Below are 54911 nucleotides of genomic sequence, written 5' to 3' on the forward strand. Positions count from 1 at the left end.
AAGAGCAGGTTGTTGATGTGTTTGTGTGATGGATTCTGCAAGTTTCAATTTATAAAGATTACATATCAACAAAATATCTAAAGATAGCTGTAATAAAGCTTCTATATGCTTAATTGATGTAAAAGCATTAATTAAATTAATACAATATAAAGTGAGCTGTTATGATATACCAATACATGGATTCTAAAGCACAAGAATATGCCGTATTTGATCCCACACGAGCGCGAAGACTTTTCTTATTATTGCAACCATATTTGTCTTTAAATAGTCGTAATATCCATATCATTGGCACAAATGGCAAGGGTAGTACAGGGAGATTTATTGCACAAAGTATTATAGAATCTGGACATAAAGTTTTGCATTTTACATCACCACATGTGTTTGATTTTAGAGAAAGATTCTACACAAATAGGGGTGTTGTAGATCTTGAAACATTGCTTGAGGCACATGATTTTTTACAGCAATTTTCTTTTATTCATGAGGCTAGCTATTTTGAATATGCTACATTTCTTGCACTTGTGTTGGGGAGAGATTGCGATTATCTTGTTATGGAGGCAGGTATTGGTGGTGAGTTTGACAGCACATCTATTTTACACTATGACATAACTATCTTTACTCGCATAGGACTTGATCACAAAGAAATGCTAGGGAGCACTTTAGAATCTATTGCATTAACAAAACTTCGTGCAGCACAGGGTGATATTTTTGTGCATTTCCAAGAGAAAGAGGTATTAAAATTACTAGAAAATATAAAAGATATTGGTATGCACACACAGGATTTGGGATTACAACATATTCCAGTTCAAGAGGTTACTTATTTATCTAAAAATGATCTATATACAGAAGAAATCAGGGCTTACAGCAGTACTCATCAGATTCCGCATTTTTTAGTAGAGAATCTAGGCCTTGCATCTCTTGTATTAAAAAAATTAGATATTCCTTTATTGAAAGGAAGGTTAGATCTTGCAGGTAGATTTCAAACTATATCACCAAATATCGTAGTTGATGTAGGACACAATATCATGGCTGCACAAGCTGCTATTTCTGCTGCAAAATTATATTTTAATAATGAGCCTTTTGTGCTTATCTATAATAGCTATAAAGACAAAGAAATTATAGATATTATAAGTATATTTAAGGATTGTATCTCTGAAATAATAATTTTTATGGTTGAAAATCCACGTATAATAAACCCAAATGAGATGGAAAATATTTTAGACACTTTGGGCTTTACACCAAAATATGCTTGTGATTTGAAATCTCAACTGAATGCAAATGTACAAAGTGTTTATAAACTAGAAAACAAGATAGTAGATCCTAATAGCAATGCAGATCAAGCCTTAATCTCTAGTGCATCAAAAGGAGGGAATGAAAACCTCGTTGATTATGAGTATAGCAACACCTCTCAACCTATCAGGCATAAAAATGATACTAGCACCCAAATATGTTATAGCTTTTTTTGTCCTTATGCTGTGGGGCTTGACTTATTGCCAAAAAAACTGATAGAATCAGGAAAAATTTTACAACAAGATAAAAAATATTTGGTTTTTGGAAGCTTTTCACTTGTGGAGCAGTTTTTGTTGTGGTTTGATAAAAATTGCAATGCACAATAATATGATGTTTGGCAGTAGTATAGATGGAAGATACAGGTAAGATTAAAAAAACTTTAACTATTACAATAGTTGATGAAAATGGCTCAAAACAATTTACAATGGCAAAGGTAATGCAAAAAATTGTGATGTATGGCAGTGTTATGCTGTGTATGGTGATTGCACTAGGTTATTTTGCCATGTCTTCTTTTATAGAACAACTCGATGAAATTAATACCGCAAAGCAAGAATCATATCAAGCATTTCAAGATATGTATCAACAAAACGCCTTTTTACAAGATGACATACAAAGCAAAACAGAAGAGCTTCAAGCTATGCGTGATCGAGTTGCAGATTTAGAAAAAATGGTAAATTTTAATTCCTTTCATAATGATAAAACTCAAATTAGTCATATAGATTTACAAGCACTTCCTGATACACAAAAAGCAACAATTTTGCAGATTATCCCCAATGGTAATCCACTTGCTATGTTTGAGATGAAGCAAAAAACGACAAGAAATGCAAGAGATCGTGGATTAATTGACATGCAGTATGCTGCAATACAAACTCATAGCACTAATACAGGATATGACTATTATACAAGTAAGAGTGAGCCAGTGTATGCGACCGCTGATGGTTTAGTGGAGTCAACTCGCGGTGGCAATCAGAAGTATGGGTATGGAAATATCGTGAGGCTGTCTCATGTGCTAGGTTTTAGCAGTGCGTATACAAACCTTGATAGGATTGCGGTAAAAGTTGGCGATTTTGTCAGTAGAGGTGATATTATAGGCTACACGACTTCAAGTCCAGGTAAAAATCATATAAGCCTCTATTATGAGGTGAGATTCTTAAGTCAAGGATTAGACACTTTGTCTTTTATTGACTGGGATACACAGAATTTCCAATCTATCTTCAATGTTGAAAGGAATGCTAACATAGATGTAAGTAGTCTCATGTGGGCATTAAATGATATTGCAAAACTGAATGACATGTCTTCTCATTTTGCCTTTGGTGACAAAGCAAATTTACAACAAGAAGAGATGGGTAATATAAAAGAAGCTTTGGATTCTAAAAAAACATATCGCTTTGATAATACGCAAGACTCTTTTACAACTCAAGGCTATGATGTGGTGTCGCGGAAATACGCCCAAGCTAAACAGGGTGATATGTGATGAACATGAATAAACGCCTTGTGATTATGATCACAGATTTAAATGGTTCAAAATTTATTAATGTCGATATGATATTTCGCCAAATTGGTGCTTATTTACTTGTTTTTCTACTCACTTTAGGTTTATTTGCTTACATTAGTATTGCTGTAATACGAAAAGAAATATATAACATGCAGCTGCGACATACACAGCTTATCAATGAGTTTGCGAGTATGCAGCAGCACAATGAAAGATTAAATGAGGCTATACAGGAAAAGGACGAGGAGATTGCTCTTGTTGGCAATAGATTTGAAGATATAGAAAATGTTGTTGGTGCAAATAAGAATCTATCAGATACAATTGTCTTGTTGGATAATGCTGATCTAAATTTGTTGGATAGAATGGATACAGCCTCGATTACTGCACTGCAAAAAACTTTTATTATGAAGTTTATTCCAAATGGGAGTCCTATTGATATTAACTATCGTTTGTCGGCTCCTTATGGAAGGCGTTTTCATCCCATTTTACACATTTATCATATACATACGGGTGCTGATATGGTGGCTCCTATGAATACACCTGTTTATGCGACTGCTGATGGGGTCGTAGATTGGGCTAGTAGTAGTGGAAATGGTGGTTATGGGAAGCTCGTGAAAATCTCTCACTCATTTGGGTTTAGAACATATTATGCGCACCTAAATGATATTAAGGTGCAGAGAGGGCAGTTTGTAAAAAAAGGGCAACTGGTGGCGCTTACTGGTTCTTCTGGAGCCAGTACGGGCCCCCATTTGCATTATGAAATACGATTTTTAGGACAACCTATCGATCCTATGAATTTTGTGCATTGGAATATGCAAAATTTTGACCTTATTTTTGAAAAAGAAAGGAGAATATCATGGCATTCTTTGCTTCAGATAATAAACAACCTAATGGGAAGGAAACAACAGGAGGAGCTGCAACAATAATCGCAGTCAACACAAAGTTTAAAGGCGAAATACACACAGATTGCCATTTTCATACGGATGGAGAGTTTGAGGGTGTTATTCATTCTAAAAATACTGTTATGGTTGGTAAAACTGGGATGATCACTGGTGATGTTTATGCACAAAAGGTTATTGTTAGTGGTAAGATTACAGGTAATGTTGAAGCAAAAGCAATTGAGATTCTGGCAAATGGTAGATTGGAAGGCACGATTACTTCAGATGAACTTGTGATCGAAAAGAAAGGTATGTTCCTTGGTCAATCTAAAAGTAATAGTAAAGAAGTAAAGCTATTAAGTGATTCACAAAAGCCACAATCTAGCATTGAGCTAAAGAAATAATGGTATATAACCTTTAATAAACCTTCAATAATAACATTACTTGGCCTAAGAATATTGATTTAATTTACAATAATATCTTCTTGGACTTATATGTTAGCAAAGTTGCTGATCTTAAAGCTTTTTTGTTTACATATACGTAAGCCTCACATTTGAGAAAAATATTTGATAGACACAATACAATTAAGAAAGTTTAATTTACATTGCTGCATGATAAGATAGAGCATGTGTGAAGTGTAATGTTGTATGTGTGAAAATCATTTCAACTAAACTTTGTAGAGATTCAACGCTGCATGTTGCAATGAGTATAATGCTCATCTTCTTCTATTGTGCTTTCTAGTTTTAAAGAGATTGTGCATTATTAATATAATTGATCAAAGAGTATTGTGGTTTAGAGGTTTCCAATAAAAAGGAGTGATAGAAACCTCCAAACCTAGATTGAGATATGAAGTAGCGTTACGTGATTTTACAAGGCAAAATCTTTTATTTTATCAAACTCTAGATATTTATATACATTGCTTGTATTGTTACCTAGTTTTTGTGGCACGATTTGAAGGTATTCTTCAAGTTTTGGTAGGCGTCCAAGCTTTGCACACACTGCTCCTAGCTCCGCACTTCCTAGATATACTTGCGCACCTTTACCCATGCGGTTATCAAAATTTCTTGTTGATGTAGAAAACACTACTGCATTATCTTTTACACGCGCCTGATTCCCCATACAAAGACTACAACCAGGCACTTCAATTCTAGCACCTGCTGCACCAAAGAGGGAGAAGTAACCTTCTTCGGTTAGCTGCTTAGAATCCATTTTGGTTGGTGGCACAAGCCAAGTTCTAGTGACGCTCTGCCCCTCATTCTTCATGATTTCACCAAATGCTCTAAAATGTCCAATATTTGTCATACAGCTACCAATGAAAACTTCATCGATATTTTTTGGACGCTTAGGATCTGCTAAAATCTCGCTTAAAGTAGCTACATCGTCTGGATCGTTTGGACATGCAAGAATAGGGTCTTTAATCTCACTTAAATCAATCTCAATGATCGCTGCATACTCAGCATCCTTATCAGCTTTTAATAAGACAGGATTATTAATCCATTCTCGCATTTTTTCTGCTCTTTTTCTTAAAGTTGTTGCATCTCCATAACCATCTTTTATCATAGCATTAATGAGTGCAATATTAGATTCTAAATACTCAATAATTGGTTCCTTATTAAGAGCAATAGTGCAAGCTGCCGCACTTCTTTCTGCACTTGCATCGCTTAACTCAAATGCTTGCTCTACTTTAATGTCTTCAAGTCCTTCGATTTCTAGAATCTTACCGCTAAAGATGTTCTTTTTATTTTGTTTTGGTACGGTTAAAAGTCCTTGTTTGATTGCATAATATGGGATAGCATTAACTAGGTCTCTTAGTGTAATACCTGGATTTAATTTACCTTTAAAACGCACTAGGACAGATTCTGGCATATTAAGTGGCATAGACCCTGTAACCGCGGCAAATGCGACAAGTCCGCTACCCGCAGGAAAACTTATACCAATAGGAAAACGTGTATGAGAATCTCCGCCTGTACCAACAGTGTCTGGCAAACAGAATCTATTTAACCAAGAGTGAATGACACCATCTTTTGGACGTAATGCAACGCCGCCACGACTTGTCATAAAATCTGGCAATGTAGCCTGTAAGCTCACATCGGCTGGTTTTGGATATGCTGCAGTGTGGCAAAAGCTTTGCATAACAAAATCTGCACTAAATTTAAGACTTGCTAGTTCTTTTACCTCATCGCGAGTCATCGCTCCTGTAGTATCTTGTGATCCAACTGTTGTTGCCTTTGGTTCACAATATTCACCCGGTCTCACTCCATTTTTACCACATGCGATACCTACCATTTTTTGTGCTAACGTGTAACCTTTTGTACTTGCTTGTGGCTTTTCTGCCTGTGCGAACACGCTAGATTCATCTAAACCTAAAAACTTCCTTGCTTTATTTGTCAAACCGCGCCCAATAATAAGAGGAATTCTCCCGCCTGCACGTATTTCATCAATGATAGTAGTAGGGCTTAAGCTAAAGGTGCTTACTACTTTAGAATCTTTCAAAATCTCGCCGCTATAAGGCTTTAGTGTAATCACATCACCTTCTTTCAAAGAATCTACATTAGCAATAATAGGCAAACAGCCGCTATCTTCACATGTAGCAAAGAAAATAGGAGCAATAATGCTACCAATAACAAAGCCACCACCTTTTTTGTTTGGCACATAAGGAATCTCATTACCAAAATGCCATACAATCGAGTTGCAAGCAGATTTACGGCTACTTCCTGTGCCTACTACATCACCCACATATACTACACTTGCATTATTGTCTCTTGCAATTTTTTTGATGTTTTCTATACGACTTTCATAATTTTCTACACGACTTTTCAACATTGCTTTAGCGTGCAGTGGAATATCACTGCGTGTAAAAGCATCACTTGCTGGGCTTAAGTCATCAGTATTTGTTTCGCCATCAATCTTGAGAACAACAAGCTTAATTTCTTCTTGCAATGTCGGCTTTGATAAAAACCATTCTGCATTTGCCCAAGATTCTATGATCTCTTTTGCAAGTGCATTTGATTTACTCATATTAGCAATAGTATCAAATGCATCGTATACTAAAAGTGTATTTTTGAGTGCATTTGCCGCCTCTTTTGCAACTGCATTATCATTAGATTCTACAAGTTTAACAAGATAGGGAACATTATAACCGCCAAGCATTGTGCCAAGTAGTTTTGCAGCCTCTATTTTGTCAATTACACTACACTTTTCTTCACCATTTGCAATCTTGCCTAAAAATTCTGCTTTAAGCTTTGCAGAATCATCAACACCTGGATTGATGCGATTGACAAGCAAATCTTTGCAAAATGTCTTATTGGTATCATTGCTGCCTTTTAGAATCTCAATTACCTGCTGTGTTTGTGTAACCGTTAGGGCTAGTGGTGGTATACCCTCCTTACTTCTATCTGCAACATTTTTTTCATATTCTTTCACAAAATTTTCCATACTCATTAATAGCCTCCTTAAATAAATCAACGCCTAACAACATTTGCATGAGCAACTATTATTAACTTTAAGTTGCTACAATATTAGCACATAACATTGGGAATTATGTGGTTATACAATCACTACAAGTGGAGTTTTTATCATGATAGCACAAAATGTAACAGAACTTATTGGCAAGACGCCAGTTATAAAGCTAAATAAGCTTTCTCAGAAGTTTGGGGCGAATATATTCGGTAAATGTGAATTTATGAATCCTAATAGTTCGATTAAAGACAGAGTTGCTGTGGCAATGATTTTTGACGGTATGAAGCAAGGTAGAATAACGCAAAATACTACTATCGTGGAAGCGACAAGTGGCAATACGGGTGTTGGTTTAGCAGGTGTGTGTGCGTCTCTTGGTTTGCGACTTATTATTGTTATGCCAAGTTCAATGAGCGTTGAGAGACGAAAGATTATGGCAGCACTTGGTGCAAAGATAGAGCTTACTGCACCAGAGAAGGGTATGAAAGGTGCACTAGAACGTGCAGAAGAACTGCGTAATACTTATAAAAATTCTTTAAGTCTTAGTCAATTTGATAATCAAGCAAACGTAATAATCCATAAAGAAACTACTGCACAAGAGATTTTAGAATCTTTTAAGGACACTCCTATTGATATATTTGTTGCTGGTGTTGGTACTGGTGGTAGCCTTACTGGTGTTGGTGGTGTCTTAAAAGAGAAATATAAAGATATACATATAGTGGCTGTGGAGCCTGCGAGTTCTCCTGTGCTAAGTGGCGGTGTCCCTGCACCACATAAGATTCAGGGTATCGGAGCAGGGTTTGTGCCATCAATCCTTAATACAAAAATTTTCAATGAAGTGCTGCAAGTGACTAATGAAGAGGCGTTTGGTATGGCACGTACAATTGCCTCAAAAGAAGGTTTGCTTGTTGGTATCTCAAGTGGGGCAAATGTGTATGCAGCAAAGATATTAGCAAAAAAATATCCAAATGCAAATATTCTTACTATGTTAAATGATACAGGTGAGCGTTATCTTTCAACAGAACTATTTGAGGGCACAGAGTGAGCGAGAAGCTTGAGTTGCAGCCGAGGTTTATAAAAGGACTTGAATAAAATCATAATTTAGTCTTTTGATATGCAGATATGAATATTATGTAAGTGTAGAGTAGGCATGCAAAATTTTGTTTGCTATGCAAAATTATAAAAGATGTGGCTTATTTTGCAGGGTTGATTTCATCTTTTGTCTTGCAAGAATCTAATAAATGGTATCCGTGTCTTCCATAGAGTCGATAGAAGTCCTCTTTTTTTGTAGAATTATGGATATAACCAAAGATTTGAGCTTGTTTAACATAATATGATATTTGTTGAGTTCTGATTACATTAAGCTTCTAGATTATTTAATAGTAGTATAGTAGTGTGATGCTACAACAACCGCAGTGATAATCAAATGTTTCTGAAATTGATATAATTTAATATATTCATTAGAATTTGAATAATAAAAAGCATATCGCATTTCCTACTACTAATTTTAGCAAAACTCAACCCTTGACTACCATTAATAAATTGCAATAATATCTGAATATGTTTTATTGTTATTGTAGAGATGTGAAATTGTACGGTGGAGTAAAATCTTAGAATCATTTTATACAAGCTTGATACTATATTAATAATATAAATACACAATATGGAAAGATATTATATTTATATACAGAGATATTCACTATCCAATACAATTTTTTGAAGATTAAACTTAATAAAAAATATGTGAATATTTCTATAAATATTTTATTATAAATTATATTAAAAACAGATTGTGAAAAAACTTCACATTTCTACATATATTAGTAATTCAAATACATTATTATTAATTTGTAAGTATTTTAATAACTTTATGTAATGGGTATTTCAATATTTTATATAATAAATTTTATATGAAAACTTTAATTTTAGTTTTTTTTAAGCTTTGGAATCCTATAATGAAAAAGCCTTAGGCATATTTTTACTAAATGAAGGAGATAACATGTCATACGCAAGTAATGTTCTTAGTAAATTAAAAGAACAGTATCCTTCACAGATACTTTTTCATCAAGCTGTGGAGGAAGTTTTTGAGTGCCTTGAACCAGCACTTCAAAAAGATAAAAGATATGAAAATTACTCTATACTCGAGCGTCTGATTATCCCTGATAGAGAAATTCACTTTCGTGTAAGTTGGGTGGATGATAATGGGAAAATTCAGACAAATCGCGGTTATCGCATTGAGTTTAACTCGGCTATTGGACCATATAAAGGTGGGTTAAGATTTCATCCAAGTGTAAATGAGGGTGTGATTAAATTCTTGGGATTTGAACAAATTTTTAAAAATTCTCTTACAACTCTTGCAATGGGTGGTGGTAAAGGCGGAAGCGACTTTGATCCAAAAGGTAAGAGTGATGGCGAAATTATGCGTTTTTGTCAAAGTTTTATGAATGAGTTATATCGCCATATTGGTGCCACAACTGACGTTCCTGCGGGAGATATTGGCGTTGGTGGAAGAGAGATAGGCTATCTTTTTGGACAATATAGAAAACTTACTAATCGTTTTGATGGGGTGCTTACAGGTAAGGCTATTGCATGGGGTGGAAGCCTTGTGAGGACAGAGGCAACTGGATATGGCTGTGTGTATTTTGCAGAAGAAATGTTAAAAGCACGTGGTGAGAGCTTGGAAGGTAAGATCTGTAGCGTATCTGGAGCTGGAAATGTGGCGATTTATACAATTGAAAAGCTTTACCAACTTGGGGCAAAACCTGTAACAGCGAGCGATTCTCAAGGTATGATTTATGATAAAGATGGTATTGATTTGGCTCTCTTGAAAGAACTCAAAGAGGTAAAACGCGTTTCTCTTGCTGAATATGCAAAAGAGAGAAAACAAGCAGTTTATACAAAAGTAAGTGATTATCCAAAAGGTAGCAATCCGATATGGGCAGTGCCTTGTTTTGCTGCATTCCCAAGTGCAACACAAAATGAGCTTAATGGTAACGATGCTAAAACGCTTCTTGCCAATGGTTGTAAATGTGTTAGTGAAGGTGCAAATATGCCTTCAGATCTTGATGCAGCACATCAATTTATTAATGCTAAGATTTGTTATGGACCAGGTAAAGCTGCAAATGCTGGTGGTGTGGCAGTTAGTGGGCTGGAAATGGCACAAAATGCAAGCATGAATCCATGGAGTTTTGAGGTTGTAGATAAGCGACTACATAACATTATGGAAAGTATTTTTGTGAATTCAAGTGAGACTGCAAAAGAGTTTGGCGATCCTACGAATCTTGTGCTTGGTGCAAACATTGCAGGATTTAGAAAAGTTGCTGGTGCCATGATTGATCAAGGTGTGATCTAGCTTTAATCTATAGATTTTCTTCAGATATCTAAGAGTCTCTTATTTTAAGAATCTGCAATATAGAATAATATGAAAATGCAGATTCTTATTCTTCTCTTTCGTTTTCCTTTCTATAAAGTCTAAAACTTTTTTGCAACTATAATAAGTTGCAAATCAATATATGTGAAGGAATGAGATGATGATTTACTATCAATAATTTAAGCCTTTTGCAATAGTTCTTAATATATCTCTCTATAATTTCTCCATAGGTTTTTTAAATATGGAATCTATTTGTTGCACTTATGCGATTGGGTAATAAGATATTGTTAAATTTTTAATGTAAATCATAAAGATAGTTTAAGATAGTATTTTTTGCAAGGCAGGCTGCAAAAAAGAACGCACATTCTTTTAACTTGATTTAAAAATAGAGGCTAAGATTTAGGAAGTATAGAAAGGACTTATAGCAACATAGCTTTAGTCTAATTAAACATAAGTTCTATATTCTAAATATCATGTTGTATTTCATAGAATCTCTTATGCTAGTTTAATTACGTTCTTTAAAATCTGTATAGCTAAATTGCTTCAATAGTCTAAATTTGGCATCCTCTAAGACACCAAGATTAGGCAACTCTACGCCATTAAATGTCGTATTTTTCACAATGGTATAATGTATCATATCAATAAATGCTATTTTATCACCAATTTTTAATGGAGTATTAAAACTATAATCACCGATTACATCGCCTGCAAGGCAAGTTGGTCCACCAAAACGATAGCAATATTTCCCTTCAGTTTCTCCCTTATCAATTTCGATTTCTGCATTTCCTTGAGAATCTTTTGTAATCTTATAGCACTCTGGACGATAGGGCATTTCAAGGCAATCTGGCATGTGACAACTTGCACTTATATCAAGTATGGCTACCATACCTTCATTTTCAATAATATCCACAACCTCGCCAATTAGATCTCCTGTTTGCCAACCTACTGCTTCTCCAGGCTCTAGCATAACTTGAATGTTGTTGTATCTTGCCTTGAAGTCCTCAATGAGATTTACAAGCAAAGCACAATCATAATCACTTCTTGTGATATGGTGACCACCACCAAAATTCACCCATTTGCAATGTGCAATATAATCTCCAAAATGTTGTATAACGTGCGGTAATGTCCGTTGCAATGCACTGGAATCTTGCTCACAATGTGTGTGAAAATGTAAACCACTAAAATGTGTTTTAAAAAATGAAAATGTGTCTGTGTAGCCATATTTTTCGGCAAGTCTTTCCAAATCTCTATGAAAAACATCAGGTATAATACCTAGTCGGCTCTTGGGGATACATGGATTATAAATAGGGGGGCTTACCTCACTATATAAAGGGTTAATGCGAAGTCCGACATGAATTTGTGGAATCTCATCTGGAATATCAAAGCACACAATCTTATTTCTTTTGCATGTCAGCAATATATCATATATTTTTTTAAGAGAATTATTTTGTGCGTCTATAAGAGGTTTGAATCGCTCCCATTGCCCTAAAGAATTAAATATAATATGTGTCGCGTAGGGCAGTATATTTTGCATTTGGTTTTCTTTGTAGGCTGGTGCAAATACACATATTTCTTTGCGTATAAACAGATTGAAAAAAGCATATGGAATGATCTTGCATAGCTCTTGCCAATTATTCTCTTCTTTTAAAATATTATCTAAATCATTTAAAATGGATTGGGATAATGCATTTGATTGTATATCATCTTGCTTTATAGAGGAGGTTTGTTTGATAGAGGTATAGAAAGCATTGCTGAGATCCTCTACATTGTATTGTGATGTCTGTATATCACCTATGTATGGTAATAGTATCTTAATTGCTTCCCTCGTATTTACATCTTGTTCCAACAAGGGTGTAGCAATGCTATCAAATGCCAAAAGTGTTTCATTAACGCCACTGCAAGTAGCCCCTTGCAGTTTTGTGCGAACTGCTTCAAACACTCTCCAAAAACTATAACCCTTTAATGCGACTAAGATATGTGCTCCAGACTTTTCTGCTATATTTTGCAATAAGGTAATATTTGCATTTAAAGAATCTTTACACAATACATAACTTGGTGTTGGAATATTAAACGCTAAATTTGTGCCTTTTAGATTCTGTTGCAACATAATCTTATTATCTAAAAAGTCTCTATGCCATGATGGTATAACGTTTTCTTGTTGTATTGCTTGTTCTTGTGTTTGCATTATTGATCCCCAAATATAAGAAAGCTTTTGTGTTGAAAAGCTGTGATTATTATTTATTGTTATGCGCCCAGTATCTTACAAAAAGAGGTGACAAGCATATCATAACTAGCACAACATCAACTCTCGCACCGCTTTTTCAATCTCGACAGGATTAGATTTTGATATGAATTCATCTGCATCAAGTGATAATGCCATCTCTTCGTTGCTCGTGCCGCTCATTGAAGAATTTACAACAATAGGTATATGTTTTGATACCGCATTCGATTTTACTTGTTTAATCACTTCAAAACCACTTGCTTCGGGCATTTCTAGATCGGTGATGATAAGCCCAATTTCTGAAATGTCAGTATCTGGGCTAAATAAATAATCAAGTAATTTTTGCCCATTAATAAAATCGATATGGACGACACCTAACCTATTGAGAATAGTTTGCATAGTTTTTAGCACACTTGGACTATCGTCTGCAAGTAATATCTTTTTTGTTGTAACAACTTGACTAATACTCTCCATTTCTTTGTTTTTTTCCTCTTCAATCCATGGGAATACGTCAAGAAGCATTTTTTCAATATCAACAACCTGCACTAACTTGCCATCATAATACCTTGTACGTGAGACAAGTTTGCCATTGCCCCCACTGCTACCCCCAACACCCGCACTTTGTTCTATTTCTGTCCATTTTTTATTTAAGATTCGATCCGCCTCATAGATACGTACCCCAATCGTCCATCTTGAGAACTCACATATCATCACGATGTCATCTTCACCTTTTTGTCTTGGTACGGCATAATTACGCAGATTCTTTGTAGGCATTGCAGGATCATAAAAAAACCATTTACGCATATCAATGAGCGGTATTGTGAGTTCACGTATTGTAATAAGTCCTTCTACAAGAGAATTTGGCTCATGACTTACAATAGTAATGGCTCCATTGTATTTCACGACTTCCCTTATCTTAAACACATTAACCGCATATAAATCTTTTCCTTTTTCCAAACGGAAGCAAAGTAGCTGTAATTCATTATTTTTATGCAAACTAGTTACTTGATCGATATTTGACATTGCCATATTTAAGCCTTTAATAGATAAAATTGCATAATCGTGTAAAATCATAGCATATTTATTCTAACCAATATATTGTTTTATTTATTGCATGTACTAAATTTGTAGTATAAAATACCGAGCAAGTATTGTTGTTTATGGAATCTCTATAGTACCTCTATTTCTCATTCAATGCGATTGTGTTTGGTGTTAATAAAGCCTTATTGAAGATTAGAGTTTCAAACCAGGAATAACCTTAAGACAAAGAGAAAGTATAAATATTAAGTATTTGATAGTAGAATTTCACTTTTGTTGTAATTCTCTAAAACTTTTCAAATTATTCAAGGGCGTATTATGAAGTTTTTAAAATTGATTGGTAATTTTGTGTCAAGTTGGACTGGGGCGATTGTCATTGTATTGTGTTTGGTATTTTTTGTGGCACAAGGTTTTATTATCCCTAGCCGTTCAATGGTTGGATCACTTCATGAAGGCGATATGATGTTTGTAAAAAAATATTCCTATGGAATCACAATACCAAAGATCCCATGGCTTGAAATCCCAATCTTACCAGATTTTCATGGCAATAGACATATAATCGAGGGGGATAGACCTAAAAGAGGTGATATAGTCGTATTTAATCCACCTGGAGATGACAAAACATATTATGTAAAAAGAAATTTTGCTGTAGGTGGAGATAAGGTTGTATTCGCAAAGGATGGTATGTATTTGCGACCATTTGAGGGTGATTCATATATTGATACGCATTTTAAAGACTATGAGACAAGAGAGTTCTTTAATGAAAGGTATGTAAAAGAGCCTTATGCGAAAGAATACATTGGGATTCATTATGGAGAAAAAGATTATAAAACAATACCTTTTCAGAGTTATGATTTGATGTATCATCGTGCACGCATAGGTGGGACAAATAATGCGTTACCAAATGGTAATGGTGTAGCCATGGAGCTTATATATGAAGGTGGCGAAGAGGTTTTTTATAAAGAAATTAATAGTGATTCTTTTTTTATGGTTGGGGATAATCGCGATAATAGCGAGGATTCTAGATTTTGGGGTGTGGTTGATTATAGTCGTATCGTAGGGCAGCCATGGTTTACTTATTTTAGCATTACTCTGACTGATAGCGTGGAATCAGAGGCAAGTGAACCCATCAATCGCTACAAAGTGCGTTGGCAGAGAATGTTTAAAGGTATAGAATCTTTGCAAAAAGAGGCACAGAAATTTGAGGGTGAAGTCAGACCTTACGATTTATAAATATGAATGTATATATTAGCTGTATCGTGATTGACAGGTTTAGAGTATTTCAAGGATTGAAAAATGGACGATTTAGACATCGCTGAAGTTGTAGTAACTATTAGTTGTTACATCGTTGCATTATTGTTTTCTGCTGTTGGCAGGGAGATTCTATCAGGTTTAATGGCGTTACGTTATGGCGATGAAACACCGCGAGAATCTAATCGAGTGACACTCAATCCTTTAAAACATGTTGATATACTTGGCACTTTTGTTATCCCACTTACACTAATTATTTTAGGAGCAAATTTTATATTTGGATATGCCAAACCTATGCCAATCAATTACGAGAATATTAGAGAAAGAACAGGTTATAAAGGTTGCCTTTATGTTGCATTATCTGGGACATTTTTTAATTTTCTTATTGCATTGTGTTGTGTGGTAATCTTGAGATTTGGTATAGAATTAAATCTTATGCAAAATGGTGATTTTACTGTGCAGTTCTTTTTTATCCTTTTGCAAGTCAATATTATGTTGGCTATCTTTAATTTGCTGCCTATTCCACCGCTAAATGGTGCTTTGATACTAGCATATATAGGACTTTATTTCCAAAACAGCTTCTTTGCGAGATTGTATAATAATGTTGAAAAATATGGTATGATTTTAATCATTATCATTTTATTGTTTCCACCAACAAATGAGGCAATATTATTGGTTATGAAAAATACACTCTTATTCTTTTTGAAACTTTAATAAAAGGAACATGATGATATTTATAGCAAGTGATCATGCAGGGTTAAATATAAAGCGAGTTGCAACAAAATATTGTAAAGAACATAATATTGAATTTAAAGATTTAGGTGTGCACGTTAGCGATAGTGTAGATTATCCGGATATGGCAGAAACTTTATGCCAAGAGATGCTAAAAGATATAGATAATAGCATTGGTATATTGATTTGTGGCAGTGGAATTGGAATGAGTATTGCTGCTAATAGACATCGTGCTATTCGTGCTGCCCTGTGCTTTGATCCTTATACGGCTGCGGTTGCAAGAAAGCACAACAATGCAAATGTTCTATGTTTAGGAGAGAGAGTTATAGGTGCTGGCGTTGCTGAAGCTGTCATAGAAGTGTTTCTAAATGAGGCGTTTGAAGGCGATAGGCACATAATAAGGGTTGAAAAACTCACAAACATAAAGGATTGAAAATGAGCGAAGTAGCTGCTTGGTTTGGATTAACTATCTTTATCCTCTTTGTTTTATTTATGGTGGTGGTGGCTTTTTACTACAAAAGTATAGCACAAAAAGAGCGAAAAGAATCTTCACATATGAAATACACTCTTGTGGAAACAGAAGTTTTAATACAAAAGCACCAACTCTCATTGCAAAGGGCGTTAGGTAATATTGATATATTAACAAAAGAACTTAATTCATTGAAAAGTGAAGTCAAGACACTAAAGCAAAGAAATTCGCAATATCGTATAGAAACAGATAATTATAAAAGCCGCATTAAGGATTTAGAACAAAAGATAGAAGCACTCTTGTAGTGTTCTGAAATCTTTTAGACTTTTTGAAGGATTTGTGTGATGTTTTTTAGATTAAATTTTACAAAGGGGGCGAGTATGGTGAGGAAGAAACCCAATGAGATTGAAAAACCTATCAATGCGTTTAGTGAAGAAGACTTGATATTGGAAGATTCTGCAAATCATACTGAAGTTAAAATGGCAAAACACAAACCGACATTGCGTGAAGAAATCGAGAAAGCAATCACTGATGTGCCAGATTTTCCAAAGAAAGGAATTTTATTTAAAGATATTACAACATTTTTACATAATGGAAAGCTTTTTCATGAGTATATACAAATGTTGGTACACAGATATCAAGCTTATAAGGTAGAATATGTAATTGGGATTGAGGCAAGAGGTTTTATGATTGCTTCTGCATTGGCATTTGCACTAAATGCAGGTTTTGTTCCAATTAGAAAAAAGGGAAAATTACCTGGCAATGTGCTTTCGCAAACTTACTCACTTGAGTATGGTAAAGATTCTGTGGAGATAAAAGAAAACGCATTTGCTGGATTAAAGGGAGTTAATGTTATTCTTATTGACGACTTGATAGCTACAGGTGGTACAGCCAATGCAGCTTTAAATCTTATCTCAAAGCTTGAGGCAAAATGTATTGAGTTGTGTTGTCTTGTTAATCTCCTTGAATTCGCAGAAAATAAAGAAAGAAAGGAAATAGAGTCTAAAACACATATTTTTTCACTTATTGATATTGAATAATAAGCATGTGATAGAATAGAGATTCTTGATAGTATTAGAATTCCATAAGACACAAGGTGTGAGTTTCTATAATTTTGCATTCATATACATGAGTTAGTCTTATGTGGGTTTTGCTAATGTAGACTTAGAAATATATAAAAGAGTGGGGGTTTCAAAAACATTGATTGTCGTGTTCGTTATGCATATGATTTAAAGAAAGGAATATTGATGAATAAGTTATTTGTTTGCAAAGTAAATTATACAAAACCTTTTAGTCAAGTTGAGCAATTTTTAGCAGAACATAGAGCATATCTCAAATTGGGTTATGATTCTAATGTGCTTCTAGCTTCAGGTCCTAGGAATCCAAAAGATGGTGGGCTTATTATAGGTCGATTTTGTGATAGGGATTCTGTGCTTGATTTTGCCAAAAAAGATCCATTCTGCATTAATAATGTTGCTGAATATGAGATTATTGAATTTGAAGCTGTGCTGTATTCTAAGGTCTTAGATGATTTTTTTAAAGCTTAGTTTTTATGGAATTTATACATTTTGTTTGCGGACAGTGAGACAGATTGAAGATATATTGCATGTATTATGAAGATAATGCAACAAAAGATTAAGTTTATACTTGGTTGCGTGTTGATAATGAAATAATAGATATTAGAATCTCGCGCATCAATATTTTATCTTAAAAAATTGTTTTACAAATTAAGATATGTATTGTATATATTGGTAGTATATAATTGAGCTGTGTTTGTATAGACTTAGATCTATAAATTTGCTTAAATTGCTTCAATGCTTCTTATAAAAGCTATACAAAACTGCTTAATACAATATATTCTAAAGGCTTTTGTTTGCAAATATTTGTTTAGATATCTCTTTATAGGGTTGTGCAGGGAGTTTTTACTATAATTTTTCATATTTTGTAATTACTTAAACCTAAAAGCTAGTGTGTGTTGCTTGTGCTTGTTTTATTATTTATATGCATACATATAAAGGTTTATAACTAAGACAAATTTTAGATATCATGCCCCCAATATAATAACTTGATTGATAGATTGCATATTCGACAATGTTAATGTATATTACATGATTTTTTATCCCCAAACTTACAGGCTTTATTGAAATATTCATCTGCTATCTGTTTGTCGCGACGCACACCTGTGCCATCATAATACATTGCACCGAGATTGTAACATGCGCTAGAATGTCCCATATTGCATGATTTTGTATAAAGCCCTAATGCTTTTGGATAATCAATACTTACGCCATCACCCTTATTATACATAATCCCCAAACTATAACAAGCCTTAATATGATGCATGTCACATGCTTTAGTGTATAATCTAATTGCTTCTGAATAACTTTGTTCTACCCCATAGCCATAGTCAAACAAGATTCCAAGATTATAGCATGCTCCAGCCCTATTGTCTGCACATACCTTTGTGAAAAAATCTCTGGCTTTATTGTAATCTTTTGCAATACCCTCACCCTTTGCATACATAACTCCGAGATTATCACAAGCATCATCATGCCCATATTCACATGCTTTTGCATACAGATCAGCTGCTTTCTCGTAGTTTCCATCTCCACCTTTACCATAAAAATAAAGATTTCCTAAGCTATAGCAGCCCTCTGCTTTTTTACCATCACATGACTTTATATATAAATCACGTGCCTTTTTTTCATTTTTTTCTACACCCAAACCACCCATATATAAAAAGCCAAGATTAAGGCATGCAGAAGCATGTTCAGCACTACAAGCTTGTGTATATAACTCAGAGGCTTGTTTGTAGTCTTGTGATACGCCTTGTCCTTCTTGGTATAGCACTCCCAGGTTATAGCAAGCATTCATCTCCTTGGCATTACACGCTTTACGCCAAAATTCCTGTGCTTTTGTGTAATCTTGCGCTACACCATCAGCCACATAATACATATCGCCAAGCATGGAGCAGGCTGTCATATTGCCTTTATTGCAATGCTTAGTAATATTAGAGATATCCGCAGCGAATACCACTTGACACAATAACAATAATATATTACTAGTTTTTTTCATATTATTCTCCAAGCGAATTCCGCTCAAATCAAACAGAAGATTCTGATAAACATATGATTCATAATATTTATATAGAAAAATTGCGATTACGCAAATAAAATATTATAATAGCATAAAATAAAGTGCATAGCTTAAAGATTTAAGATTGATTGTAAGGATTTTAATGGAGAAAGAAAACGCAAAAAATATACACAGGAGATTAAAAAAAATCTCAGGTCAATTAAATGCAATCGATAAAATGGTTGATGATGAGGTGGCGTGTGTGGATATTTTAATACAAATCAATGCTGCTAAAAGCGCATTACATAAAGTTGGGCAAATTGTATTAGAGGGGCATGTAACGCATTGTATGAAAGATGCTATAAAGCATGGAGATTCTGATAAAAGTCTTGATGAATTGGCAAAAGCCATAGAGCATTTCTCGCGTATGTCTTAGTAGTGCATGGTGGTAATTATGAGGTTAGAATCTTTTATCATCAACTTAGAGTGGAGATCTTCAAATTCAAGGTGGTATTTGAGTTGTGTTGCAAGTAATATCTTGTAAATATGAAATATAGTAATGTGAAGTTGAAATAAATATGATTTTATAGATTGTCTAGCAAATAAATTTTAAGGATTGTTACCATGAATATGGGATTTACACTTGAAGGTGAATTGCAAGGAAGAAAGCTTAGTCTTACGTGTACAGGTGTTATTAAAGATTATGAATCCTTCAAGGCGTTTAAAGCAGACTTATTTGACATTGTAGGTGTGAGTGAAATAGAGCATCTAAGGGAGAAGTCATTTGATGAATTGGAAGTGAAATTTGCAGATTCTCACCCATTGCCTGATTGTCTTGTAGGCTTCTTTTTAAAGCTATCAGAAAGGGATAAAATAGCAGTGAGCTTAATGACAAACGAAAATAAAATGTTAAGTTTTTTCATTTCGCTATTTCTAGATGATAAATTAAACGTGCGTTTATATTTGTAATTGAAAATATTTTGATACTATTCTGTATCTTTTAATATCAAGAAGGAGTTGTAATGCAACAATATTCTAAGAGGATCTTAAGCCTTAGCGAATCTGCGACAATTGCAGTAGCAAGTCTAGCAAGAAAGCTACAAGCAGAAGGTAAAGATGTGTTGAGTTTTAGTGCAGGGGAACCTGATTTTGATACACCTCAAGTGATCAAAGATGAAGCAATAAGGGCGCTAAATTGTGGTTTTACAAAATATACTGCTGTTGCAGGCATACCAGAGCTTTTAAAAGCAATTTCACAAAAGTTAAAAAGAGATAACAATTTAGATTATGATCCAAAAGAGATCATTGTAAGTAATGGTGCAAAGCAATCGCTGTTTAATGCATTTCAAGCTATTATTGATGATGGTGATGAGGTATTAATCCCAACTCCATATTGGGTAACTTACCCCGAGTTGGTTACATATAGCGGTGGAAAACCCGTATTCATTGAGACAAAAGAAGAATATGGTTTTAAAGCAAGGGGGATTGATTTTGAAAGAGCAATCACACCAAGAACTAAAGCCATAGTGCTTACAAGTCCGTCTAACCCAACAGGTATGATTTATACAAAAGAAGAGTTAGAGTCAGTGATTGAAGTGGCTTTGAAACATAATCTTTGGATTATCAGTGATGAAATGTATGAGAAGTTGGTGTATGATGGTGCTTTCACAAGCATTGCATCACTCAATGATTCTATTATGCAAAAAACAATTACTATTAACGGATTAAGCAAATCTGTAGCTATGACTGGCTGGCGTATGGGTTATGCAGCGTGTAAAGACCAAAAGCTAATTAAACTTATGGATAATTTACAAAGCCAATGCACTTCAAATATCAATTCTATTACGCAAAGGGCTTCAATTGTAGCTCTTAATGGTAGTGCAGATTCTGAGATTGAATCAATGCGAGAAGCATTTAAAGAGCGTAGAGATGTTGCATGTAAATTAATTGATGAAATACCAGGTATTAGCGTTGTAAAGCCCGATGGAGCATTTTATCTCTTCATAAATATAAACAATGTAAAAGGCTATAATGGTAATAGTATGGAGTTCTGCAAAGCTTTGCTTGAGAAAGTTGGCGTTGCATTAGTGCCAGGAAGTGCATTTGGTATGGATGGTTTTGTTCGTATGAGTTTTGCATGTGATTTGGCACAGATTAAAGAGGGCTTTGTGCGTATTAATAAATTTGTTCGAGGTGAGTGTTAGTTTAGAAGGTCTAGATTCTACCTAAATTGGGTCATCTTGTTGTGAGAAGTGCGATGAATGTAAATATGCTAGAATCTTGAATAGTTAGATTCTAGGTATTTTTGGTATTTGTGATATAGAGTATAATTTGAATAGTTTGGATTGCAATAAGACATAAAAATTAAAAGTAAATAGTCTTGTATAATTCAATCCCCAAAATTTATTTAATTTAGAATCTCAATTTTTAGGAGTAAGTTATGGCAATTAAAAAGGTAGTTTTGGCTTATAGTGGCGGGCTTGATACAAGTGTAATTTTAAAATGGCTCGGGGATACTTATAATTGTGAAGTGGTAACCTTTACAGCAGATATTGGGCAAGGTGAAGAAGTAGAACCCGCAAGAGCAAAAGCACAAAAATTAGGAATCAAAGCAGAAAATATTTTTATCGAGGATTTAAGAGAGGAATTTATTAGAGATTTTGTATTCCCTATGTTTAGAGCAAATACTATTTATGAGGGAGAATATTTGCTTGGCACAAGTATCGCGCGTCCTTTGATTGCAAAAAGATTGGTTGAGATTGCTAAAAAGGTGGGTGCTGATGCAATTTCTCACGGAGCTACAGGTAAGGGAAATGATCAGGTGAGATTTGAGATTGGGGCATATGCATTAAATCCGGATATTAAAGTTATTGCACCTTGGAGAGAGTGGGATTTAAATAGCCGTGAAAAACTTTTGGCTTATGCAGAATCTGCAGGTATTGAAATAGAAAAAAAGAAAAATAAATCTCCTTATTCTATGGATGCAAATTTATTGCATATTAGCTATGAAGGGCAGATTCTAGAAGATCCAAATGTTGCTCCTGAAGAAGATATGTGGAGATGGAGTGTGAGTCCAAAAAATGCACCAGATACTCCTACAATTATTACCATTGAATTTAAAAATGGTGATGGTGTAGCAATCAATGGAGAGAAGTTAAGCCCTGCGGATTTTTGGGCTAGACTTAATAAACTTGGTGGAGAAAATGGAATTGGGCGACTTGATTTGGTAGAGAATCGCTATGTGGGAATGAAGTCACGCGGATGCTATGAGACTCCAGGTGGAACGATCTATCTAAAAGCACATCGTGCAATAGAATCTCTATGCCTTGATAGAGAGGAAGCGCATTTAAAAGATTCTTTGATGCCAAAATATGCAGAGCTTATTTATAATGGTTATTGGTTTAGCCCTGAGCGTGAAGCTTTGCAAGCACTAATTGATAAGACTCAAGAAAAAGTTGAAGGTGTTGTGCGTTTGGAACTCTATAAGGGCAATGTAACTGTATTAGGCAGAGAATCTAAAAAATCACTCTTTAATGCAGCTTATAGCACTTTTGAAGAGGATTCTGTTTATAATCAAAAAGATGCTGCAGGATTTATCAAACTTAATGCTTTAAGATTCATCATTGCAGGGAAAGCGAAGTAGAAATCAAAATGCAAAAACATTTAAATAAAATTGACACAATAAATCTTGGTTCGTATTATACACCAAGGTTTATTGTTGAGATTGCATACCAAATGTGTGAGAGAAAAATTAAGAATCTAAGTGATTTTCTATTTTTTGATAGTTCTTGTGGCTATGGAGATTTTTTTATTAAAAATTATAAATATTTGGGGGCAGATATTGATAGTATTGCATTAAATAAAGTAGGTAAATCTATAAAAACTATTAATACAAACTCACTCCTAGATGTTTCTCGAGCAAAATTTAGTATTAATGAGAATGAAAATTTAATTATTATAGGGAATCCTCCCTATAATGACAAAACTTCAATAATTAATAATTCCATAAAAAAAGAAGTGTTTAAAATAGATTCTAAATTAATGCATAGAGATTTGGGAATCTCATTTTTGCGTTCATTCGTAGTTCTTAAACCACAATATATTTGTGTCTTGCACCCACTTTCTTATTTGATTAAGCAGACAAATTTTAATGCTTTATTTGATTTTAAAAATAATTATAAACTTGTTGATTGTTTGGTTGTTAGCTCTGAAGTTTTCACAAACTCAAAAACATTTTTTCCTATTGTTATTGCATTATATGAGAAAAATCCTAAGGGAATGGATTTTAATTTTGTTAAAAATTATGAATTTAAAACTTATGAAGGACAAACTTTTGCATTAAACAAGTTTGACTTTATAGGAAATTATATTACAAAATATCCAAACCCTAAAGATATAAGACAAGAGGTTGCATATTTTCATACAATGCGTGATATAAATGCACTCAAACGCAATGCCACATTTATGCAAAAATATAATTCAAACACTATTAGAGTATTTAATGAGAATTTAAAATACTACTATTATGTTCATCATTTTAAAAAATTTGCAAAAGATTTACCCTATTATTTTGGTAATTTAGATGTTTTTATCAATCATAAAGAATTTGTAAAAATTGAAAATGACTTTTTAAGTTTCGATGATAACCCTAGTATTAAAAATTATTTTGATAGATTATTTAAGGAGTATGTATGTGCCTAAGATATGAATTTCCACTAAGTAAAGCAACGGGTAAAATTCGCATTAAAGAGAGGTTTGCATTTAGCGATTATGGAACTCCAGTTGCTCCGACAAAAACCATTATTACACATAAGCATTACATAGAATGGCAAATAGGTTATGATAGAGTGGTAAATAAAGACGAGAATTACCATTTTATCGGTGCCAATAGTAAAAGAAAACAAATTTATGAATTAAGTGAATTTTTGGAATTTGGATTAAAAAATAATTTTATAACTTCAAAAGATTTAAAAAAATTAAAACAAGAAATTCAAAACAATAAGGATTTCATAGAAGATAGAGAAAAAATAATGCGAAGCAACTTCACAAAAGAAACAATAAATAATTTAAATTTTTTCAAATCAAATGTCAGTTATCCACTTTTAGTCCATCAGTTTTCAAGTAAAGATTTACTTTGTGAAATTATTATAAGAGAAAAGCAACGTGCAGTAGGAGTAATGCCAATGCTCTATTTCTGCGTAAGCTTAAGTAGTTTAAAAGATGCTGATAATCAAAGTTTTGTTGGCAGACAGATACAGAGCAAGGAAAATGGTTATTTGGAAATAAATCAACAAAATATAGGAGTGTTCCTTCGAATGTTTGAAATTTTTGGCATGTTGAGTAAAGTACATCAGTATGATTGTATGCAAATATTAAATTATTTAATAAAATAATACAATCAGGATCATATTTAGTATTTAAGATTTATCATTGCAGGGAAAGCTGGTAAATAAAACAAATACATACTTCCAAGGTATTTTATTACTTTGGAAGCATGTTTCATGAGAAACTATATATTATTATTGATTAGATTCATAACTATTTAATATCTTAATTGCTTCTTTATAATCTTCTTGATAGTTTAGATTTTTTGTTTCTATTTCATCTATTTCTATAAAATTTGCTTGTAGTCTATCTAGCAGATTCTGCATTCTATAATCTTCTTTTTTTATTTGTTCTTTTATTGTCATTAGAGAATTGGCTTTGTATATACCTATTAGTGGATGTATTTTATTTGATATATTTTTGGCAAATGTTGATTTATTTGATTTTGAATAAGAATCTATCAATTTATCAAAAGATGTAAAAAATGGGGTATCAATAGATATGACAAATATATCTCTATTTGTAAATTCTATCGCACTTGATATTCCAAAAATGGGAGCATATGTATGATTATTATCTCATATTGTATCTATGTTATAATCGTTTTGTACCACATATTTACTAGAAAAAAAACTTTATCAAATACATTTAACATTTTTTTTGCTTGATAGTTTGCCAAAGTAGAATCTCCAAATAATAAAACTTCTTTTTTGGTTCCCATTCTACTTCCTTTGCCGCCACACAATATTACACCAATCATACAATACCTTGTTTGTAAATGAGTTAATTATAGCTTTTTTTAAAATACTTATGTATAAGATTACACATTACTTTATATAGGAGAGCTATGTGTTAGTAGATGGTTTTGGACGTACAATTGATTACATAAGGATAAGTCTAACAGAAAGATGTAATTTTAGATGCATGTATTGTATGCCAAATACTCCTATGGATATAGGTAGTGAAAAAGATGATGTGCCACTTGATTCTGTATTAAATTTTGTAAAAATAGCCATAAAAGAAGGCGTAAAAAAGATAAGAATAACAGGTGGAGAACCATTACTTAGGAGTCAAATTGTAGATTTTATATTAAAAATATATGCACTAAATCCAGATATAGATATAGCCCTTACCACAAACGCTTTTTTATTAGCCCCATTAGCCAAGGATCTAAGAAAAGCTGGTTTGAAACGTATAGACACAATAATGAGAAGTTCATCTAATATAAAGTAGATAGGAGCTAAATCTGTCATTCATATTCTGTGTTATGTTATTTATTTATGCATATTTTTACCCTGAATTGCGTATGTACAATTTCATTTAGATTAAACTATAGTTTTCCCATCTCTTGTTTTGAAATATTTTAAATTTATGTTCCTATCTATATTTATTATAGGTGTTTATATATAGAATTAATGTTTTTGAGATCAGATAAGAGCCAATAGGCATAGTTTTAGAATATATTTTATATTGGTAGTTTTAGAAATATGTTTGTAAATATGTGTTAGTGCTTGTATTTCATATATTCTTTGCTGTATGACTTCTTCTAATTTAGTAGAGTTTTGAATTGCCTAAAGTATATTTCTTCCAATTTTTTTGGTGCGATATGACTATTTCAAGCATATTTTAGTCATTTAATGCTAGGTATAGTCTTCTTATTAAGGGTAATTGAGCTATTAATCTACCATGTGTATTTTGCACCGATAGTTAAAAGGTGAAGCTGTCCTAAACCATCTTTGCTTTGTATGAAACTTTTTCTATTATCTTTTAGTGCAAGAGAATAACCAAGTCCGACATTTAATTTATCTTCGATAAAGTTGCGCCTTAGCCCAAAGCTCATTATGTATGCATCTGCATCTGGTATGCCAAATTTTCCTTGTGGTGCTGGAGTCTCATCATAGGCGATACCACCCATAAATGTCCATTTATCACCAAAATATGTTACGCCAAGACGATAAGCCGAAGCATCTCTCCAGCCATTACCATATTTTACTGCATCATAATTTGCAGCATTTGCTGCTGCTTCTGCTGTATCTTTTAAATTCCCTTCAATATTGTAAAAATATTGGTTGGTGTAAGCAAACTCAAAGATTCTAGCACTACCATAAAATGTCCTTTCATAGACAAATTCTGCTCTTATTCTTCCATAATCTTGTGAAATTGCAATATTTAAGATATGTGGTAAATCAGCAAAAAGTGTTAAATCAGCATCCATACCGACAATCCCTTTCATTCCATAACTATCAATATAGGATTTTGAAGTTAAACTACCTTTCATATTAAATGCCACTTCGCTGCGATAAGTAACAGCAATCGTTGTGCTATTTAATATCTTATTATCAGCAAAAGCAAAAGGTTTCACAGACATTGCCGCATTGTAGCCAAAGCCCCAATCAGCAGCATTCGATTCTTGCTCTGTTTTTGTAACTCCATTAATTATGCCACCAAGACTATAAGGCACATATAAAGTATTGTTAAAACTACCACTTGTATAGATTGCCCTAAAACCTCCACCAAACGAAACGATATCCTTGTAAGATAGGCTTACAACTGGGTTTAACTCAAGCATAGCGATACCAACATCATCTAAGAATCCACCACCTGTACCATTCCAATCCATAGAAAGCCCAGATGGCGTTGTAAATGAGAATCCTAGACTTGTCTTCCAATTTTCTGATCCATATGCTCTTGTTTTAAAGAAGAGTTTTGGCACAGGTTGTAAAGTTGTTTTAGCACGCCCACTTACTTGTGTTGCACATTGATTGTTATTAGCACATTCATATACACTTCTATCGCCTGTAGTAAAACTAAATCCTGGGATAAAGATTAAACTCCCATCAAGCTCGACTGAATATACACTACTCTCTCTACCAAAGCTCATATTTGCAGGATTGTAATAACTTGCATCAGCACCATATGCTCCTGCAATATATGCGGAGTTTAGTGCCGTGCCATTTAAACTTTGCTCCGGCAATCTAAAACCAGAAGCATGCACTAATACACACGAAGCAGCCACTGCAGTTGCACCAGCAAAGAACTTTTTTCTGTTATTCTTTGCTGATACTATTTTTTCTATTGTTTTTGCTGTTGTTTGCATTATCCTTCCTTTAATGCTTGTTTTATATTAAGATTAATATGATACTACACAATTATGAGTGATTGTAACTAGATGTTTTATGTCTTACAAATCGCTACATAGCAAAGTATTATGTAGTGTTTGCAATCATATCGAAAAAGTATCGGATATAACAAAATTTTATACATATTTTATACATATTAAGAAATAGTTCTATTCTTCACTCATTTTTGCCTTATAAGATTCTATTTTTTATTTGTAAGCAATAAAATTACTTACATTTATTGATGAGATAATAAAGAGTCACATTTGATCGACACACACTCTTAATACAGCATGTATTGGTGATATATTGGTTAATATTCTTGTTTGTGATTGAGGAATATATTGCAATGGTATGAGAATGACAAAAATATTGCAATACACAATGATTTGTTTGCATGATAGTGGAAAATAAACAAGTGCAAGAAGATTGTGTATAACTTTTTTAATTAAGTTGTGCTAGATTTCCAAGGATATAAGAAATTGTATGATTACTAATGGGCTATATGGCTTGTGTGAAAGACATTCTTAGCACTCTAACTCGTAAATTTTATAAACATGGTGTTTTTCATCAAATAGATGTTGAGTATTTATCGTGAGTGCTCATAGCATTTAGATATGTAAAATGTATGCGGTATGTTTGCGATACAATGATGTATCCATAGATTTTAAGTGTGATGATGACAATTTGTAAAATTTGTAGTTAAGAGCTACTATTCCACCAAAGCAATCATTTGTGAAAAGTTCTTAGGGCAAAGGCTTGCTCCACCTATTAACACACCATCAGTAAGGGAGCAAATCTGTGCGATATTATCTTTATTTACACTTCCACCATATAATGCCTTTTTTACTCCTAAATCCTTTAATATTTGCATAATATTTGCGATGTCTTCAAAGCTTGGTGTTCTTCCACTTCCTATTGCCCAAATCGGTTCATATGCAATTGTGAGTAATGGATAGGAGAGATCAATATGTTGTAATTGAAGTTCTAAAAAATCTTTAACATAAGATACATTAGAATCTTCACCAATACAGAGCATAATACGCATATTTTCTTGCATAAAAAACTGGAATTTTTCTTTAATTACTGAATTGTTTTCGCCTAAAATCTGCCGTCGTTCGCTATGTCCCAACATAATATGTTTGATTTTTAGTGCATTAAGCACTTCTTGCCCTATTTCACCTGTAAATGCACCATTATGAATGGGATAGGCATTTTGTGCACCAATTTCAAAATGCCTATATGCATTATCGGTTAAACTTGTTTGATTTGGAAACACGATAATATCATGCTTTTTTACATTTTGCAGACAATCAAGTTCTGTCTGCAAAACAGATAGATATGAGAGTGTGCTTTGTGGGGTAAGGTTTGCCTTGAGGTTTGCCGCGATAGTTTTCATTATAATCCTTTTCTACAATTAATAAATCTATATACATTTTATAACAAATCTTATATATTTCAGTACCTACAGATACCAAAAGAAATACATTCTACTAGAAAATAGGGCTAAAATCAAGGTTGCTTTATCTTTATGTGTTAGGTATTATCGTTAATTATATTATTTTTTGCATATGTTTTAAAGAATCTTTGCTACACTCTTATATGAAAAAACCAAAAGATCATAAAGGGATAATATGCAAATCTATATAAGCGGGATACATACTGATGTTGGCAAAACACATGTGAGTGCAGCATTTTGTTCGAGCTTTAACTACGCGTATTTCAAACTCATACAAGCTGGTACACCAAAAGATTGTGATATCGTGCAAAGCTTTGATTCTAATATTGAGGTTTTGGGGGAGGGCATTTGTCTAAAAACACCTGCCTCGCCTCACATTGCTAAATTGCAAGAGAATCTACATTATAAAGGTTTGGATATTGTGTTACCGACACAAGATAATGTGGTGATTGAACTTGCTGGTGGTTTATTTTCACCGATTGATGAGTATGTTTGTATGTTGGATTATATGCAACACTACAAACGACCAACGATTTTAGTTGGCACATATTATCTTGGAGCAATTAATCATATTATCTTAAGTATCAAAGCATTAAAGCAATGTGATATAAAGATATTGTGTCTTGTTATGAATGGTGTCAGAGATTTATATATTGATAAGTTTATTTATGATTACACAGGTATAAATATCGTGCATTTGGATACATTTGATACCACAAATTTTACACAAAGTGTTTTAAACTTTAAATATGCCATGCAGCCTTATATGATATGATAGGGTGATGGATGGATTTATAATTGTTTTTATATTACCTCTTTGGTATTTTCAATTATATTATTACTTTTACTCTTTTTACAAACTTTTGTTTAATATACTCTTATTTAATTTTGTGTAAAAATCCCATAATTTAAAACATTACTTTATAATCACTTTTAGCTTCTCGCCTTTTTGCTGGTGTTATATATAGGCTACAGATGTTTAAATTGTGATATTTGATGCCAATATAAACAAACTTGCAAAAGTCTTAAAAAATAAAATATTTTTTTATATTTTTTACCCTTTATTACATAACTTTGGGTTACAATATGCCTTTATTGTTGTTTAAAAAGGAGAATATTATGCAATCTGCTAATAGTAAAGAGATAATTGAGGCAAGTTTATCGTTAGCAAAGACATTACAACGTGCAATTAATAGTGATTTGAGCTATAAAGAAAAGAAATTCCGTAAGAAAATGATGAAAATGCTTGAGAATCCAAGCAGTAAAGTTATGCTTATTGAATTGCTTGATAGAAGTTTTCGCTCAAAGAATAACGAAATGGCACATGAACTTATCTCACATACTTTACAGAAATATGGGATTGCTGATTTTTTTTCAACTTTTGAAAAGGTGTTGTTGCAGCTGTTTTTAGGTATTGGTAAAAGTGTGCCATGCGTGAGTGTCCCCTTTTTCATAAAGAATTTAAAAAAAGATACAAAGGCAATGGTATTAGATGAATCACCTATTGCCCTAAAAAAACATGCTGATAAGAGGCAAAGTGAAGGGATTGGCTTGAATGTGAATTTGATTGGTGAAGAGGTATTGGGGAATCTCGAATCAAATTATCGTTTGCAAAAGTATGAGGATGCTCTTAACTCAAACTACATTAATTATATCTCTATCAAAATTACAACTATTTTTTCTCAGATTAATATCCTTGACTTTGAATATTCAAAGCGTGAGATAGTAGCACGGCTTGATAAGCTGTATGGCATCGCAGAGGAGAAGCAAAAAGCAGGTATTTCAAAGTTTATTAATCTTGATATGGAGGAATTTAAAGATTTAGAGCTCACAGTGGCAGCTTTTATGGAATCTCTTGCAAAGTTTGATATTAAGGCAGGTATTGTATTACAAGCATACTTACCAGATTCTTATAATTACCTAAAAACATTGGTAGCATTTTCTAAAGAACGTGTGCAAGGAGGTAAGCCGCCAATTAAGATTCGCATCGTAAAAGGTGCAAACATGGAAGCTGAAGAAACTATTGCAAGTGTGAAAGGATGGGAGCTACCCACTTTTAGACGCAAAGTAGATACAGATTCTAATTACAATAAGATGCTTGATTATATATTACAAGATTCCAACTTTAAATACATTGATATAGGTATTGCATCGCACAATATTTTTCAAATTGCTTATGCTATGACAAAAATCAATATGGCAGGAGCACAAGATAGTTTTACATTTGAAATGCTTGAAGGTATGAATTTAAAAGCGAGTTTTGAGGTGGCATCACGCAATAAGCTTATTTTATATGCACCAGTGTGTAGTGATGCACATTTTAATAATGCTATTGCATATCTTGTAAGGCGACTTGATGAGAATACAGGGAAAGATAACTTTATGCGTTATGCTTTTGACTTAGAGATCGATTCTGCGGCATGGAAACAACAAGAGCAGATCTTTTTGCAATCTTTAGAGGGTATGCAAAGTGTGCAAGATACGAGCTATCGACAGCAAAACAGGCTACAAGCTCCATTTACGCAAAAAGCTGGGCTTGATACATTCTTTAATGAGCCTGATACTGATTTTATATTAAAGCCAAATAGAGAGTGGGCAGAAGCAATTAAAACAAAGTGGCTCAATGCAGAAACTTTTGAGGTCATGCCTATTATAGGTGAGCAAATGCCTAAAGAAAATAAGCGGGAGATTCAACAAAAAGGCGGAGATAAGGTTATTGCCAATGTATATCTTGCAAGTAGGGATAGTTTAAGATCTGCTTTGGATTATGTAAAGCACCCACAAAATACTTTAAGCTATGAGCAACTTGGTGAGATTTTACTAAAAACTGCAGAGCTTGTGGCAGAAAGACGTAATGATTTAATCGGTATTTCAGCATTGGAGGTAGGTAAGACATTTGCTGAAACTGATGCTGAGGTAAGTGAGGCGATTGACTTTCTTAGATTTTATCCACATAGTATGCGTAAGTTACTAGAAACGCATAAAGATTGCGTGTTAAAACCAAAGGGCATTGGTGTTGTGATTACGCCATGGAATTTTCCAGTTGCAATCTCTGTTGGTGGTATTGCAGCAAGTCTTGCTAGTGGAAATAGGGTGATTTATAAACCTTCTAATATATCTGCTGTTACAGGTAGTATGCTGACACAATGCTTTTATGATGCTGGATTGCCTAAAGACTATCTTGTATTTTTACCTGCAAGCGGTAAAGACATAAATGAGTTCCTATTAAAAGAAGCGGATTTTGCGATTTTAACAGGTGGCGAAGACACTGCCTATGAGATTCTCAAAGAAAATCCAACTCTCTTGTTGAGTGCTGAAACAGGTGGTAAAAATGCAACCATTGTAAGTAAGATGGCAGATAGAGATCAAGCGGTTAAAAATATTATCCATTCAGCTTTTTCTAATTCTGGACAAAAATGTAGTGCTACTTCACTGCTTATATTAGAAGAAGAAGTGTATAAGGACGAGCAGTTTAAACGCACATTAATTGATGCAGCACAAAGTTTGCATGTTGGAAATCCATTTGAATTCAAAAATAAATTAGGGTATCTAAGTAGCACAATTGATGAAAAGGTAAAGCAGGGCTTAGAACTAGAGGAAGGTGAGGAGTGGGTACTAGCTCCAAGTTTTGAAGACAATAATCCTTATGCCATGAGACCATGTATTAAATATGGTGTAAAAGAAGGGAGTTATTCACACAAAAATGAATTTTTTACGCCTATCTTATCAGTAATGTGTGCAAAAAATTTAGAACATGCTATTAATATTGCAAACTCCACGGGATATGGTTTAACAAGTGGTTTTGAATCTCTTGATGAAAGGGAATGGGATTATTATCTAAAACATATTGAAGCAGGAAATTTATATATCAATAAATCCACAACAGGAGCAATTGTCTTGCGTCAGCCTTTTGGTGGAATTAAAAAATCTGCGGTTGGATTTGGACGAAAAGCTGGAAGCTACAATTATGTGGCACAATTTTTAGATATTTGCCCTAGTGAAGCACATAAGGTAAGTGACTTGAATGTAGGACACACTTTTATTGATAGCATACAATATCTTATCAATACAACGCAAGATGAAGGTAGAAAAAATGAATTGAAGGAATTTCTACAAGCTGCAAAAAGTTATGCCTATTTTCATGAAAACGAGTTCTTACAAAAAAGAGATTTTGTGCATATAAGAGGCGAGGATAACCTCTTCTATTATATTCCGGTGAAATCTATCATTTATCGTGCTAGAAAAGAAGACTCTCTAAGTGATATTTTAAGCATTGTTGCTAGTGCACAGATGATTAATGCACAGCTTACTATTAGCCTTAAGGCTACAGAAGTAAGCGAGTCTTTAGGTTTTGTATTAGAGCAAATAAAGCCATTATGTCTAAAAAATATTACTATTGAATATCAGAGCTTAGAGCAATTTGTTGAGAGTGCAGGGCAGTATGAGTTAATCCGCTATCTTGCTGTGCCAGATAGCGAGAATCTTGTATATAAAGAGCTAATAGGGCAGGGCAGAGCGAAAGGAAAGCTAATAGCATATCACAAACCCTATATAAATGGATATTTTGAGCTCTTATTCTATCACACAGAGCGTGCCGCAAGTATTGCATTTCATAGGTATGGGAATCTTGGTAGACGGGCGTTAAGCAATATTAAGTAAAAGTGGATTTTTACAATATGAATGAGATTGAGTAAGGGAAGGAAATGGAAGACAAGAAGCGACTAAAAGCTGGAGATATCGCCCCATTATTTAGCCTACCAAATGAGGATAATGTGGTGATTGCTTTAGAGGATTTACTAGATTATACAGTTATTTTGTATTTTTATCCAAAAGATAATACAAGTGGTTGCACGACACAAGCACAGGAGTTTAGTGCTCTTAAAGAATTGTTTGAAGAACATAATGCTATTATAATAGGGGTTAGCCCAGATAAACCTTCAACACATAAAAAATTTATACAAAGCAAGGATTTAAATATTGTGCTTTTGAGTGATAGCGATAAAAGTGTAGCAACGAAATACCATGCTTATGGCAAAAAAATGATGTATGGCAAAGAGGTGCAAGGGATTTACCGCAGTACATTTATCATTAAGAAAGGTAAAATTGTAGAATCTTTTTATAATGTTAAAGCCAAGGGACATGCACAAATGGTTCTTACATACCTAGAGCAAAATCCATAGTTTTGTATTTTATTGGCATGGCATTAGTTGTATTCTTCTGTAATAGTTATTAACCAGTAGATGATGTAATCCTAGAAGACCATAAACTTGCAACTTTCTCTGTTATCCTAATATAATTTTGTAGCTTATATGTTGGCAATACTTTGTGTATCGTAAATATTTTTTAGCCATCATTCATTAAAAAAATAACACTTAAAAAGAGTAATGCTTTTATTTTTTGATTAATGTTTCAGCATTTCTAGTTTTACTCATCATGCAAACATGCTTTGAGCTTTTAATGTCTTAGACGTTTTGTCCTTTATTACTCTTTTAAACCCTAACAAATAAAAAATGCACAGATTCAAAGATAATTAAATCATTAAAATATCTCATATATCAAGCTCTTTGGTATGACATATACTTTATAGCATATAATTGTGCAGCTGCAGCAGTAAAAGCAAGTAAAGTCTAACTAAAATAATTAAAAAGCATCAAAAAATCTACAACATATCACGCTAAAAACCTTGCAAATATGGCTTAATTTGATTGGGATTGTGGAATGTAAACTTAAGGTTTTTAACTATCACTTAAGTTTTATTGTTTAGAAATAATTGTGTTATTATGGCGTATTATTCTTACAATGAATCATATGTAAAACAAGTAAAATTTAAAAATTAAAGGATGTGATATGAATTGGAGTGTTACAGCAAAAGAATTGAACAATTTTTGTAATATAAATCCTAGAAGAGCACAAGAATTATTACCAGAACTTACATATAAATTGATCAAAGCAAGTATTGAATTAAATAAATTACACATGCCTACAGGGAATAGTATTAGCAATCCTGGTTTTGATGGAATTATTGTAACTCAACAAGAACATGAAATCATTCCATACGGAAAATTTGTATGGGAATTTAGTGTAGATAAAAATATTAACTCAAAAGCAAAGAAGGATTATAGCAAACGATTAAAAGATTCTAATTCTGAAGTGACTTTTGTGTTTGGGACTTTTAGAGTATGGGCAAATAAAGAAAAATTTTGCGGAGAATGTAAAAATAAGGGTAAGTGGAAAGAGGTAAGAGCACTAAATTCTGTTGATTACGAAGCTTGGTTGAAAGATCATCTAGTCATTGCTTTATGGTTGGCAAGAGCAATCAGCAAGCTTCCACCACAAAATATTAAGCTTATTTCAGCGAGATTTGAGGATTGGAGAAAACAGACACAAATAGAAACAACTAGTGACTTGGTTTTGCTTAATAGAGATGTTGAGCAAAAAGTTTTTAAGGAAAAACTTAATAGCAAAAAAGGAGTAATAAATATTGTTGCTCCAACGCAATTGGAAGGATTGATTTTTGCCTTGAGTGTTATAGAGAAAGACTCTAGCTACATGGGTAGGTCTTTGATAATTCAATCACAGGATGTCTGGGATATGATTCTAGAAACTTATAGTGGATTGATTTTATTTTATGAAGGATTTAAACCAAATAATATTGGACACGCATCAAATAAACATCTTATAATTCGTATGTCAGACAATAGGCAAGAGGTGTTGCAAAGTGATAATATGATATATCTTGCTGAACAGGATAAAAGTTTGGCTTTGGAAAAAATGGGATTCTCTACACTTGAGGCAAATAAAATCTATAAAGATACTTATGGGTATTTAGATTTGATATCAGTACATCCAAAATTAAAACCAATTGATAACAATGTTTTGTATCAGCTGAAAGAAATATTAGATAAAGATAAAAGGATTTATTACTCTTTATTTCTTTCTGGTGCGTGGGATTCTGGATGTGATGGAGATAGAAAATTTTTAGAGGCACTTTCTAGAAAATCATATGCAGATTTGGGAGTTTATATCGACAATATAAGCAATATAAATTTTTTAGAAATGATCAATTCTTGCCATAAGATTCTTTTAAAAAAACCTGTAATAGATTGTTTTTTAGAAACTAGTTATATATCTAATGAAGATTTTTGGGAAAATGTAGAAAAAGTTTTTTCAGGAAATGATAAGACATCCAAAGAGGAGCAGTCAATTATTTCTAATTCATGTTTTTCGTATTCGAGTGTTTTGCGAAAGGAGTTGGCAGATACATTAATTATTCTAGCAATACAATCTTGGCAAAATAGGGTGGATGTGGTAGTAAGTAAAGCTATTGGCAAAGATAGTATTGTAGAGGATCTCTTTTCTCTAAGAGATGTTTTACATCTGTTTGCAGAGGCTAGCCCAGAGATAGTGATTAAACGCTTTAAACTCTTGCTTAGTAGCGATAGTGAGCGTAAGTTATTGGAGAGATTTTTTAAAAAAGATAAATACATGTTTGTGGATAACTCCCATGTTCTTTTTAATGCACTTAAAATTATTGCTTGGAATGAGTTATATTTTTCAGAAGTTGTGGAAATTCTTGTTGAAATGGCAAAAATTAAGTTTTGCACACAAGGATGTTTAGCAACCCTTCATCACTTGTTTATTGGATGGTTTAACAATACAAGCACACCGCATAATAAAAGAATTTGTGTGTTGGAGAAACTTTATCCAGATCATAGTGAGATCATATGGAATGTGCTTTGTCGTATTTTTCCATCAGGATTTGCGATAAGCTCTGGTCTTTTTATCCCTAAATACCGTGATTGGTGCAATCAAATTGATTTTAATTCTAGAGAGCTTCCAAAGGGTTATTTTGAGTATATAGAGAGGGCATCTAAACTTGTATTGCAGTATGCCGATAGCCTTGAAAAATGTATTGATTGTATATCTACTTTGTTCTTAGGAGTTGATAATAAATGCTATCTTGGTTTTATAGATAAACTAGAAGAGTTTTTATTAAATGCTACTAAACAAAAACGATTTGAGATAAAGCAAAAAATTGCCAAACAGATCGAGAATGCTAGAAAATTTGACTGGAAAATACCTGATGAATGTTTGCGTAAAATGCAAAAGCTTGTAGAAAATATTCATTTTAATAATCCAGTTTATGAAAAGTTAGATTTTTTTCGGGAATACTATTGGGATAAAAAAGAGGCAGAAGAGGCATATGCTATGCGTCTGCAAATAATTAGGGATATGTATCATGCAGAAAAAAATAGAGAAATTTTTATTTTAATTGGCAAGTCTAACTCTTTGGTGTGTTCAGAAATTGGGAAGATTTTATATGAAATTGATTGTTTGAAGTTTAAACCAATAATGCTTAAATGGCTTGTTTCTGATAAAGAAAATAAGAAAATATGTGCGAACAACTTCTTTTTACATAATATCGATAAATTCTTGCAAAACGAGAAAGAGCTAGAAGCATTAACAGCACAGCAGAGGGTAGAGTTGTTTAAGATTGGTGGCCTGAATGATGTAAAGCTAAGAATCTTGCAAGAACAAAAAATAGATGAGCAAAAACAATATTGGGAGCATTTTCATGTCAATAGTAGTTGTGATGTGGGAGTCTCTTTAGTTTTTGATGCTTTATTGTCTTTTGGTATGCCAGAAAAAGCTTTGGCTTTTTTGGCTGTGCGTTTAATTATGCCTTCGAGTAGTGAAATAAAAATTAATCCAGAAACTATAGCTTGGGCAATGTTGCAAGTTGATCTAAAAAAAGTCAATAATGAACAGCACATTCTTTATAGTTATGGGGAAATAATTAAAAAGTTGCAAGTTTTAGATATAGAACCTGCCATAATGTCTTCTATTGAATGGAAGTTTATGCAACTAGGAAATTTTTATTGTAAATCCCTTTTTAGATATATGCTTAAAAATCCAAGAGATTTTCTTAAGCTAATATTGCCTAATAATAGTGAAGTTCAAAAACTTAGTCAAGAAGATCAAATAACTTATGGATTAAACTTGCAGCAGTTTTTAGGAAATCTTTCATTCTTAGATCCAGAGAGTGGGCAATTAATTTTTAGTATAGAAGAATTGCAAGGGTGGATAGATGAGGTATTGGTTATTTTTGATACAGAAATTAAGAGTGGCAAAGAGGAATCTATATTTCCACAGATAACAATAGGTAGATTGCTTGAGCGGTTAATTGATGGTAGAGATGTTGCATTATTGCCAGAAGATATTTTAAAATTTATTGAAAATAATCTTAAAGATAATTGGATTAAGAAAGGTTTTATACAAGAATTGAAATATCCATGGTTACCGAGAGTAAAGACTAAAGAAGTAGATGAGGGGGGGGGGAATGAGCGAAGGGAGGCAGAAAAAAATGAGAATTATGCAAAATTGCTTAATGATAAATTGTATAACAATCTTTCTGAGTGTTTTTCTGTAAAATCTAGAAGTTGTAAAAAAGAGGCAGAGCTTGAAGACGCAAAGAAAAAAGGCAGAATACTACTATAAAAAGAGAAATTAGCAAACATTTTACATGCCTTTTTTGTTATTCTTGTCCAATAAGAGAGATTTTGTTGGTCTTAAAAATCGATATATTTTTTTTGTCTTTTTTGGGACATATTTTATAAAGCATAAAAGAAGCATACCTGTAGGTTGCACCGCCTATTATACAATACGGCAAACCTCAAAATTGAAATCTTAGATATTTGCGATCTTTATTGGATGTGGGCAAAAGCTAAAGGATTGATCACCTTAAAGCACAAGAAAGCAGTATAATCCTACATTATAAGCTTTCTTTTTAGGGACTCACTTTGCATTACTTGGATATTAAGCTTGTTGTTGTGTTTGTTGGTTTTGTTTTAACATCTTGATTTCATTGACTACATTCATAACAGCAATGAGTGCTAGATGATAGCTTAGTGGTCCAAAGCCTGATATAATCCCTACGCTTACCGCACCAGTAACACTCACTCGACGTTCAGGTTCTCGCGCATGGATATTGCTTAAATGTGCTTCAACCACGGGTACACCAGATGCCACGATTGCATCGGCTACACAAATAGAAGTGTGAGATAAGCCACCTGGATTCATAATCACGCCATCATATTCGCCACCAACACACTCTTGCAACTTATCAATAATCTCACCTTCAAAATTACTTTGAAAAAATTCAAGTTCCAAAGATTCACCATTTGCACCCTTTTGTGTCGCAGCAAACGCACTCATGTTGTTATGGATTTGCTCTAGTGTCATAGTCCCATACAACCTTGGATCTCTGTGTCCTAACATGTTTAGATTTGGTCCTTGAATGACTAATATTTTCATACATGCTCCTTGAATAAAGTCTAGACGCAGGATTCTATCTAAGTTTAAAGGGGCTTTATTAAACAAAAAAGAAGATTTATCAAAAATATAATTTTCAAGGTTATAATATTTTTGTTGCTTTATGAATTAATACTGAATTTAAGGATAATACAATGTCTGCAATAGAGCATTTTACACAAGCAATACTCAATATTTTTTATCATCTTACAACAATCCCACATGGTAGTCACAACACAGACGAAATGGCAGCATTTTTAGAATCTTTTGCCAAATCAAACAACTATGCAGTGAAAAAAGATTCTATTGGTAATATACTTGCATACAGGGAGGGTGTGCAATCTAAAGTATGTTTCCAATGCCATTATGATATGGTGTGTGTTGGTGTTGCAGCACAAAATCTAGCATTAAAGCTTTTGCAAACAAAGAAAAAGCGTAATAATATTAAACAAACTTGGCTGAAAGCCCAAGATTCTAGTCTTGGTGCTGACAATGGTATGGGTATGGCAATCATGATGTACTTTATGCAGCAGGGAGTATCTGCAGAATTTCTTTTTACAAATGATGAGGAAGTGGGCATGATTGGAGCAAAGGAGTTAGACATTCCCATTGCCTCTAAGATATTGCTCAATCTTGATTCTGAAGTGTTAGGGGAGATTACTATAAGTTGTGCTGGTGGTTTTGACTTAAACTATCAAAGTGAGTTTATCACAAAAGAAATACCTCTAAATTATCATTACTATGTATTGCATTCAAGAAATTTTGCTGGAGGGCATAGTGGATTAGATATTAATAACCCTTTGCCAAATTATCAAAATGCCATTCTTCAAAGTGCATATTTTTTAAATGAATCTTTAACAGAAAGCGAGAAAGATTCGCTATTTGTAATTAATTGGAAAGGTGGGGAAAAACGCAATTCAATTCCTATGCACTCAAAACTTATTATTGCAAGTAAGCAAAAATTACATATAGAATCAAATGAGTTCTTTGTGCTTGAGGAATTAAAGGAGCAGCATAATGAATTGCTTGATAAAACAAATGAGGTCTTTTTGCAGATTCCAAATGGCATAGAGTTTAACATTTTATATAATTTGCTTGTGAGCTTAAAAATAGGTGTGCTTGATAGTGTGAAAAAAGCTGTGCAAAATTCCCGTAGTCTTTCACATATTTCATTTGCGAATGGAAGCTTAACGCTTTCTTTCATGGGTCGTGCTAATACAAATGACTTATTGCAAGAAAATCTATCTACATTAAAAAGCATATTAAATAAAATCCAACCAAGTCAGAAACAAGAGAGTTTGCAAATTCAAACAAGTGATTATTATGCTCCATGGGAAAAGCAAGATAAAAGCATACAAGATGGCAGTATCGATGAATCTTTATGTAAAACAGAAGGGATAAAAGCACAAACACCATATACACTTAGAGAAATTTTAAATTCAATGTGTGCTAGTATGCAAAAATTTACACGACCTTTAAATATAAAGCCAAAAATAGTTGAGTTACATGCTGGGCTTGAATGCGGTGTTTTATTGCAAAGATTCCATAATATGGGGTTATCTGATATTATTGCGCTAAGTATTGGTCCATCAATTAATGCACCGCATTCCATTAATGAGGAAGTGTGGGTGGAAAGTGCTGGGGTTATGGTGGCGGTCTTGCAAGATTTTATGGAAACGTTGTAGTGGACAATGTAATATATGGGAAAAACAATGTCAGATTTTACCACAATACTAAGTGCAGGGTCATCACTGATTGCTGCACTTTTATTGTGTGTCTTGGTGTTACTTATTTTTAGTGCATGTTCACCATTAACTTCTATGAATCATAGTGTAAAGACCCATTATGTTCCACAATATAATACCTTTAAAAGCCCTATTGCAGAACCATATAAAGAAGAGTTAGAACAACAAAAAGATGGTGCATTAATTATTGCTGATGGTTCAAGTGCACTTTTACATAGGCTGGGCTTTGTGCAAATGGCTACAAAAACTATTGATATTCAAACATACATTTACAAAAACGAGCTAACCTCAAGACTCCTTGCAAGAGAGTTGTATGAAGCAGCAAATCGCGGTGTAAAAATTAGAATCTTAATTGATGACAATGGGATTTCATCTAATTTTTATGACCTAATGATGCTTGATAATCATGAAAATATTGAAGTGCGTATCTTCAATCCTTATTTCTTTCGCTTTGGTCCTATGCATGCGTTTGAGGCAATATTTAACTTCAGTCGTATCAATAAACGTATGCACAATAAGCTTTTCATCTTTGATGATACTGCATTGATTGCGGGAGGAAGAAATATAGCTGATGAGTATTTTGAAAATGCAAGTGTAAATTTTACTGACACAGATTTATTATTCATTGGCAATATTGCAAAAGATGCAAAGTTAAACTTTGAAGAGTTTTGGAACTATAAAAGAAGTATTCCAGTCAATCTTTTTCCTAGTAAAAGAAAAATGAAGCAATATCATAAAAAAGCAAAAAGTCCAGAGGAACAGGCAAAGCAATATAACGTAGGAAAAGCAGATTGGGAAGAATATTTAAGTGACATGGAGATCTTTAAAGCAAAATATAAAAACAAAGAGTTTAAGATGGCTTGGGGAGAGGGCGTATTTTTAGCTGATTCTCCAGACAAGGTTGATAGAGGAAATGAGCTGATTACAACACCCATCCTTGAAGCCTTATCTTATAATCTCAGCCAAGCAAAAAAATCCATTGTTATTTCTTCATCATACCTTGTCCCAGGAGTTGCTGCGATGGATGTATGGCGTGATTTTATACACAAAAGGGGGATTACCATTAAGATTCTTACAAATTCCCTTGCCTCTGTTGATGTTATCCCTGTGTATTCGCATTGGGAGAATTATCGTGACAAGCTTGCTTTAATGGGTGCACAGGTTTATGAGTATCCAAATTTGGAGTCTAAGAAAGCAAAATTAAAGGATAAGGCAAAATTTTATCATTCATCAAAAGGTAAAGTAAGTTTGCATTCAAAATATATGATTATAGATTCTCATACTATTGCTGTGGGTAGTTTTAATCTTGATTATCGTTCCGCAATGCTTAATACTGAAAGCATTGTGTTTTTTAAAAGCAAAGAGCTAGCAGAGCAGCTATATAAAATTACAGAATCTCAAATGCAAGATTCCTACAAAATTGTATGTGATGGAACGACACAAAAATGCCATTGGGAGTTAAAGGGTGAAGAGGGAATGCAGAAATTTTTTGTTCCACCTAATACGAGTATATGGCTTAGATTCTATAAAACATTGGCAAAAATTATGCCTGAAAAACTTTTGTAAATGTTATATATTGTAGGATTAGGACTTTATAAGGAGTTTGTCTTTTGGGTTTCATACAATTAGATTCTATAACAAAGATTTATGGCAAAGGCAAAAATACTTTTCAAGCTTTACATGGTGTCGATTTGGAGATTAAAAAAGGCGAATTTGTAGCACTTATGGGTCCTTCTGGATCAGGTAAATCAACAATGGCAAATATACTTGGCTGTCTTGATGTAGCAACAACTGGAAAGTATTATTTTAATGGTGTTGATGTATTTAAGCTGACGCGAACACAAAGAGCATTATTGCGACGGCATTATATGGGATTTATTTTTCAAGGATTTAATCTTTTGTCTAGGACTTCTGCACTTGAAAATGTGGAGCTACCGCTTATATATCGCGGTATGCATAAAAAAGAGAGACAAAAGATTGCGCTAGAAGCACTTGATATGGTAGGGCTTGCAGATTGGTCACACCATAGTAGTGGAGAACTTAGTGGTGGGCAATGTCAGCGTGTAGCAATCGCACGTGCAATTGTTATGAAACCTTTGTTTCTTCTTGCTGATGAGCCAACAGGAAATCTTGATACAAAAAGAAGCAAAGAAGTTATGGAGATTCTAACAAGACTTAATTATGATATGAATATTACAATACTTATGGTAACCCACGAGCCCGACATGGCACAATATGCACATAGAGCAATCCATTTTTTAGATGGAAATATTCATAGTGAAGAGGTTTTTAGATAGCCTCTTTAATAAGTATGCCTGATAGCTTTGAAATATCTACATTATATTTTTCTTGATATGATATTTTTATGTATTGATTCTGTGTGTGGTATTAAATATGTGATTGGATAGGGTAATATGTGCTGTTTGATTGCAACAAGGCAGGTATGCAGATACCTTCTTGTGTGGATTATTTGCTCACATGTGTTCAAGAAAAAACTCATGTAGGTATATACTTCTACACTATTGTTTTGCTTTTTTACACAATGTTTAATCTATTATATTGCAGAGTGCAACAAAGTAATATATTGGCACTCATGTATTATGATTAAGCCATTAAACTTAATATGTAGAAACTATGTTTCTTAATAGTAAGAATGAATATACATTAACTTAAAAATCCATGTTTATACTAAACCAATAGCGTCTGCCCTCAGCAATGTAGTTATATAGGTTTGCAATTTGAGGTGTGGTCATGTTAGTCTCCCAGCCATATTGTCTATATTCTGCAAAGTTTTTATCCAAAAGATTATAAACAGCAAAATTTAATTTGAAGTGTTCATTTATCCTATAAGTCGTTCCTAAATGTAATAACATAAAAGGTTTGTAATATTCGCCTAGTATTGCCTTTTCTTGTGCAGTCACTTCTCCTTTAAAGCGATTACCTTGCACTTCACTTCGTAAATAAATATGAAAATCTTCCCATGTATAGCCAAGCTTCGCGTTAAATCTATGATCTAGTGTATCTGTGAGTGGTGAACCTTTTAGATCTCCTGTGAGTTGTTCGCTATCAGTAAATGTGTAATTTACATCAAAACTTATCCCATAAATTGGCTTAATCCCAGCATAAACTTCTACGCCTTGTATATATGACTTATCCACGTTCATAGCACGACTACAACCTCGACTAAAATTTCCACCACATAGACTTGGATTAGGTGTTGTTGATACGGTTTCTAGGCTTATTTTATCCCAAAAGAGGCTATAAAAGTAGGTTACTCCAGATTCAAAATAGTCGTTATCAGTAAGAGCGGTTACCTCAACATTTAAGCTTGTTTCAGGTTTTAGGTTAGGGTTACCTAAAAATGCTAACCTTCCTTGTGATCCAAATCCATAATATCCATCAACGAGCTGATTAAGATAAGGTGCCTTGTAACCTGCACTTACACCACCTTTAAGTGTGAGCCAATCAGGAATTGCCTCATATACTATATAGGCTTTGGGGGAGGTGTTAAAGCCAAATTTTGAGTTCCAGTTTTCTCTCACACCTAGAGTCAAACGAAACCCCTCAAATGCTTCCCATTCATTTTCTGCAAAAAGTGCAAATGTGTGCTGTGAAAATTGACTTGGGTTTGCTACCATATCCTGCATCCACGAAAACCAATATTGACCACCAATACTCAAATAATTCTCATAAGGTAGATCAAGAAAGCTTTTTGTTTCTAATATAACATCTTTCCCAGCAATCTCTCGTGGATGGTTTGGGTTTGTATTTGTCATACGTCCATCATTCCAGCTTTGATTAAATTGTATTGAGTTGTCCATACTCCATGATCCATATGTGCCTTTGTGTGATAATAGAGTGTTGTTTCGCCTTACTATATACTCAGGTGCTGTGCTTGTGTGTTCTCCTAGCTGTTGTTTTCTGTTATCATACCATTGATTTGCATAGCTACTATCTAGATAGATATGATTATTATCATTGAGGTTATATAGGATTCTACCTCCAATATCATATATGTGTGCCATTGTTGGATTCCCAATGAAACCAGCACTATCAGTAACCACACTGCCAACACCAGGAGCACCATTCCCACCACCAGGTTGCGTAATGGTGTATTGATATTTGACATCAGATGGTTCTCTAAAGTAATAACGTGAGCGTAGTTGTATACCAAGTTTATCTTTAATAATTGGTGCAACACCAAAGAGATTTAACATGTAACCAGAGCCATATTGTCTATCTTCATTTTGTGTTGTTTCCAATCCTATGTTCACAGCATATTTATCAAAACTCTTTTTTGTAATAATATTAATTACACCTCCTATCGCATCACTTCCATATAGTGTGCTCATAGGACCACGAATGACTTCAATCCTTTCAATTGCACTTAAAGGTGGCATAAAACTTGTGTCTGCTTGAGCCCAACCATTGTTGTTTGTGTTGATATCTCCTGAGACATTTGTCCGTTTGCCATCGATGAGAATTAGCGTGTAGTTTGATGGCATTCCACGGATAGAAATCTTTAATCCGCCTGTTTTTCCAAGCTCTGTATTGACATCTACACCAGGAATACCTGCTAAAGCTTCTGCTAAATCCCTATGAGGTTTATTTTCTAACTCTTCTCGACTAATAACAGTAATAGAAGCAGGAGCATCTTTTAGCAGCTGTTCTGTACCTCTTGCAGTTGTTACGACTTGTTGTATTTTCTTTATTTGTGCGTTATTATCTGATTGACTATCTTCATTTTTCGCATCTGCAAACATAAAACTTGATAGTATTAAAGAGATCAAGGAAAAGCGTGAGACATGCTTTGAAGTGCGACAATTTGAGCTATATCCTAACATTTAATATCCTTTTATTTAAAATTTATTTAGAATATTATTGTAGCACAATAATATTAAAATTAATAATAAATCGTATTATTTAACTTAAAAATATACAATAACTATTATTAAAATATAATATAGTTATATAGCAGCTTGTCAATATTATTGATTTGAGATGTTTTGTTAGAAAAAATAAACATAGAATCTAAAGCAATATAAGGAAATATATCGCATTATATATACACTCTCATAGACATGCTATAATAAAAATAAAAATGGATTTTGTATGGTAACGCGTATTTTGATAGATAAATCACCTGCATTTTCACATATTGAGCTTGACTTATATAAAGGTTTTAATGTGATAAGTGGGATTAGTGGTAGTGGGAAGTCTGTATTCTTGCATGCAATGCTTAGTGCGTTTGGTCTAAAGGAATCTCATGCTGCATTGGTTGAGGTAAGTCTTACATTGCAATTAAAAGAACTTGGTATTTGTTTGGAAGATTTTGGGATAGCAGAGGAGTTTGACGATGAGATTATTATCTCTGTTCTAAAAAAACAGAATGCACGATATTTCATTAATAATCAAGCAATCTCAAAAAAGAAACTCAGCGAGATTGCAAATCATTTTATAAAATACATTAGTATTAAAGATGGCAATGAGTTGGAAAATGAATATATGATTCATATCTTAAACTCTCTTTTGATACAGCAAGATTCTAAATTTAGTGAGATTCTACAAGATTATAGTAAAACTTTTATTGAGCATAAACAATGTAAAATAAAACTGCAAGAAATAGAAGAGATGCAAAGAAATATAGAGAGTCTGAAAGATTTTGCACAATTTGAGATTGATAAAATTACAAAGGTGCAACCACAAGTTGGCGAATATGAAAGACTTATGCATGATAAAAAGCTGCTAAGTAAGAGAGAAAAAGTTATGGAAACTTGCGATAAGGCATTACAAGAGCTTGATAATTTAGATTCTGTGCATAAAGCTCTTGAGCTACTTGGTATTGATAATACGACTTTTCTCTCAAGTATAATGGAGGCAAGAGGACATATAGAAAATGGATTGCATGAATTTAATAGTCTTGACATGGATATAGAATCTCTGCTTGAACGTATTAGTATGTTGGCAGATATCATTCGAAAATATGGCAGCGAAGAAGAAGCATTAAAACATCTTGCTATGCAACAACAAAAGCTACAAGAATATGAAAGTGTTGAGTTTGACAAAACAAAACTTGAGGCACAATTTACACAACTTACACAAAGATTGGAATCTCTTGCAAATATATTGCATGAAAAACGAAAAGAATGTTTGCCAAAGTTTGTGGAAAAAATCAATTATTATGCAAAGGAATTAAAATTAGAATCTGTTGGAATAGATCAGATTCAAACAGAGTGTTATCAACATGGTATAGATACACTACAAATTCATCTTGCTTCAAAGCAAAAAAGCGTGTTGTCATCAGGAGAATATAATCGTATGCGACTTGCTATGCTCTGTGTAGCAGCAGATTGCAATACTTGCAATGGAGGGGTATTGATACTTGATGAGATTGATGCAAATTTAAGTGGTGAAGAAAGTGAAGGTGTCGCTAAACTTTTACAATTTTTATCAAAACATTATCAAGTGTTTGCTATTTCCCATCAGCCATTTATGCCTCTTTTATGTGATAAGCACTATCTTGTAAGTAAAGATTCTGAAAATACAAGCGTGATAAAACCTTTAAATAAAAAAGAGCGTATAAAAGAGGTAGCACGTATGATAAGTGGTTCAAAGCTAGATCAACATGCTCTAAGCTATGCAGAAAAACTTTTAAAGCAACAACAAGAGGGGTAGATGCTAAAATCTAATTTCTTCTTAAATTCCAATTCATTTGATGAAAATGTAATTATTATTTGAAATTATTATATATTATAATAGCAGCTTTATAATAAGGAAGAATTTATGAATACAAATAATACACAACATAATGTAATTGATTCAAGTAATAATATTATACATAAAGAATTTCCATCACTCTGGGAACAGATTAAAGAAGATTTCACTACACCTCAATTAAAAGATCCAGCTTTTAATCATTTCTTAGAACTTTTTTTAAACTATCCTGGGTTAATTGCGATCGTGCATTATAGAATCGCACATAGATTTTATAGAAAGGGCTTTAAGCTTTTGGCACGTTTGATTATGGGGTGGACACAATTTATCACAAACATTGATATTCATCCAGCAGCCTATATTGGCAGAAGAGTATTTATTGATCATGGTATTGGCGTAGTGATTGGAGAAACTACACAAATTGGCAATGATGTGACAATTTATCAAGGGGTGAGTTTGGGCGGGGTGAGTTTGGAACGCACAAAAAGACACCCCACAATCTTACATAATGCAATTATTGGTGCTGGAGCAAAAGTGCTTGGTGATATTGTGATTGGCGAACATGCAAAGATTGGATCAAACTCTGTTGTCATCAAAGATGTGCCAGATCAAAGTACTGCAGTTGGTATCCCTGCTAGAGTTATAAATAAGGAAGATAAACAAGAAAAGAATGAAAAGCCAACAAGGACAAAGCTACCAGATGTTGATCAAAGTATGTTTGAGTATATGTTGTGCAGAATTAAGATTTTAGAAGATATTTTAACAAATATGCCAGATGATAATACAAAATGCAAAGACTTTTTACGTAAAAGAAGTGATGAATTAAGCACCAAGGAAAAAGAACTTGGAAAAGCATATGAAGAATTTTTGCAAGCATTACATAAGAGAGATAAAACAAATTCTTAGTTCAGGGATTACTAATAGCTTTTATTTAGATGTATTTACCAAAGCAATACAAGTAGCATTTAAGTCTAAGTGAGGCAATATAAATAACAGGGTGAGAAGCTCTTGTGCATTTTGTATCAAAACATATAAAATATTTTACAAGAGTAGAAGCTCCTAATACGTCTTTGAATAAACTTTTATGCAAGGTTTATTAGAAGTATTAAACATATTGAAAGCAGCTTATGATCTAAACCTCTGTAAGTGTAGCTTTGTAAAGTGCATAAGACATGACGATTAATTCAGTCTTACTCATTTTGTAGCAAGTATGAATATATAATCTTTTCTCTCATAATGGTGTGTGATAGTTAGATTTTCCATGCTCATTAATTTTTATTTCTCTCCTATTTTGAATGCTATATATCATTTTCCATACATCTTTTTATAAATCATGAATTCGTGAGATATAAATAGGAATGAAAATTGCTAACACTTTGCGTATTTAAGGATATTGCACAACAAAGGATAGAAGATGGCAATCGATTTAGGTGAAGTAACAGGCTTAACAGCCGCAAGAGAGAAGAAAAAAGAAAGCACACAGATTGCAAATGGATTAGATAAAGATGCTTTTATGAAACTCTTTTTGGAGCAATTAAAAAATCAAGATCCAACCTCTCCAATGGAAACTGATAAAATTATCACGCAAACAGCACAGCTTACACAAGTGGAAATGCAAGAAGAAAACAAAAAGACTATGAAAGAAGTTGCTCAAGCTATGAAAGCTTCACAGGAGACAAACAAAGCTTTGCAAGACTTCCAAAAAGACATGAAGAAATCACTTGAAATGCTTAATATGGGTATGGAAGAAAATACTCATGCTACAACACAAGGAGCAAAAGCAAATACACTTAATGCAGTTTCTATGATAGGAAAAATTGCAGAGACAGATATTATGGGTTTAAATGTTTCAGGAAGCGGTGAGAATCATTTTAGCTTATATTTTGATAATAAAATTGATGCTGCTCAAGGTAGCCCAGTGATTGAAATCTTGAGTCCAAATAATGAGATTGTCCGCACCATATCTTTAGTGAATAAAAATGGGCAACAAGGTTATATTGACTTTAGTTGGGATGGCAAAGATTCTAAAGGCAATATTGTAGAGCCTGGAAGCTATCAGGTAAAAGCACACTATAATCTAAATCCAGAGACAAAACAATACGATGAAACTCGTATAGGAAGGGGTGAGGTGCAAAGTATTATTTATGATAAGGGCACTCCTCTCATGCGATTGGGTGATAATATTGTGCCTGTACAAAATGCTTTGGAGTTTTATCCAAAAGGTGATAGTGCAACGCACAAAACAATTGAATCTATAAAGGCAGATGCAAGTAAAGCAAGAAAAGCGTATGAAGATGATTTAAGCACGGAATCTTTAAGTCAAAAATACGAAAAGATTATCAATGATAGAGAAGCTAAACTTGCTGCTGAAGCGGAGGCAAACAAAGATGAAGAGACTTTGCAAGCTGAGGCAGAGGAAGCTAAGAGAATTGCAAAAGCAAAAGAGATGAAGAAGTATGAAAAAATGCTTGATGCGGCAGATAAAGGCAGACAGCTAGACAAAGAAGAATTGGATAAACTTTCTATCAAACCAGAATCTAAGACAACAGAATCTATGCCAAAGATTAATAAGGAATCAACACAACAAATTGCACAAAAAGCGGGTGGTACGCATAGCATAAGTAATGCAAACCCAACGCATGATAATAATCCACTAGCCTCTATGCTGCAACAGACAGCACAAAACAATCAGATGCAAAATACACCCAAAAACAACCAATCGCATATGACAAGTGAGAGGCAAATAGAAACAATGAATAATCCGTTTGCCAATATGTCACAACAACACGGCGGTATGCAAAATGATGGTTTGGTGGGAAATAACGCCATGGGTAATAATATGGGCAATACATCTATACCACAATATGCTAATCCGCTTGACACTCAAATTAAAGAACCAAGCTTTGTAACACAAGGATAACATGTATTGAAGATAATATGCAACACCTCCTCTCTCTTAAAAACCAGTATAAGCGATAGGGTTTCATATAGTAAATATTTAAACCCTTACTATTTATAAAATTTTATGTAATAATAAACTCAATACTTGCAATACCATATCGCATCAAGCAAGAGATATTTTGTATGAATTATCACTCTTTGGCTCTAATGAATCTACTTATGATAATCTAAGCGTTGATGAGTATAAAAAGCTTTGATAAATGCTGTTATAATAATACCGATAGTAAAAGTACTTAGGCTAAAGAGATAGTAGAAAAATAGGCAATCTTATTAGCAAAGATAGAGGCAAAAAGATGTAAGGATAGCAACACCTACATCAAAGTCTTTGGGTAGAGAGGAGATTTTTGAGATAATGGATGGGTTGCTGACTGCTAAAGAGTTGGGATATGGAAGAAGTAGTAAAACCCGATTTGTTGAATCCGAAAAAGAATTAGACGAATTATGGGCAAGATTACCCAAGAATGCCACAAAAATAGAGGAAAGAGCGATTCCTATAACCAAGAAAAAGATAGGACAAACCACGCAAGAGACGCTAATAAGGCATCAACTAGACGATAAAACACAAATCGTATATAGGGCAGGCTCTAAGAGTGGTGGTAAGGCTATTGATATACATATACCCTCACAGAAAAATATGTATAGAATCCATATTAAAGGAGGATTGCAGTGAGAAGTAAATTTGTAACTTACAATAAAGAAAAGAATTGGTTGCGTTTTTTTTATAACAATGATGAATGGTTTAAAAAATTTGCTATAAATTTGGGATATGATAAATATGATTATGACCAAATCGATTTGCTTGTGTTTTTGCAGATTCCAACTACCACAAAGGTAGATATTTTAGAATTATTTGAATTTTTGGCATTATCTATGTTTTGGGCTTCAAGGATTGAGGGCGATGAGATAGTGATATGGACACATTTAAAACTTGATAATCTTAATAAAAATGCTTCCCCAAACACCCCAAATCCTACTTATATCAGCGAATACATTAATGTTATAGGACAATTATTCTTAGCAGGTTATATCGACTTTGGCTCATATTGTGATAATGATGACTACGATAAAATAGACTATCCCACTAATTTATCTTATTATAAAGAGGATAAGTATCAAGCTTGGGTACATTTTAGGGATAATTTCTTTTATACAGGTGCATATAATAAAGGGGGCGAAGACGATATTTTAATCTATAATGGCAAAGAGTATAGCGAACAAGATTGTCCTACTTATTTTAACACAGAAACAAATAATAGGACATATTGCGGTTACAGCACAATGTATAGTGATACCTCTTGGGACACTCCAAAATATTGGAGTCAATATAATATTTGGGTAGCAAGAACCCCTAAAGGAGATGAATACTTTGAAAAAGTCTTAGCCCCAAGATTCTACGAAAAATACAAAGATTTAGAAGTAGAGATAGATGATAATGGAAATATTATAAGATGGATTGGGAAGATAAATAGATGAGTGGTAATTCTCTAAAAATAAAAAAGTATTTATGACTAAAGACAACAAGCAAATAAGAGAAATTTGGGACGATATTACAGAGGGAGCGGAGATATTAGAAGAAAAACTTGATAAAAAAGGAGGAACTATGATAAAAAGACGAAGACTTAGTGATGGCACAATAATTCAGTTCAGGAAGAAGTCTAATTCTGGTGGTTCCACCATAGAAATAGATAGTAAAATAAAAATCCACAGCATAAAGGACAAAAAATGAGATATAAAATACTCACACATACACAAAGTTATCTATTTTTGGAACTCCCTGACGAAATTTGTAAGCTAATGAAAAATCATCAAAAAACACCCTATGATTTAGAGTTTGAATTATTTTTGCAGATTCCAAACCTGACTAAAGTAGATATTTTGGAGTATTTTGAAGAGAGTATTTTGGATTTAGCAACAGGATACTCTGGTAATGGTATAGAACTAGATTCTTTGTTTTTGTAGAAATCCCAATTATGAAGTAGGTATCACACTCTATATTTATTCTCCAATGCAATACAAAGAAGAAGGGCTTATTGATGTGAATGGAGAAATAATTGCTCTTATAATGGGAACAAAAGTAAAAGCTGCATATTAATTTGCTTACGATAGTATTAATAGCATTGTAAAGTTAGGAAGAGATAATACAAAAAATAGATGCATACCCATTACAGACACTCTCTAATCAAGCTGCAAGAAGGTGGTATAATGATAAATTAAAGACAATAGAAAACCCATTTCGTAACATACAAGATTTAAGACAACAAGCAGAGAAATTGTATGCATTGAGAAATACTATTAAACAACAAGCGAGGGAACTTATGCAGGATAGGATTATGGCTTGCATACTACACATTAACCCATACGCTAAGAATAAAGCCTTTTGAATTTTATATTAAAAATATCCCAAAGAAAGTGAGGATCTTGATGAAGTATATAGAAAAATTATTGATAGCTCTAAAAGGACTAATGAAGTGGTTAATAGAAAATATATCAAATGAGATAGAAAATGCCTTAAATGAAGATAATATGGGACAAAACAAACAAAAGCAAGAAAATTACAAGAATAGTGAAAGCTTGCACCCTAACGATTTAGTAACGGAGAAAAAACAACGAAATCAGATAATCCTATATGGTATGACAAAGAATATAACGAAGACGAAAAAGGGAATATGCGTTGGGAGTTTGAAATATGGAATTTTGGTTATTCAGATGCTTTTGATTACTGCAAGGATATATGGTTGGCTTTTGGGTATAATATCGTCCTATTGGAATATAAAGATATGATAGAAACAATGGCTTGGGTGTTCAGTATCAATGACTTAACATGCATATGGTATTATAATGATTATCCCCCATATCATTACATCTTGCCTTGTAAAGAGACAGAAGAGAATCTTAATAAACTTGAGAACTATATCAAAGTCATTGTTAATGAGCTAAACAAATGTGTGAAAAATAATGAGATTAAACCATTAATGTAATACACAGGTTGAGGAATAAAACCAAAATGATACGACAAATAGTGCAATATATTATCAAACCATTCAAACCTAAAAAAGGAGAATTAATACAGACAGAAAAAAGAAAGGTTACTTATTGGGGCGGTTATTGGGATTCAGAAAAGCGTTTCGAATTTCGTTTAGAGAATTTTTCTTGTAAAGAAGAAGTTTGTCCTTTTTATATAAAAGCACTAGCACAATACAAGCAATACAATGTAGTATTAAATGAAAATTATCTTTTTGGTCCTGATGTGAGCATTTGGGATTTTACTATCAATGATTTATCTTGTTTTTGGATATGGGAAACTGATGCTTGGAGAAGCAGGATAAAAGTTAATGGTAATCCAAGCAGTCTTAAAAGAGAAACCCTAGAAAAAATTATGCAAGACTTATGCGATATTCTTAATGCCTTAATAGAAAATGAGGAACTAATACCTGATACTACCCGTTAACAAATATGATCTAAATAAAACAAAACTACAAAAAAGATATACACTATTATGAACTCCCAAGTAACACTTGCAAGGGAGGTATAATGGAATTTAATATGAAAGAATATTTACAACAAGCTCCAAGCCCAAAAGAATGCATAAGTAATTCAATCAACAACCACGTAAATAAGCCAAACAAACATTTCACAAGAGAGAGTGTCGCTAAGCCAAATTTTCAAACTCAAACCTCATAATACATAACAATATAAGCAATAATACGCAAACAATTCAACCAAACTTTCAAGATAATCCTCCCAGCTATTCCCAAACAACTCTAATACCCTACACAATGAGATTATACTTTAATTATCTTTGCGCATTAATAAGTATCAGCCTATAGCACTCTTACGACATTACAGATTCTATAATCAATAGGTGTATCACTAATAGTAATTAAAAGTATGGCTAACCAAACCAATCATTCTCACCAAGCCAGATTGCAAACCCTCTTTATCCCTTAGATTCAATGGTAAAGAATTACAGATAGTAGAATGGGGAGAAGTGAAAAGAGAGAAAAGCTT

The 54911-nt window shown here is 33.3% G+C and carries 47 protein-coding genes (1 of these 47 only partly in view); 37 read left to right on the plus strand and 10 right to left on the minus strand.

The genetic code is table 11. The features are described from left to right. The 5 genes from LS81_RS04390 to LS81_RS04410 form a co-directional block, all read left to right on the plus strand. On the plus strand, positions 1-29 hold the 3' end of the coding sequence (locus tag LS81_RS04390; protein ID WP_034344869.1) for a hypothetical protein. It extends 1312 nt beyond the left edge of the window; the window shows 29 of its 1341 coding nt (coding positions 1313-1341); the start codon falls outside the window, past its left edge; its stop codon occupies positions 27-29. A 132-nt stretch (positions 30-161) separates the two neighbouring features. Next, complete coding sequence (locus tag LS81_RS04395) at positions 162-1613, plus strand: Mur ligase family protein (protein ID WP_052096463.1); 1452 nt, start codon at positions 162-164, stop codon at positions 1611-1613. A gap of 23 nt (positions 1614-1636) precedes the next feature. After that, complete coding sequence (locus tag LS81_RS04400) at positions 1637-2761, plus strand: M23 family metallopeptidase (protein ID WP_034344867.1); 1125 nt, start codon at positions 1637-1639, stop codon at positions 2759-2761. Continuing rightward, complete coding sequence (locus LS81_RS04405; protein WP_034344864.1) at positions 2761-3705, plus strand: M23 family metallopeptidase; 945 nt, start codon at positions 2761-2763, stop codon at positions 3703-3705. The genes LS81_RS04400 and LS81_RS04405 overlap by 1 nt, the downstream gene beginning before the upstream one ends. Beyond that, positions 3636-4061, plus strand: a complete 426-nt coding sequence (locus tag LS81_RS04410; protein ID WP_034318693.1) for a bactofilin family protein — start codon at positions 3636-3638, stop codon at positions 4059-4061. Before LS81_RS04405 ends, LS81_RS04410 begins: the two co-directional genes overlap by 70 nt. Positions 4062-4524: 463 nt before the next feature. On the opposite strand, the gene acnB is transcribed toward LS81_RS04410, so the two are convergent. After that, a complete protein-coding gene (gene acnB / locus LS81_RS04415; RefSeq protein WP_034346984.1) occupies positions 4525-7092 on the minus strand; it encodes a bifunctional aconitate hydratase 2/2-methylisocitrate dehydratase in 2568 nt (855 codons plus the stop codon). A 142-nt stretch (positions 7093-7234) separates the two neighbouring features. On the opposite strand from acnB, the gene cysK reads away from it, so the two are divergent. Continuing rightward, the gene (gene cysK, locus LS81_RS04420) at positions 7235-8158 is read left to right on the plus strand and encodes a cysteine synthase A (RefSeq protein WP_034344860.1); all 924 of its coding nucleotides are present in this window, start codon (positions 7235-7237) and stop codon (positions 8156-8158) included. Positions 8159-9112: 954 nt separating this feature from the next. Then, on the plus strand, positions 9113-10465 hold the full coding sequence (gene gdhA, locus LS81_RS04425) for an NADP-specific glutamate dehydrogenase (RefSeq protein WP_034344857.1): 1353 nt from the start codon (positions 9113-9115) through the stop codon (positions 10463-10465). 523 nt (positions 10466-10988) lie between these two features. Here the strand turns inward: gdhA and LS81_RS04430 are convergent. Continuing rightward, complete coding sequence (locus tag LS81_RS04430; RefSeq protein WP_233715888.1) at positions 10989-12668, minus strand: carboxynorspermidine decarboxylase; 1680 nt, start codon at positions 12666-12668, stop codon at positions 10989-10991. Between the two features lie 105 nt (positions 12669-12773). Beyond that, on the minus strand, positions 12774-13733 hold the full coding sequence (locus tag LS81_RS04435) for a chemotaxis protein (RefSeq protein ID WP_034344853.1): 960 nt from the start codon (positions 13731-13733) through the stop codon (positions 12774-12776). Between the two features lie 327 nt (positions 13734-14060). Between LS81_RS04435 and lepB the strand changes: the two genes are divergently transcribed. The 6 genes from lepB (at position 14061) to LS81_RS04465 (ending at position 17741) form a co-directional block, all read left to right on the plus strand. Then, positions 14061-14975: a signal peptidase I gene (gene lepB, locus LS81_RS04440; protein ID WP_034344849.1), complete on the plus strand. Its 915-nt coding sequence runs from the start codon at positions 14061-14063 to the stop codon at positions 14973-14975. A gap of 63 nt (positions 14976-15038) precedes the next feature. After that, the gene (locus LS81_RS04445; RefSeq protein WP_034320168.1) at positions 15039-15707 is read left to right on the plus strand and encodes a site-2 protease family protein; all 669 of its coding nucleotides are present in this window, start codon (positions 15039-15041) and stop codon (positions 15705-15707) included. A gap of 13 nt (positions 15708-15720) precedes the next feature. Next, on the plus strand, positions 15721-16158 hold the full coding sequence (rpiB, locus tag LS81_RS04450) for a ribose 5-phosphate isomerase B (protein WP_081955882.1): 438 nt from the start codon (positions 15721-15723) through the stop codon (positions 16156-16158). A 2-nt stretch (positions 16159-16160) separates the two neighbouring features. Further along, the gene (locus tag LS81_RS04455; RefSeq protein WP_034344843.1) at positions 16161-16499 is read left to right on the plus strand and encodes a hypothetical protein; all 339 of its coding nucleotides are present in this window, start codon (positions 16161-16163) and stop codon (positions 16497-16499) included. 174 nt (positions 16500-16673) lie between these two features. Next, a complete protein-coding gene (gene apt / locus LS81_RS04460; protein ID WP_034346981.1) occupies positions 16674-17234 on the plus strand; it encodes an adenine phosphoribosyltransferase in 561 nt (186 codons plus the stop codon). Positions 17235-17441: 207 nt separating this feature from the next. After that, a complete protein-coding gene (locus LS81_RS04465; protein ID WP_034344841.1) occupies positions 17442-17741 on the plus strand; it encodes a YciI family protein in 300 nt (99 codons plus the stop codon). A gap of 547 nt (positions 17742-18288) precedes the next feature. Here the strand turns inward: LS81_RS04465 and LS81_RS04470 are convergent. Continuing rightward, a complete protein-coding gene (locus LS81_RS04470; protein WP_034320156.1) occupies positions 18289-19269 on the minus strand; it encodes an SEL1-like repeat protein in 981 nt (326 codons plus the stop codon). A 163-nt stretch (positions 19270-19432) separates the two neighbouring features. Here LS81_RS04470 and LS81_RS04475 point away from each other — a divergent pair, with 163 nt between their 5' ends. From LS81_RS04475 to LS81_RS04500, 6 genes are all read left to right on the plus strand, one after another. Continuing rightward, a complete protein-coding gene (locus LS81_RS04475) occupies positions 19433-19705 on the plus strand; it encodes a metal-sensing transcriptional repressor (protein WP_034344838.1) in 273 nt (90 codons plus the stop codon). A 188-nt stretch (positions 19706-19893) separates the two neighbouring features. Next, positions 19894-20238, plus strand: coding sequence for a hypothetical protein (locus tag LS81_RS04480; RefSeq protein WP_034344835.1), 345 nt, complete (start codon positions 19894-19896; stop codon positions 20236-20238). Between the two features lie 53 nt (positions 20239-20291). Next, on the plus strand, positions 20292-21473 hold the full coding sequence (locus tag LS81_RS04485; protein ID WP_034344832.1) for a pyridoxal phosphate-dependent aminotransferase: 1182 nt from the start codon (positions 20292-20294) through the stop codon (positions 21471-21473). A 236-nt stretch (positions 21474-21709) separates the two neighbouring features. Continuing rightward, on the plus strand, positions 21710-22912 hold the full coding sequence (locus tag LS81_RS04490; protein WP_034344830.1) for an argininosuccinate synthase: 1203 nt from the start codon (positions 21710-21712) through the stop codon (positions 22910-22912). An 8-nt stretch (positions 22913-22920) separates the two neighbouring features. Further along, entirely contained in the window at positions 22921-23970 is a 1050-nt protein-coding gene (locus LS81_RS04495) for an N-6 DNA methylase family protein (protein WP_052096462.1), read from the plus strand. Next, positions 23961-24662 carry a R.Pab1 family restriction endonuclease gene (locus tag LS81_RS04500; protein ID WP_034344827.1) on the plus strand — a complete coding sequence of 234 codons (702 nt, stop codon included), beginning with the start codon at positions 23961-23963 and terminating at the stop codon, positions 24660-24662. The genes LS81_RS04495 and LS81_RS04500 overlap by 10 nt, the downstream gene beginning before the upstream one ends. Before the next feature lie 126 nt (positions 24663-24788). On the opposite strand, the gene LS81_RS11875 is transcribed toward LS81_RS04500, so the two are convergent. Both LS81_RS11875 and LS81_RS11880 read right to left on the minus strand, forming a co-directional pair. Beyond that, positions 24789-24959, minus strand: a complete 171-nt coding sequence (locus tag LS81_RS11875) for a glycosyltransferase family protein (protein WP_233715887.1) — start codon at positions 24957-24959, stop codon at positions 24789-24791. Between the two features lie 224 nt (positions 24960-25183). Further along, positions 25184-25354 (minus strand): NTP transferase domain-containing protein, encoded by a 171-nt coding sequence (locus LS81_RS11880; RefSeq protein WP_233715886.1) that lies wholly within the window; start codon positions 25352-25354, stop codon positions 25184-25186. Positions 25355-25443: 89 nt separating this feature from the next. On the opposite strand from LS81_RS11880, the gene LS81_RS04510 reads away from it, so the two are divergent. Beyond that, positions 25444-25827: a radical SAM protein gene (locus tag LS81_RS04510; RefSeq protein ID WP_034346978.1), complete on the plus strand. Its 384-nt coding sequence runs from the start codon at positions 25444-25446 to the stop codon at positions 25825-25827. A 448-nt stretch (positions 25828-26275) separates the two neighbouring features. Here LS81_RS04510 and LS81_RS04515 read toward each other — a convergent pair whose 3' ends face one another. Next, complete coding sequence (locus LS81_RS04515; RefSeq protein WP_034344824.1) at positions 26276-27691, minus strand: OmpP1/FadL family transporter; 1416 nt, start codon at positions 27689-27691, stop codon at positions 26276-26278. Positions 27692-28425: 734 nt separating this feature from the next. Continuing rightward, positions 28426-29112 (minus strand): triose-phosphate isomerase, encoded by a 687-nt coding sequence (locus LS81_RS04520; RefSeq protein ID WP_034344821.1) that lies wholly within the window; start codon positions 29110-29112, stop codon positions 28426-28428. Positions 29113-29347: 235 nt separating this feature from the next. Between LS81_RS04520 and bioD the strand changes: the two genes are divergently transcribed. From bioD to LS81_RS04540, 4 genes are all read left to right on the plus strand, one after another. Beyond that, entirely contained in the window at positions 29348-29947 is a 600-nt protein-coding gene (gene bioD, locus LS81_RS04525) for a dethiobiotin synthase (RefSeq protein WP_034344818.1), read from the plus strand. A gap of 368 nt (positions 29948-30315) precedes the next feature. Continuing rightward, the gene (locus LS81_RS04530) at positions 30316-33831 is read left to right on the plus strand and encodes a bifunctional proline dehydrogenase/L-glutamate gamma-semialdehyde dehydrogenase (protein WP_233715889.1); all 3516 of its coding nucleotides are present in this window, start codon (positions 30316-30318) and stop codon (positions 33829-33831) included. A 44-nt stretch (positions 33832-33875) separates the two neighbouring features. Next, positions 33876-34352: a thioredoxin-dependent thiol peroxidase gene (bcp, locus tag LS81_RS04535; protein ID WP_034344816.1), complete on the plus strand. Its 477-nt coding sequence runs from the start codon at positions 33876-33878 to the stop codon at positions 34350-34352. Between the two features lie 667 nt (positions 34353-35019). Next, a complete protein-coding gene (locus LS81_RS04540; protein ID WP_034344813.1) occupies positions 35020-38670 on the plus strand; it encodes a hypothetical protein in 3651 nt (1216 codons plus the stop codon). 318 nt (positions 38671-38988) lie between these two features. Here LS81_RS04540 and aroQ read toward each other — a convergent pair whose 3' ends face one another. After that, complete coding sequence (gene aroQ, locus LS81_RS04545) at positions 38989-39486, minus strand: type II 3-dehydroquinate dehydratase (RefSeq protein ID WP_034344810.1); 498 nt, start codon at positions 39484-39486, stop codon at positions 38989-38991. A gap of 152 nt (positions 39487-39638) precedes the next feature. On the opposite strand from aroQ, the gene LS81_RS04550 reads away from it, so the two are divergent. Genes LS81_RS04550 through LS81_RS04560 form a run of 3 tightly spaced genes read left to right on the plus strand, consistent with a single transcriptional unit; the run spans position 39639 to position 43525 of the window. After that, the gene (locus tag LS81_RS04550) at positions 39639-41168 is read left to right on the plus strand and encodes a zinc-binding metallopeptidase family protein (protein WP_034344807.1); all 1530 of its coding nucleotides are present in this window, start codon (positions 39639-39641) and stop codon (positions 41166-41168) included. A gap of 27 nt (positions 41169-41195) precedes the next feature. Further along, positions 41196-42794 carry a phospholipase D family protein gene (locus LS81_RS04555; RefSeq protein ID WP_034344804.1) on the plus strand — a complete coding sequence of 533 codons (1599 nt, stop codon included), beginning with the start codon at positions 41196-41198 and terminating at the stop codon, positions 42792-42794. Positions 42795-42838: 44 nt separating this feature from the next. Continuing rightward, a complete protein-coding gene (locus LS81_RS04560) occupies positions 42839-43525 on the plus strand; it encodes an ABC transporter ATP-binding protein (RefSeq protein WP_034344801.1) in 687 nt (228 codons plus the stop codon). A gap of 372 nt (positions 43526-43897) precedes the next feature. Here the strand turns inward: LS81_RS04560 and LS81_RS04565 are convergent, their stop codons facing one another. Continuing rightward, on the minus strand, positions 43898-46072 hold the full coding sequence (locus LS81_RS04565; RefSeq protein ID WP_034344795.1) for a TonB-dependent receptor domain-containing protein: 2175 nt from the start codon (positions 46070-46072) through the stop codon (positions 43898-43900). A gap of 268 nt (positions 46073-46340) precedes the next feature. Between LS81_RS04565 and LS81_RS04570 the strand changes: the two genes are divergently transcribed. The 10 genes from LS81_RS04570 to LS81_RS11240 all read left to right on the plus strand — a co-directional run bounded on the left by LS81_RS04570 (position 46341) and on the right by LS81_RS11240 (position 54584). After that, a complete protein-coding gene (locus tag LS81_RS04570) occupies positions 46341-47903 on the plus strand; it encodes a DNA repair protein RecN (protein WP_034344793.1) in 1563 nt (520 codons plus the stop codon). Between the two features lie 108 nt (positions 47904-48011). Further along, entirely contained in the window at positions 48012-48848 is an 837-nt protein-coding gene (cysE, locus tag LS81_RS04575) for a serine O-acetyltransferase (protein WP_052096460.1), read from the plus strand. Positions 48849-49356: 508 nt separating this feature from the next. After that, positions 49357-50862, plus strand: a complete 1506-nt coding sequence (gene flgD, locus LS81_RS12405) for a flagellar hook assembly protein FlgD (RefSeq protein ID WP_034344791.1) — start codon at positions 49357-49359, stop codon at positions 50860-50862. 393 nt (positions 50863-51255) lie between these two features. Next, positions 51256-51573: a hypothetical protein gene (locus LS81_RS04585; RefSeq protein WP_138069873.1), complete on the plus strand. Its 318-nt coding sequence runs from the start codon at positions 51256-51258 to the stop codon at positions 51571-51573. Further along, on the plus strand, positions 51570-52376 hold the full coding sequence (locus LS81_RS04590) for a hypothetical protein (protein WP_104696471.1): 807 nt from the start codon (positions 51570-51572) through the stop codon (positions 52374-52376). The genes LS81_RS04585 and LS81_RS04590 overlap by 4 nt, the downstream gene beginning before the upstream one ends. A 31-nt stretch (positions 52377-52407) precedes the next feature. Continuing rightward, a complete protein-coding gene (locus LS81_RS04595) occupies positions 52408-52629 on the plus strand; it encodes a hypothetical protein (RefSeq protein WP_104696470.1) in 222 nt (73 codons plus the stop codon). Continuing rightward, on the plus strand, positions 52626-52862 hold the full coding sequence (locus LS81_RS04600; RefSeq protein WP_034345212.1) for a hypothetical protein: 237 nt from the start codon (positions 52626-52628) through the stop codon (positions 52860-52862). Before LS81_RS04595 ends, LS81_RS04600 begins: the two co-directional genes overlap by 4 nt. A gap of 707 nt (positions 52863-53569) precedes the next feature. After that, entirely contained in the window at positions 53570-53881 is a 312-nt protein-coding gene (locus tag LS81_RS04610; RefSeq protein ID WP_233715885.1) for a hypothetical protein, read from the plus strand. A gap of 26 nt (positions 53882-53907) precedes the next feature. After that, positions 53908-54351, plus strand: coding sequence for a hypothetical protein (locus LS81_RS04615; protein ID WP_233715884.1), 444 nt, complete (start codon positions 53908-53910; stop codon positions 54349-54351). An 83-nt stretch (positions 54352-54434) separates the two neighbouring features. Further along, positions 54435-54584, plus strand: a complete 150-nt coding sequence (locus tag LS81_RS11240) for a hypothetical protein (RefSeq protein ID WP_158659402.1) — start codon at positions 54435-54437, stop codon at positions 54582-54584. Positions 54585-54911 lie beyond the last annotated feature (327 nt).

It is taken from the genome of Helicobacter trogontum (assembly GCF_000765905.2).
Lineage (GTDB): Bacteria > Campylobacterota > Campylobacteria > Campylobacterales > Helicobacteraceae > Helicobacter_A > Helicobacter_A trogontum.

Excerpts from the sequence above, each read along its gene's own strand:
- LS81_RS04480 (WP_034344835.1), top strand. The coding sequence starts at position 19,894 with ATGAATATGGGATTTACACTTGAAGGTGAATTGCAAGGAAGAAAGCTT.
- LS81_RS04475 (WP_034344838.1), top strand. The coding sequence starts at position 19,433 with ATGGAGAAAGAAAACGCAAAAAATATACACAGGAGATTAAAAAAAATC.
- LS81_RS04570 (WP_034344793.1), top strand. The coding sequence starts at position 46,341 with ATGGTAACGCGTATTTTGATAGATAAATCACCTGCATTTTCACATATT.
- flgD (WP_034344791.1), top strand. The coding sequence starts at position 49,357 with ATGGCAATCGATTTAGGTGAAGTAACAGGCTTAACAGCCGCAAGAGAG.
- LS81_RS04495 (WP_052096462.1), top strand. The coding sequence starts at position 22,921 with ATGCAAAAACATTTAAATAAAATTGACACAATAAATCTTGGTTCGTAT.
- LS81_RS04400 (WP_034344867.1), top strand. The coding sequence starts at position 1,637 with ATGGAAGATACAGGTAAGATTAAAAAAACTTTAACTATTACAATAGTT.
- LS81_RS04515 (WP_034344824.1), bottom strand. The coding sequence starts at position 27,691 with ATGCAAACAACAGCAAAAACAATAGAAAAAATAGTATCAGCAAAGAAT.
- LS81_RS04555 (WP_034344804.1), top strand. The coding sequence starts at position 41,196 with ATGTCAGATTTTACCACAATACTAAGTGCAGGGTCATCACTGATTGCT.
- LS81_RS11240 (WP_158659402.1), top strand. The coding sequence starts at position 54,435 with ATGGAATTTAATATGAAAGAATATTTACAACAAGCTCCAAGCCCAAAA.
- LS81_RS04445 (WP_034320168.1), top strand. The coding sequence starts at position 15,039 with ATGGACGATTTAGACATCGCTGAAGTTGTAGTAACTATTAGTTGTTAC.
- LS81_RS04465 (WP_034344841.1), top strand. The coding sequence starts at position 17,442 with ATGAATAAGTTATTTGTTTGCAAAGTAAATTATACAAAACCTTTTAGT.
- rpiB (WP_081955882.1), top strand. The coding sequence starts at position 15,721 with ATGATATTTATAGCAAGTGATCATGCAGGGTTAAATATAAAGCGAGTT.
- cysK (WP_034344860.1), top strand. The coding sequence starts at position 7,235 with ATGATAGCACAAAATGTAACAGAACTTATTGGCAAGACGCCAGTTATA.
- lepB (WP_034344849.1), top strand. The coding sequence starts at position 14,061 with ATGAAGTTTTTAAAATTGATTGGTAATTTTGTGTCAAGTTGGACTGGG.
- LS81_RS04435 (WP_034344853.1), bottom strand. The coding sequence starts at position 13,733 with ATGGCAATGTCAAATATCGATCAAGTAACTAGTTTGCATAAAAATAAT.
- aroQ (WP_034344810.1), bottom strand. The coding sequence starts at position 39,486 with ATGAAAATATTAGTCATTCAAGGACCAAATCTAAACATGTTAGGACAC.
- LS81_RS04430 (WP_233715888.1), bottom strand. The coding sequence starts at position 12,668 with ATGCAAACACAAGAACAAGCAATACAACAAGAAAACGTTATACCATCA.
- LS81_RS11875 (WP_233715887.1), bottom strand. The coding sequence starts at position 24,959 with ATGACAATAAAAGAACAAATAAAAAAAGAAGATTATAGAATGCAGAAT.
- LS81_RS04600 (WP_034345212.1), top strand. The coding sequence starts at position 52,626 with ATGAGATATAAAATACTCACACATACACAAAGTTATCTATTTTTGGAA.
- LS81_RS04610 (WP_233715885.1), top strand. The coding sequence starts at position 53,570 with ATGCGTTGGGAGTTTGAAATATGGAATTTTGGTTATTCAGATGCTTTT.
- LS81_RS04410 (WP_034318693.1), top strand. The coding sequence starts at position 3,636 with ATGGCATTCTTTGCTTCAGATAATAAACAACCTAATGGGAAGGAAACA.
- bioD (WP_034344818.1), top strand. The coding sequence starts at position 29,348 with ATGCAAATCTATATAAGCGGGATACATACTGATGTTGGCAAAACACAT.
- LS81_RS11880 (WP_233715886.1), bottom strand. The coding sequence starts at position 25,354 with ATGATTGGTGTAATATTGTGTGGCGGCAAAGGAAGTAGAATGGGAACC.
- LS81_RS04470 (WP_034320156.1), bottom strand. The coding sequence starts at position 19,269 with ATGAAAAAAACTAGTAATATATTATTGTTATTGTGTCAAGTGGTATTC.
- LS81_RS04395 (WP_052096463.1), top strand. The coding sequence starts at position 162 with ATGATATACCAATACATGGATTCTAAAGCACAAGAATATGCCGTATTT.
- LS81_RS04455 (WP_034344843.1), top strand. The coding sequence starts at position 16,161 with ATGAGCGAAGTAGCTGCTTGGTTTGGATTAACTATCTTTATCCTCTTT.
- acnB (WP_034346984.1), bottom strand. The coding sequence starts at position 7,092 with ATGGAAAATTTTGTGAAAGAATATGAAAAAAATGTTGCAGATAGAAGT.
- LS81_RS04405 (WP_034344864.1), top strand. The coding sequence starts at position 2,761 with ATGAACATGAATAAACGCCTTGTGATTATGATCACAGATTTAAATGGT.
- LS81_RS04550 (WP_034344807.1), top strand. The coding sequence starts at position 39,639 with ATGTCTGCAATAGAGCATTTTACACAAGCAATACTCAATATTTTTTAT.
- gdhA (WP_034344857.1), top strand. The coding sequence starts at position 9,113 with ATGTCATACGCAAGTAATGTTCTTAGTAAATTAAAAGAACAGTATCCT.
- cysE (WP_052096460.1), top strand. The coding sequence starts at position 48,012 with ATGAATACAAATAATACACAACATAATGTAATTGATTCAAGTAATAAT.
- LS81_RS04500 (WP_034344827.1), top strand. The coding sequence starts at position 23,961 with ATGTGCCTAAGATATGAATTTCCACTAAGTAAAGCAACGGGTAAAATT.
- LS81_RS04595 (WP_104696470.1), top strand. The coding sequence starts at position 52,408 with ATGACTAAAGACAACAAGCAAATAAGAGAAATTTGGGACGATATTACA.
- bcp (WP_034344816.1), top strand. The coding sequence starts at position 33,876 with ATGGAAGACAAGAAGCGACTAAAAGCTGGAGATATCGCCCCATTATTT.
- LS81_RS04615 (WP_233715884.1), top strand. The coding sequence starts at position 53,908 with ATGATACGACAAATAGTGCAATATATTATCAAACCATTCAAACCTAAA.
- LS81_RS04565 (WP_034344795.1), bottom strand. The coding sequence starts at position 46,072 with ATGTTAGGATATAGCTCAAATTGTCGCACTTCAAAGCATGTCTCACGC.
- LS81_RS04490 (WP_034344830.1), top strand. The coding sequence starts at position 21,710 with ATGGCAATTAAAAAGGTAGTTTTGGCTTATAGTGGCGGGCTTGATACA.
- LS81_RS04485 (WP_034344832.1), top strand. The coding sequence starts at position 20,292 with ATGCAACAATATTCTAAGAGGATCTTAAGCCTTAGCGAATCTGCGACA.
- LS81_RS04540 (WP_034344813.1), top strand. The coding sequence starts at position 35,020 with ATGAATTGGAGTGTTACAGCAAAAGAATTGAACAATTTTTGTAATATA.
- apt (WP_034346981.1), top strand. The coding sequence starts at position 16,674 with ATGGCAAAACACAAACCGACATTGCGTGAAGAAATCGAGAAAGCAATC.
- LS81_RS04520 (WP_034344821.1), bottom strand. The coding sequence starts at position 29,112 with ATGAAAACTATCGCGGCAAACCTCAAGGCAAACCTTACCCCACAAAGC.
- LS81_RS04585 (WP_138069873.1), top strand. The coding sequence starts at position 51,256 with ATGGATGGGTTGCTGACTGCTAAAGAGTTGGGATATGGAAGAAGTAGT.